The sequence below is a fragment of the Mesorhizobium sp. ISC25 genome (assembly GCF_042295465.1).
Taxonomy (GTDB): Bacteria; Pseudomonadota; Alphaproteobacteria; order Rhizobiales; family Rhizobiaceae; genus Mesorhizobium.
Genome location: NZ_CP135441.1, coordinates 4,733,000 through 4,789,635 on the forward strand (window position 1 = coordinate 4,733,000; position 56,636 = coordinate 4,789,635).

Consider the following 56,636-nt stretch of genomic DNA (forward strand, 5'->3'; position numbering starts at 1 on the left):
CAGCGTCCAGTAGTCTGGGGCAAGCGCACAAGCGAGGTTGCCCAGCGTGAAAATTGCCATCAGCGCCAGAAGCACGGTTTTGCGCGGCCAGCGGCCGGTTGCGATCGTCAGCAGCGGCGCGCCGATGACAACGCCGAGCGCATAGCCGGAAATCAGCTGGCCGGCAGCTGAGATCGAGACGCCGAGATCGGTGCTGACGTCGAGCAGCAGGCCCATGATGACGAATTCGGTGACGCCGATGCCAAAGGCGCCGGCGGCTAGAGCGTAAAGAGCAAGGGGCATGGCGGTTCCCACTTCGATGACGACCGGTTTTGACGACGGGCGCCGTGTCCTCCCACGCCCCAATCCGGAAGATCGTGCCGCGATGTGCTGTGAACCAGCCTTGCATCGGGCACATCGTCTGTGAAATAGATTCACCAATGGCTAGGCCCGACATCAATCGCTCCGGCGAGATCGAAGTGTTCGTCCGCGTCGTCGAGGTGGGCAGCTTTTCGGCCGCTGCCCGCGCGTTGCGGATGACGCCGTCGGCGGTGAGCAAGCTGATCGCGCGGCTGGAGGCGCGGCTTGGCGCGCGGCTGGTCAGCCGTTCGACGCGCAAGCTGCAACTGACGCCGGAGGGGGCGGCGTTCTTCGACAGCGGCGTGCGCATCCTGGCCGACATGGCAGCGGCCGAGCGCGAGGCAGCGGCGGGTGCCGCGCCGCGTGGCCGGCTGCGGATCAACAGCTACGTGCCTTTCGGGCAGCATCGGCTGATCCCGCTTTTGCCGCGTTTCCTAGAACGCTACCCCGAAATCTCGGTCGATCTGGTGTTGACCGACGATGTCATCGACCTGATGGAGGAGCGCGCTGACGTCGCCATCCGCGCCGGACCGCTCGGCGAATCGCGGTTGGTGGCGCGCAAGCTCGGGCAGAGCCGGGTGGTCGTCGTTGCGGCGCCGTCGTATCTCGAAGCGCGTGGCACGCCCAAGACGCCCGCCGATCTCGATCGTCACAACCGGATGGGCTTCCGTTTCGTACGTCACCTCGAGGGCTGGCCTTTTATCGACGCGGCCGGCAAGCCGACCACCCTGTCGATCATCGGAAATACGCTGGTCAGCGACGGCGAGGCGATGCGGCTGATTGCGCTCTCTGGGGCGGGCATTGCCCGGTTAGCACGTTGGCACGTGGAGGCCGACATTGCCGCCGGCCGGCTCCTGCCGCTGCTGGAAGAGTTCAACCCCGGCGACGAGGAACTCACCCACGCCGTCTATGTCGGCCAAGGCAAGCATCTGCCGGCGCGGGTGCGGGCCTTTTTGGACTTTTTGGTCGAGACTGTCCGGCTGACCTGAGCCCAAAACGATCGGGAGCCGGCCGGCTCCCGAAGCATCGAATCGAAGGTAAGATTAACTACTTTTTCGGCACAAAGGGCGCCGGACGCCGACCGGCCGCCTGACGCTCCAGCATCCAGCCGGGGTATTCGGCGGGCAGGGCACTGACTTCGTCGAGCCGAACAAGGTCATCGGCATCGAGCTGCAACTCGGTGGCCGCAAGGTTCTGTTCCAGCTGCTCCATGCGGCTGGCGCCGATGATGACGCTCATCACGAACGGTTTGGCCCGGACATAGCCGAGCGCCACCGTGGCGACGCTGACACCGTGCTTGGCGGCGATCTCGCGCATGACGGCGACTGCTGCCCAGGCACGGTCCTCATTGACCGGCGGGAAATTGAAGCTGGCGCGGCGGCCCTCGCCATTGCCGGGGGCGCCCGGTCCGTATTTGCCGGAGAGCAGGCCGCCCGCCATCGGCGACCAGACCATCAGCCCGAGCTTCTCTTCGTTGAGCAGCGGCACGATCTCGCGCTCGAGATCGCGGCCGGCGATCGAATAATACGATTGCACGGTCTCGAAGCGGGCAAAGCCCTTGCGCTCGGCAATACCCAGCGCCTTGGCGATGCGCCAGGCCTGCCAGTTCGAGACGCCGACATAGCGGACCTTGCCGGCGGCAACCAGGTCGTCGAGCGCCCGCAGTGTCTCGTCGATCGGCGTCACTGTGTCGGTGCCGTGCAGTTGGTAGAGATCTATGTGATCGAGCTGTAGCCGCTCGAGGCTGCTCTCGACCGAATCCATGATGTGGCCGCGCGAGGAACCGCGCTGGTTCGGGCCGCCGCCCATGGCGCCATGAACCTTGGTGGCGATGATCACGTCCTGTCGGTTGACGCCAAGGTTCCTGAGCGACTGGCCGAGAAGCCGTTCCGAGGCGCCGAAGGAATAGACATCCGCCGTGTCGAAGAAATTGACGCCGGCGGCGAGCGAGCGGGCAACGATCTCGTCGACGCCCTTCTGGTCGAGGCTGGCGATCAGGCCCCATTGGGCATTCTCGCCGGCCGCGCCGAACGTCATCGTGCCGAGGCAAAGTTCGGAGACGAACATCCCCGTATTTCCAAGTTGATTGTAACGCATGGTGGCTCCAGACGGGTTGAGAATAACTCGACCCATATAGGAACGAAACGTTCCGTTTCTATACGCTGGGCTTAGTCGATGTCAGCTTGTGGCCTAAGGCCGGCTGCGCCTCATCTGGCGCCGAAAATCGCCGATCCAACCCTGACACTGGTCGCGCCGAAGGCGATCGCGGTTTCGTAGTCGCCGGACATGCCCATGGAGAGCTTGTCGACGCCGGCCTCAAGCCCAAGCTTTTCCAGCAGCGCGAAATGCGGACCGGGGTTCTCGTCGGCCGGCGGGATGCACATCAGCCCTTCGATGGCGAGGGCGTGAACCGAGCGGCAGCGGGCGACGAAGGCGACGGCCTCGCGCGGCTCGATGCCGGCCTTTTGCGGCTCGGAGCCCGTGTTGACCTGGACATACAGCCTTGGTGACCGGCGCTGCCTGGCGATCTCCTTGGCCAGCTCTGCGGCAATCTTTTCGCGATCGACCGTTTCGATGACGTCGAACAGCGCGACCGCTTCCTTTGCCTTGTTCGATTGCAGCGGACCGATCAGGTGCAGCTCGATGTCGGGAAACGCCGCCCGCAGGGCCGGCCATTTGGCTTGTGCTTCCTGGACCCGGTTTTCGCCGAAGACGCGCTGGCCGGCTTCGATGACCGGACGGATATCGGCGGCGTCGAAGGTTTTCGAGACCGCGACAAGCGTCACCGCTCCGGCCTGGCGTCCTGCCTCGCGCTCGGCGGCAGCGATCCTTGCTTTGACGGTGAAAAGCTGTTCGACGGCGCTCGCCATGCCTATATCCTGCCTGTGTTTGGCTTTTCGCCGGATCGCCGCAGTTGACGGGTCCGGCAATCCATGGTGAACACCGCGACGACATTTTGAGCCGCACGGGCATTGTCCGGCGGCTCGCGCATGCTTTTAAGTGAAAAACACCCGATGGCAACCGAACGATACAATCCGCGCGCGTCAGAGCCCAAATGGCAGAAGGCCTGGGACGCCAAGAAGCTGTTCGAAGCCGACAATGACGACCCGCGCCCGAAATACTATGTGCTGGAGATGTTCCCCTATCCGTCGGGGCGCATCCATATTGGCCATACCCGGAACTATACGATGGGCGACGTGGTGGCACGTTACAAGCGGGCAAAGGGTTTCAACGTGCTGCACCCGATGGGCTGGGACGCCTTTGGCATGCCAGCCGAAAACGCGGCGATGCAGAACAAGGTCCACCCCAAGGACTGGACCTATCAGAACATCGCCGCCATGCGCGAGCAGCTCAAGGTCATGGGCTTGTCGCTCGATTGGGCGCGAGAATTCGCCACCTGCGATGTCGACTATTACCACCGCCAGCAGATGCTGTTCCTCGATTTCGTCGAGAAGGGTCTGGTGACGCGCAAATCCTCCAAGGTCAACTGGGATCCGGAGGACATGACGGTGCTTGCCAACGAGCAGGTCATCGACGGTCGCGGCTGGCGCTCGGGCGCGCTGGTGGAACAGCGCGAGCTGACGCAGTGGTTTTTCAAGATCTCCGACTCCGCGCAGGATCTGCTGGATTCGCTCGACCGACTCGACGACTGGCCGGAAAAAGTGAAGCTGATGCAGGCGAACTGGATCGGCCGTTCGGAAGGCCTGCTGATCCGCTGGCCGCTGGCCAAGCCAGTCGCCGGCGAGCATGAGCTCGAAGTCTATACGACCAGGCCCGACACCGTATTCGGCGCCTCCTTCATGGCGATTGCGGCCGACCATCCGCTGGCCAAAAAGGCCGCCGAAGACAATCCGGCGCTGGCAAAGTTTATCGACGAAGTCCGCCATATGGGCACTTCGGTGGCGGCATTGGAGACGGCCGAGAAGAAGGGCTTCGATACCGGCATCCGCGTCGTCCATCCGTTCGACGAGAAGTGGACGCTGCCCGTCTACGTCGCCAATTTCGTGCTGATGGACTACGGCACCGGTGCCATTTTCGGCTGCCCATCCGGTGACCAGCGCGACCTCGACTTCGCCAACAAATACGGCCTGCCGGTCATTCCGGTGGTGATGCCGGAAGGCGAGAATCAAGGAAGCTTCCAGATCATCGACGAGGCCTATGTCGGCGACGGCGTGATGATCAATTCGCGCTTCCTCGACGGCATGAAGCCGGATCAGGCATTCGACGAGGTGGCGAAGCTGCTCGAACAGAAGACCATCGGCAACCGGCCGATGGCCGAGCGCAAGGTGAATTTCCGCCTGCGCGACTGGGGCATTTCGCGCCAGCGCTATTGGGGCTGCCCGATCCCGATGATCCATTGCGAGGATTGCGGCGTGGTGCCGGTGCCGAAAGCCGACCTGCCGGTCAGGCTGCCGGATGACATCGAGTTCGACCGGCCAGGCAATCCGCTCGATCGCCATCCGACATGGCGGCACGTCAAATGCCCGCGTTGCGGCAAGGATGCGCGGCGCGAAACCGACACGATGGACACATTTGTCGATTCTTCGTGGTATTTCGCGCGCTTCACGGCGCCTTGGGCAAACGATCCGACCGATCCCAAGGCCGCGACTGAATGGCTGCCGGTCGACCAGTATATTGGCGGCATTGAGCATGCGATCCTGCATTTGCTCTATTCGCGCTTTTTCACCCGCGCCATGCGCGAGACCGGCCATGTCGATCTCGCCGAGCCGTTCAGGGGCCTGTTCACGCAAGGCATGGTGGTGCACGAGACCTATCGGGTTGGTGGCGCCTCGAACGGCCGCTGGCTTGCGCCAAGCGAGGTCAGGCTGGAAGACGCCGACGGCAAGCGCCGCGCCTTCGAAATCGCCACCGGCGAAGAGGCGGTGATCGGTCCGCTCGAAAAAATGTCGAAGTCGAAGAAGAATACGGTGAGCCCGGAAGAGATCACCGACGGCTACGGCGCCGATACGGCGCGCTGGTTCATGCTGTCGGACTCGCCGCCCGAACGCGATGTCGAATGGACCGACGAGGGTGCGGCCGGCGCGCACCGCTTCATCCAGCGCATCTGGCGTCTGGTGTCGACGGCTGTCGAATCGCTCGCCGGAGTTCGGCCAGAGGCGGCAAAGGACGGCGAGGCCGGGACAGTGTCCAAGGCCGCGCACAAAATCCTGAAGTCGGTCGGCGAGGATATCGAAAAGCTCGCCTTCAACCGCGCCATCGCGCGCATCTACGAGCTCGCCAATGCCTTGACCGTGCCGCTCAACGAGGCGGCAGAGGGCAAGGCCGGTCCGGCGCTGCAAGCGGCCTGCCGTGAGGCCGTCGAGATCCTGGTGCACCTGATCGCGCCGGTCATGCCGCATCTGGCCGAGGAGTGCTGGCAGACGCTCGGCGGCACCGACCTTGTCGCCGAACGGCCCTGGCCGGACTACGATCCCTCGCTTGTCGTCGACGCCGAGATCGTGCTGCCGGTGCAGGTCAACGGCAAGAAGCGCGGCGATTTGACAATTGCCCGCGACGCGGACCAAGGTGCGGTCGAAAGAGCGGTTCTGGCCCTCGACTTCGTGCAGAAAGCGCTCGAAGGTAAGGCGCCGCGCAAGGTGATCATCGTGCCGCAGAGGATCGTCAATGTCGTTGCCTGATCCGAAAAAGACAGAGCTGACGCTGCGCCGTATCGTGCTTTGCGGGCTGCTCACCTCGGTGGCGCTGGTTTCCGCCTGCACGGTGCGGCCGCTCTATTCGAGCGCGCCGCTGGTCGCCGGCTCGCAGGTCGGTGCTGCTGCCGAACTGGCATCTATCTCGGTCAAGCCGGTCAAGACCCGCTACGCCCAGCAGGTCCGCAACAATTTGATCTTCGCGCTGGGCCAGGGCGCCGGCGAGCCGGCTTCGCCGGTCTATTCGCTTGATCTCGGCGTCTCCGAACTCGTCGAATCGGCGGCAATCGAGCAGGTCACGACCGACGAGGACGAGCCGACCGCCGGCACGGTGACGCTGACCGCCAACTATGTGCTGAGCGATGCCAAGACCGGCACGGTCATAGCTAGGGGCAAGCGCTCGATTCCGTCATCATACGACAGGCCGCGCCAGGAATTCGCGTCATACCGGGCGCAGATCGACGCCGAGAACCGTGCGGCGCGCGAACTGGCAGATGTGCTGCGGCTGTCGATCGCCCAGGATCTGATCAAGCACGGCAAGCCGGCGGCAAGCTAGGTCTTTTCAGAGTGCGCAATCTGCAAAAAAAGGCCGATTGCTCGGCCTTTTTTCTTCGCAGGATAGTCGCTTCAGCCGATCGTCTGCCCGGTCTTTGCCCAGTCGGCGAGGAACAGCTCCAGGCCCTTGTCGGTCAGCGGGTGCTTGACCAGCGCCTTGAGCGTCGCCGGCGGCGCGGTGATGACATCGGCACCGATCAGCGCCGCCTGCTTGACATGGTTCACGGTACGCACAGAAGCGGTCAGGATCTCGGTCTGGAAATCATAATTGTCGTAGATGGTGCGGATATCGGCAATCAGCTCCATGCCGTCCCAGCCGCTGTCGTCGATGCGGCCGACGAAGGGCGAGATGAACGAGGCGCCGGCCTTGGCGGCGAGCAGCGCCTGGGTGGCCGAGAAGCACAGGGTGACGTTGACCATGCGGCCGTCCGACCGGATGTCCTTGCAGGCTCTCAGGCCGTCGAGCGTCAGCGGCACCTTGATGCAGACATTGTCGGCGATCCTGGCCAGGATCTTGGCCTCCGCCATCATGTCCTTGTATTCGGTGGCAACGACTTCGGCCGAGACCGGGCCCTTGACGATCTCGCAGATCTCCCTGGTGACGTCGGCGATCTTGCCGCCGGATTTCAGGATAAGCGACGGATTGGTGGTTACGCCGTCGAGCAGCCCCAAATCGTTCAGCTCGCGGATTTCCTTGACATCGGCGGTGTCGACAAAAAATTTCATGGCGGTCTCCTGAAGATTTTTCATGCGCATGTCATGCACATTTGGGGTCGGACTTTGATCTAGACCAAAGTCGGGGCAAGGTCACGCCTCATGATCGAAGATTCGCCCTTTGTCGCGGCCGCACCGGTGCTGGTGCCGATGCCCGCCGAGCGCCCCTACACCTATGCCGTGCCGGCTGGCATGCGCGTGGTGCCGGGCTCGATCGTGCGCGTTCCGCTTGGGCCCCGCCAGGTCGCCGGCATCGTCTGGGACGGCGCCGTCGAAAAGGTCGACGCGAAGAAATTGCGACCGATCGAGCAGGTTTTCGACTGCCCGCCGATCGACCGCGCGATGCGGCGTTTTGTCGATTGGGTGGCGCAATACACGCTGTCGCCGCCCGGCATGGTGGCGCGCATGCTGCTCAGGGCACCGGAGGCGTTCGATCCGGAGCCGTGGATCGAAGGACTGCAGCGCACCTTCGCCAAGCCCGACCGGATGACGGAGGCGAGGACGCGCGTGCTGGAAACGGCCGAAGGCGGACTGGCCTGGACGCGGTCGGGCCTGGCACATGCGGCAGGCGTGTCGTCGACGGTGGTGGACGGGCTGCGGGCGCAGGGCGTATTCGAGACGGTGATGATCCCGCCGCGGCCGGTGGTCGCGGCACCCGATCCCGGCTACGCCGTGCCGACACTGATGCCCGACCAGAGCGATGCCGCCGAGACGCTGCGCGCCAATGTCACGACGGGTACGTTCGGCGTCACCCTGCTCGACGGTGTAACCGGATCCGGCAAGACGGAGGTCTATTTCGAGGCAGTCGCGGCCGCGCTCGACCGCGGCAAGCAGGTGCTGATCCTGCTGCCGGAGATCGCGCTGACCCACGCCTTCCTCGAACGCTTTCAAGAGCGGTTCGGTGCCAAGCCGGCGGAGTGGCACTCGGACCTGCCGCCAAGAATGCGCGAAAAGGTCTGGCGGCAGGTGGCCGAAGGCGGCGTGCGGGTCGTCGCCGGCGCGCGCTCGGCGCTGTTCCTGCCGTTCAGGGAGCTAGGGCTGATCGTCGTCGACGAAGAGCACGATCCCGCCTACAAGCAGGAGGATCGCGTCTTTTACAACGCCCGCGACATGGCCGTGGTGCGCGGCCATATCGGCGGCTTTCCGGTCGTGCTCGCCTCTGCGACGCCGTCGGTCGAAAGTCGGGTCAATGCTAGCCAGGGCCGCTACAGCAGGGCGGTGCTTTCGGCGCGCTTTGCCGAGGCAGCGCTTCCCGATCTGAACACGATCGACATGCGCCGTGCGCCGCCGGCTAGCGGCGGCTTCCTGTCGCCGGTGCTGCTCGGCCATATGCGGCAGACGCTGGAAAGAAAGGAACAGTCACTGCTGTTCCTCAACCGGCGCGGCTATGCGCCGCTGACGCTCTGCCGGGTCTGCGGCCACCGCTTTGGCTGTCCGGTCTGCTCGGCCTGGCTGGTCGAGCACCGCTTTCGCGGCCAGCTCGTCTGCCACCACTGCGGGCACAATGAACGCCGGCCAGAGGCCTGCCCCGAATGCGGCACGCTCGATCATCTGGTCGCCTGCGGGCCGGGTGTCGAGCGCATCGCCGAGGAGGTCGTCGCGCATTTCCCCGATGCCCGCACCATCGTACTGTCGTCGGACCTGATGGGTGGCGTGCGCCGGCTGCGGCTCGAGCTTGAAGCCATCGCCAATGGCGAGGCCGACATTGTCATCGGCACGCAACTCGTCGCCAAGGGCCATAATTTCCCCAACATGACGCTGGTCGGAGTGGTCGATGCCGATCTCGGCCTTGCCAATGGCGATCCGCGCGCCGCCGAGCGCACGTTCCAACTGCTCAGCCAGGTGACCGGCCGCGCCGGCCGCACCGGCAAGAAGAGCCTCGGCCTGCTGCAGACCTTCCAGCCGGACCATCCGGTGATGCGCGCGATCATCTCCGGCGATGCCGAGGCCTTCTACGAGCGCGAGATCGCCGAGCGCGAGCGGGCGGGGCTACCGCCCTTCGGCAGGCTCGCCGGCGTCATCGTCAGCGCGGCGACACGGGCCGAAGCCGAAGGGCACGCCCGTGGCCTGCGTCGCGCCGCGCCGCAAGCCACCGACCTGTTCGTGCTCGGCCCGGCAGAGGCGCCGCTGTCATTGATCGGCGGCCGCCATCGCTTTCGCCTGCTGATCCAGGGCGAACGGCGCGCCGACATGCAAGGGTTCATTCGCACCATGCTGGCCGAGGGGCCGAAGATAAGGGGTTCGGTGCGGGTCCAGGTCGATATCGACCCGCAAAGCTTTTTGTAAGGTGTCGAATTACCCTTTCGAGACGCGTTCGGTGAATGGGTTCAGGTAAGGCACGTCGAGAATCGCAAAATGCCGGGTGTTGGCCGTCAAAACTGACAGGCCGTGCAAACGGGCAGTAGCTGCGATCAGAACGTCCGCCGGCCCCGGATTGGCGCCTCTGGCGATAGTGGCGTCTTCCAGTTTTCCGGCTTCTCGCGCGATTGCTAAATCGATGGGGAGGATGCGCTGGTTGAACTCTAGAAGCAACCTTTCGAACCACTCATTGATGCGCTCTGCCTTCATATGCCCGCCCGCCCGCTTCAGTTTCGCGATTCCTCGTTCCACCTCCAAGATGACGATCGATGAGAGCTGCCAAGAGCCGCGTTCTCCTTGTTCGGCAACCCAGTTCTGCACGTGCGACGGAAGCAGAGGCCGACCAGGTGCAAATGCCGAGAGAAAAGACGAATCAAGCAGATAGCCGGTCAAAACTCCACTTCCCGCGACGGCGATTCGTTTCGCTCAAGCTCGATGCCGCCTGGATACTGAAGCAGGAAATCCACGAAGTCTTTTTGGCTGTTCTGCGGATAAAGTTTCCGTCCCTCACCGATTGGCACCACCATGACCGCGGGCTTGCCGTGCTTGGTGATAACCGTGGGCTCACCGTTCTCGGCAGCCTCCACGAGCGCGGAAAGGCTGGCCTTTGCCTCTCGTAGTTGCATCGTCTTCATGCGCGGAACCCCTTGTGGTCTCATGTAGTCACAATATAGAAATTGTGCAGAAAAAAACAGCCCGTTGCATAACGTCCTGTTGGCCCGGTCGCTGCAACGGTCGCGCTCGCGTTGGGCTGGCGCGCCCTGCAAATTGCCGACGGCCCATCTGGCGTATGTCTCTTGCTTCGCTAGAATGCCCGAAATTTTGAATATGCATCTAAGAGGGGACAAGATGGAATTTGCGTTTCCGTGGCCGATGAGCCAGGGCGAGTGGCTGGCATGGTCGAGCGCGGTCGCCACCCTATTGCTCGGCCTGCTGCTGTTCCTGGCTCCACAGCTGGCCTTTCGCATCCTGCGGCTGCAGGTCAAGCCCGAGAAGGCGGCGGCGATCGCGGAGGGGCGCGGCCGGATGTCGGGGTTCTATCTCGGCCTCAGCCTGTGCTGCATCCTCCTGGCGCAGCCGCTGCTCTACATGGCGCTCGGCTTCTCCTGGCTATTCACCGCCTTCGGCCGGCTGCTCTCGATGATGTCGGACGGCGCCAATACGCCGTTCAACTGGGCATCCATCGCCGTCGAGCTGGTGCTGGCGGCGCTGCCGCTTGCCTTCGCCTTTGGCTTTTTGCCCTGAATCAGGGATCAATCCGGGGTTGGTTGCTGAACTCGGCCAGCGGATGCGACAATAGTGCCTGAAAACCATGCCGGACGACGCATTGCGGTCTGAAAATGCCTGTGCTAGACGGCAATCGACTTTCGACCGGGGATAGCGGAAGCCGCGCCTCCGTGCTTGGAAAAATGCAGTAAGGTCAAAGATTTAGCCAGAGTTTTTGCTCGCGCCAACAATCTGCGGCCTGTCAGACAAGAGAAAAGACGGTCCGTGGCCCAATCGTCATCGCCAATCTCAGGTGTCGCAGAACGCTATGCGGGTTCGCTGTTCGAACTCGCGCTGCAGACCAATTCGGTCGCCAGCGTCGAAGCCGACCTCAACAGGTTCGAAACGATGCTCGAAGGCAGCGCTGACCTTTCGCGGCTGATCAGGAGCCCTGTCTTCTCCAGCGAGGACCAGGCCAAGGCGATCGCCGCGATCGCCGACAAAGCAGGGATTACCGGCCTCACCGGCAATTTCCTGAGCGTCGTTGCCCAGAATCGCCGGCTGTTTGCCGTGCCCGGCATGATCAAGGCGTTCCGCCAGATCGCCGCCGAACACCGTGGCGAGACCGCTGCCGAGGTCACCTCGGCGCATGCGCTGACGCCTGCCCAGGAAACCGAGCTGAAAGCGGCGCTGAAAAGCGTCGCCGGCAAGGACGTGGCGATCACCGTCACCGTCGATCCGTCGCTGCTCGGCGGACTGGTGGTCAAGATCGGCTCGCGCCAGATCGATACGTCGCTCAAAACCAAACTCAATTCGCTCAAGCTTGCACTGAAAGAGGTCGGCTGATGGACATCCGCGCCGCGGAAATTTCCGCAATTCTGAAAGATCAGATCAAGAATTTCGGCAAGGAGGCCGAGGTCTCCGAAGTCGGCCAGGTGCTGTCCGTCGGTGACGGTATCGCCCGCGTCTACGGCCTCGACAATGTCCAGGCCGGCGAGATGGTCGAGTTCCCCGGCGGCATCCGCGGCATGGCGCTCAACCTCGAAGCCGACAATGTCGGCGTCGTCATCTTCGGCGCCGACCGCGACATCAAGGAAGGCGACACCGTCAAGCGCACCGGCGCCATCGTCGACGCGCCTGTCGGCATGGGTTTGCTCGGCCGCGTCGTCGACGCGCTCGGCAACCCGATCGATGGCAAAGGCCCGATCCAGGCCACCGAACGCAAGCGCGTCGACGTCAAGGCACCCGGCATCATCCCGCGCAAATCGGTGAACGAGCCGATGTCGACCGGCCTCAAAGCCATCGACGCGCTGATCCCGGTCGGCCGCGGCCAGCGCGAGCTGGTCATCGGCGACCGCCAGACCGGCAAGACCGCGATCATCCTCGACACCATGCTCAACCAGAAATCGGTGCACGACAACGGCCCTGAGAAGGAAAAGCTGTACTGCGTCTATGTCGCCGTCGGCCAGAAGCGCTCGACGGTGGCGCAGTTCGTCAAGGTCCTGGAAGAGCGCGGCGCGCTCGACTATTCGATCATCATCGCCGCGACCGCCTCCGATCCGGCGCCAATGCAGTTCCTGGCGCCGTTCACCGCCTGCACCATGGGCGAATATTTCCGTGACAACGGCATGCACGCGCTGATCAGTTACGACGACCTGTCGAAGCAGGCCGTCGCCTATCGCCAGATGTCGCTGCTGCTGCGCCGTCCGCCGGGCCGCGAAGCCTATCCGGGCGACGTCTTCTACCTGCACTCGCGCCTGCTCGAGCGCGCCGCCAAGCTCAATGACGAAAATGGCGGTGGGTCGCTGACGGCGCTGCCGATCATCGAAACGCAGGCCAACGACGTTTCGGCCTATATTCCGACCAACGTCATCTCGATCACCGACGGCCAGATCTTCCTGGAAACCAATCTGTTCTTCCAGGGCGTCCGTCCGGCGGTCAATGTCGGCCTGTCGGTGTCGCGCGTCGGCTCCTCGGCGCAGATCAAGGCGATGAAGCAGGTTGCCGGGTCGATCAAGGGCGAGCTCGCGCAGTACCGCGAAATGGCTGCTTTCGCGCAGTTCGGCTCCGATCTCGATGCCGCCACGCAACGCCTGCTCAACCGCGGCTCGCGCCTGACCGAGCTGTTGAAGCAGCCGCAATTCTCGCCGCTCAAAGTCGAGGAGCAGGTCGCGGTGATCTTCGCCGGCGTCAACGGCTATCTCGACAAGCTGGCGATCAACCAGGTCGGCAAGTTCGAGCATGGTCTGTTGTCGCATATGCGCTCGGCCGGCAAGGACGTGCTCGACGGCATCCGCAAAGAGAAGGCGCTGTCCGACGATCTGCGCGCCAGGCTGAAGGCAGAAATCGACGCCTTCGCCAAGACCTTTGCTTGAGCAGGACGGACGGGATCAGGTTTGAAGCATGCCTTCGTTAAAAGACCTTCGTAACCGTATCGCCTCGGTCAAGGCGACGCAGAAGATCACCAAGGCGATGCAGATGGTCGCCGCGGCGAAGCTGCGTCGCGCGCAGGAAGCGGCGGAAGCGGCGCGTCCCTATTCGGAGCGCATGGGCGCGGTGCTGGCCAACATCACCCAGGCGATCGGCGGCGGCGGCGATGCCCCGGCGCTGATGACCGGCACCGGCAAGGACGACGTGCATCTGCTTGTCGTCTGCACCGCCGAACGCGGTCTGTGCGGCGGCTTCAATTCGCAGATCGCCCGTTTTGCCCGCGACCACATCCGCAAGCTTCTGGCCGACGGCAAGCAGGTCAAGATCATCTGTGTCGGCAAGAAGGGGTTCGACATATTGCGCCGCGACTACGGGGCGCTGATCATCGAGCGTGTCGACCTGCGCGAGGTCAAGACGCTGGGCTTCGTCAATGCCGACGCCATCGCCAAGAAGGTGATCCACCTGTTCAACGAAGGCGGCTTCGACATCTGCACGCTGTTCTATTCGCAGTTCAAGTCGGTGATCAGCCAGATCCCGACGGCGCAGCAAATTGTCCCGGCGGGCGCGCCTTCGGCTGCCGCGGAAGTGAAGGACGGCGGCAGCGCCGTCTACGAATACGAGCCGGAGCCGGGGGAAATCCTCTCCGATCTCATCCCTCGCAACATTTCCGTGCAGGTTTTTCGCGCGCTGCTCGAGAATGCTGCCGGCGAGATGGGCGCCAAGATGAGTGCCATGGACAATGCGACGCGCAACGCCGGCGACATGATCAACAAATTGTCGATCACCTACAACCGCCAGCGGCAGGCGCAGATCACCAAGGAATTGATCGAAATCATTTCGGGCGCCGAGGCGCTCTAGGCACGCTCACAAGGAGGTCATCGACCTCAAGCGTGTGAGAAACAAAGAGACGAAAAGGGTAAAGACGATGGCGAAAGCAGCGACCCCGAAGACGGCAGCCCCTAAGGCCGCGGCACCAGCGAAGGCTCCGGCAGCAGCAAAGGCCGCTCCGGCCAAGAAGGCGGCAGCAACCAAGGCCGCCGCTGTGAATACGCCGGCTGTTACCATCAAGAAAACCGGCCTGGCAGGCAAGGTTCGCCAGGTCATCGGCGCCGTTGTCGACGTCCAGTTCGGCGAACATCTGCCGGCGATCCTGAACGCGCTTGAGACGATCAACGTCGGCAATCGCCTGGTGCTCGAGGTGGCCCAGCATCTCGGTGAGAACACCGTGCGCTGCATCGCCATGGACTCGACCGAAGGTCTGGTCCGCGGCCAGGATGTCTATGACACCGGTGCACCGATTACCGTGCCGGTCGGCCCGGGCATGCTCGGCCGCATCATCAACGTCATCGGCGAGCCGGTCGACGAGGCAGGCCCGGTCGACGGCATCGAGATGCGCTCGATCCACCAGCCGGCGCCGACCTATGTCGAGCAGTCGACGGAAGCGCAGATCCTGGTCACCGGCATCAAGGTGCTCGACCTGCTGGCGCCCTATGCCCGCGGCGGTAAGATCGGCCTGTTCGGCGGCGCCGGCGTCGGCAAGACGGTGCTGATCCAGGAACTGATCAACAACGTCGCCAAGGCGCATGGCGGCTTCTCGGTGTTCGCCGGCGTCGGCGAGCGCACCCGCGAAGGCAACGACCTCTATCACGAGTTCATCGAGTCCGGCGTCAACAAGAAGGGCGGCGGCGAAGGCTCCAAGGCGGCGCTCGTCTATGGCCAGATGAACGAGCCGCCGGGCGCCCGCGCCCGCGTCGGCCTGACCGGCTTGACGGTTGCCGAATATTTCCGCGACCAGGGCCAGGACGTGCTGTTCTTCGTCGACAACATCTTCCGCTTCACGCAGGCGGGCTCGGAAGTGTCGGCGCTGCTCGGCCGCATTCCTTCGGCCGTGGGCTACCAGCCGACACTGGCCACCGACATGGGCGCGCTGCAGGAGCGTATCACCACGACGACCAAGGGCTCGATCACCTCGGTGCAGGCGATCTATGTGCCAGCCGACGACCTGACCGACCCGGCACCGGCGACCTCGTTCGCCCACCTCGACGCGACCACCGTGCTCAACCGCGCGATTTCGGAGAAGGGCATCTATCCGGCCGTCGATCCGCTCGATTCGACTTCGCGCATGCTCGACCCGATGGTTGTCGGCGAAGAGCACTACCAGGTCGCCCGCCAGGTGCAGTCGATCCTTCAGCGCTACAAGTCGCTGCAGGACATCATCGCCATCCTGGGCATGGACGAGCTCTCGGAAGAGGACAAGCAGACGGTTGCCCGCGCCCGCAAGATCGAGCGCTTCCTGTCGCAGCCCTTCTTCGTCGCCGAAGTGTTCACCGGCGCGCCGGGTAAGCTGGTCGACCTCGCCGACACCATCAAGGGCTTCAAGGGCCTTTGCAACGGCGACTACGACCATCTGCCAGAAGCCGCCTTCTACATGGTCGGCGGCATCGAGGAAGCGGTCGAGAAGGCACAGCGCCTGGCGGCTGAAGCGGCCTGATGATGAATGGTCGATAGTGAATTGTGAATGGGGAGTAGCGGATAGGAAATCGGGGCTGAGTGAAGGTCATTCTTTCTGACCATTCACAATTCACCATTCACCAGTCGCTAAATTGATCATGCCTGAAGCTTTCAAATTCGAACTGGTCTCGCCGGAGCGCCTCTTGGTTTCCGAGCAGGTCGAGTCCGTCGTCATCCCGGGCGCCGAAGGCGAGATGACCGTGATGGCGCATCACGCGCCGGTCATGACCACAATCAAGCCGGGCGTCGTTACGCTGAAGACCGCGCAAGGCAAGGAAGAGCGCTATGTGGTGTTCGGCGGCTTTGCCGACATCGTTCCGGCCGGCTGCACGCTGCTCGCGGAATCGGCGGTCGCCGTCGGCGACATCGACCGCGCCGACCTTGCCCGCCGCATCCAGGAAGCGAGGGAAGACGCCGCCGACGCCAAGGACGACCAGACCCGCAGCAAGGCCGAGCAGTTCCTCAACCAGCTTACCACGCTGGAAGGCGCCATCCTGCCGGCTTGAGGTTCGCTCAAATGACCGACTGAAAAAGCGGGCTTGCCCCGCTTTTTTGTTTGGTGGACAGTCTGGCTGCCTGGGCATTGAGGGGGTGGCCGTGACGGAAGAAACAGCGCAACGAGAAACTATCTCGCGATCCCTGTGGTCGACGGCCCTGGTGTCAGCCTTTGGCGGCCCGTTTGGCGGGTTCCTCTGGATCGGCAGCGGCAAACTGGCGGTTGCCAGCCTGCTAGTGATCGGCGCCGTCGTTTTCGCGCTTGTCTATATCGGATTTCCGGTATTGCCCGGCGTCGATCTTGCCTGGCTGGCCGATCTTTCAAGTATCGGCTTGACCCTGTGGGCAGCGCTCGTCGTGCCGTTCGCGCGCCGATTTAAGCCGGACAGATGGTATGCGCACGGGCTTTGGGTGCTGGTGCTCGTCTTTCTCACTTCGCCCGTGGCCGCCTTTGCGATCCGTTCCTTTCTGTTCCAGCCATTTTCGATCCCATCTGGCAGCATGGTGCCGACACTGCAGGAAGGCGACTATCTCTTCGTCTCCAAAAGTGCATACGGCTACAGTCGCTACAGCGTGCCGTTCAACCTGCTTTCAGTTGAAGGACGCATATTCGGTGCGGAGCCCAAGAGAGGGGACGTGGTGGTATTCAAGTTCCCGCCTGACCCGAAGGTGGACTACATCCAGCGGGTCGTCGGCCTCCCCGGCGAGAAGATCCAGATGGTCGATGGGGTGCTTCACATCAACGATGTCGCGGTGGGACTCGACGATATCGGCACTTTTTCGTCTGAAGAGTTCTCGAAAGCCAAACTTCAACGCGAAACTCTGCCAGGGGGCGTCACCCATTCCGTCCTCGACCTCAACGACAACTCGATTGGTGACAATACGCGCGTTTTTGAGGTGCCCGCAGGCCATTATTTCGTCCTTGGCGACAACCGCGACAATGCCTCCGACAGCCGATTCACTGTCGGCTTTGTTCCCTACGAAAATCTGGTCGGCAAGGCTGTGCGGTTGTTCTGGAATTCCAAGGGCACCGATTATTCATCTCGACAGACGCTGAACGGCCAAGCCAGCAAGTAGCCTCAGGTCGTCAGTGCCTCCACTGTGCGCATGACGCCGCGCAGTTCGGCGAGACCCTTCAGGCGGCCGATGCAGGAATAGCCGGGGTTCACCTTCTTGCCGATGTCGTCGACGATGGCGTGGCCATGATCTGGACGCATCGGCACCAGCCAGTCCGCCCTGCCTGCCGTCTTGCGCCGCCGCTCTTCGGCAAGCAGCGCCGACACGACGGCCACCATGTCGGTGTCGCCGTCGAGGTGCTCGGCTTCGTGGAAGGAGCCGTCGGGCTCCTTGGTGACGTTGCGCAGATGGGCGAAGTGGACGTTTTCGGCGAAGGCCCTGGCCATTGCCGGCAGATCGTTCTGCGCGCCCGCGCCGTAGGAGCCGGTGCACAGTGTCAGCCCGTTAGCCGGCGAAGCGACGGCGTCGAGCAGCGCGCGGGCATCATTGGCGTTGGAAACGATGCGCGGCAGGCCGAACAGCGAAAAGGGCGGGTCGTCGGGATGGATCGCCATCCTGACGCCGGCCTCTTCGGCCACCGGCACGATCTCGCGCAGGAAGGCAAACAGGTTTTCGCGCAGGCCTTCAGTGGAGACGTCCTTGTAGAGGTCGAGGGCGCGGCGGAAGCTTGCCCGGTCGAAGATGAATTCGCGCGCTGGCACCCAGCCAATCAGGTTGCGCTCCAGTCTTGCCTTGTCGCTTTCGCTCATGCCTTGCAGCCGCACACGCGCGGCCTCGACGCGCGCCGGTGGGTGATCGGCCTCGGCGCCTTCTCGCTCAAGGATGAAGACGTCATAGGCGCAGAGCTCGACGACATCGAAGCGCAGCGCGGTGCCGCCATGCGGCATCGGATAATCGAGGTCGGTGCGCGTCCAGTCGGTGATCGCCATGAAATTATAGCAGACGGTGTTGATGCCGGCGGTGGCGACGGCGCGGATCGAGGCCTTGTAATTGTCGATCAGGGTCCGCCAGTCGCCGCTGCGGGTCTTGATGTCCTCATGGACGACGATGCTCTCGACCACGTCCCAGGTCAGGCCTGCTGCCTCGATCTCGGCCTTGCGCCTGGCGATCTCGTCCACCGGCCAGGCGCGGCCGTCATTGAGGTGATGCAGCGCGCTGACGATGCCGACGGCGCCGGCCTGACGGACATGGGCGAGCGTCACCGGATCGTCGGGCCCGAACCAGCGCCAGGTCTGTCTCATGGCTTCTCACTCCCTATGCCAAGCGCCGCGAAGGCAGCGGCAGGGCCGCCCCGCCGCAGGCGCTCGAGATGGGCTGCCGTCAGATCGATCAGTGTCATGCGATGTGAATGGTCCTTGGCGAAGCCGGCGAGATCGAACATCGCTGTCACCGTTTCGACAGCCAGCCGACTGCCGAGCGCCGTAAGCCGAGTGTCGATCGGGTCGGTAAAATGGGCTTCCGGCAAAGTTTTCCCGCGCGCCTCGCAAGCGGCGATCCAGGCCGCCACCACCAGCATGAGGTGCGCAGGCGGATCACCGGCACCCAGCCGTTCGAGGGCCGAGGCGACGATGCGCTGCGGCAGCTTCTGGCTGCCGTCATTGGCGATCTGCGCCGTGCGATGGGCCAGCGCGGTGTTCGAGTAGCGTTCGGCGAGCTGGGCCGTGTAGCCGGCCGTATCGAGCCCGGCGTCCTGCGGCAGTGTCGGGATCGCCTCGGCCCATAGTCCGTCGACGAATTGCCGGATCGCCGGATCGGCAAAGGCGCGGTCGACCGTGTCATAGCCGCTGAGCAGGCCGAGATAGGCGATTGCCGAATGCGAACCGTTGAGCAGCCGCAGCTTCATGTCTTCGAACGGCCCGACGTCGCCGACCATGGTGACGCCGAACTTTTCCCAGGCCGGCCTGCCCGCCGGGAAATCGTCTTCGACCACCCAGTGGCAGAACGGCTCGGTCATCACCGGCCAGGCATCCTCGACGCCGAGCTCGACGGCAATACGCGCCCGGTCGGCATCGGTGGTCGCCGGCACGATGCGGTCGACCATGCTCGACGGGAAGGCGACGCCGTCGGCGATGTGCCCGGCGAGGCCGGGATCGCGCATTGCTGCGAATTCGACCAGCAGGCGGTGCAGCGTGGCGCCATTGGCCGGAAGGTTGTCGCAGCAGAGCACGGTGAAAGGCTGGATGCCGACGGCACGGCGGCGCGACAGCGCTTCTGTGAGGAAACCATGCGCCGTCCGTGGCATTTGCCGGTTAGCCAAATCATGGACGATGTCCGGATGGGTGGTGTCCAGACCGCCGCCGGCCGCTCTCAGATAAGCCTTTTCGGTGATCGTCAGCGTGACGATGCGGGTGCGCTGATCGGTCAGGGCGGCGAGCACGGCAGCCGGATCTTCCGGCGCCACCAGCAGCGACAGGATCGAACCGACGACGCGTAGCTCTTCGCCGACGCTGCTCCTGATCGCCAGCGTGTAGAGGCCATCCTGCGGCGCCAGTGCGTCGCGCGTGTCTGGACTGCGCAAGGACACGCCGACAATGCCCCAGTCCGCCTCTCCCGCCGCCAGGCAGTCGTCGACATAGGCCGCCTGGTGGGCGCGATGGAACGCACCGACGCCGAGATGGACGATGCCCGGTGCGACGCCGCCGCGGTCGTAGCGCGGAACCGCGACCGAAGCCGGCAGTGCCGTCAGCGTGCTGTTGGAAAGGCGTCTATTGGTCATTGCGCCACGTGTCTGATCGAGATTGTTGGGTCACTGCTGGCAGGCGGCGTAACACCCGATGCGGTCACGCACAATGGGCAATAGCCGTCGAAAAGTCATCATACAACAACCCAGTTTTTGTATGTTGACATTATTTCTTTCCAACCCTACCGATGTCCAGATCGGGAGGATTTACGTGGCCGCATTGACGGATCCGGATTTGCTGTTTGCCGCCGAGGGGCGCCCGCTTTCGCTGGCCCGCGATCTCTATGCCGCGGTCAAGGACCTGCCGATCGTAAGCCCGCACGGCCACACCGACCCGCGCTGGTATGCGCTCAACGAGGCGTTTCCCGATCCGGCGCAGTTGCTGATCGTGCCGGACCACTACATTTTCCGCATGCTGTTCAGCCAGGGCGTTCGGCTTGAGGAGCTTGGCGTGCCGACGCTTGACGGCTCGCCGGTGGAGACCGACGGCAGGACGATCTGGCGGCGCTTCGCCGAGCATTACTACCTGTTCCGCGGCACGCCGACCCGGCTGTGGTTCGATCATGTTCTTGCCCATCTGTTCGGCATCGACGAGCCGCTGAATGCCAAGACGGCCGACCGTCATTACGACATGATCGCGACCTTGCTGCAGTGGGAGAATTTTCGCCCGCGAGCGCTGTTCGAGCGCTTCAACATTGAGGTCATCGCGACGACCGAAGGCGCGCTCGACGATCTCAGATGGCACCAGATGATCCGCGACAGCGGCTGGGAGGGCCGCGTCGTCACCGCCTATCGTCCGGATGCGATCGTCGATCCCGACTTCGAAGGCTTTTTGGCCAATCTCGACCGGCTTGGCGAGGTCACCGGCTGCGACACCGGCAACTGGACCGGCTATCTCGATGCGCATCGCCAGCGGCGGGCCTTCTTCAAAAGTTTCGGTGCGACGTCCTCCGATCACGGCCATCCAACGGCCGAAACCGCCAATCTCTCGGATGCCGCCGCGCAGGAGTTGTTCAACCGCATCCGCCGAGGCTCGGACGACGAGCGGGAGCGAAAACTGTTTCGCGCCCAGATGCTGACCGAGATGGCCAAGATGAGCCGCGACGACGGGCTGGTCCTGCAGATCCATCCCGGCTCCTGGCGCAATCATTCGCCGGCTATCTTTCACAGGTTCGGCAGGGACAAAGGCTTCGATATTCCGACGCGGACCGATTATGTGACGGCGCTGAAGCCGTTGCTCGACTGTGTCGGGCTGGAGCGCGACCTCACCATCATCCTCTTCACCCTCGACGAGACCAGCTATGCGCGCGAGCTGGCGCCGCTCGCCGGCGTCTACCCGGCATTGAAGCTCGGGCCGGCCTGGTGGTTCCACGACAGCCCCGAAGGGATGCGCCGGTTCCGTGAGATGACCACCGAAACGGCCGGTTTCTACAACACCGTCGGTTTCAACGACGACACCCGCGCGTTTCCATCCATACCGGCCCGCCATGATGTGGCGCGCCGGGTCGATTGCGCATATCTGGCGCGTCTCGTCGCCGAGCATCGGCTCGGCGAAGACGAGGCGCACGAGCTGGCGCAGGAACTTGCCTATGCGCTCGCGAAAAAGGCGTACCGGCTCTAACGGCGCTTGCCGCCATCGTTCAAAACGGGAGGAAACCAATGCTGCATTTTTCGAGACTGGCGGGAGCTACGCTACTTGCCGCCGCACTGATGGCCGGAACGGCAAGCGCCCAGACGGTCCTGCGCTCGTCCGACACGCACCCGGACGGCTATCCGACGGTCGAGGCGGTCAAATATTTCGGCGAGCTGGTGAAGGAGCGCACGGCCGGCCGCTATGTGGTCGAGATCTATCCTTCCGCGCAACTCGGCGAGGAAAAGGACACGATCGAGCAGGTGCGCACCGGCGTGATCGATCTCAACCGCGTCTCGATGGCGCCGTTCAACGGGCTCATCCCGGAGACCACCGTGCCCTCGCTGCCCTACATCTTCCGTTCTGAAGAGCATATGCACAAGGTCATGGACGGGGCGATCGGCGACCAGATCGCGGCGGCGTTCGACCAGGTCGGGCTGGTGCTGCTCGCCTTTTACGACGGCGGCTCGCGCTCCTTCTACAATTCGAAGAAGCCGATCAACACCGTAGCCGACATGGCCGGGATGAAGTTCCGCGTCATCCAGTCCGACATCTTCGTCGACATGGTGGCGGCACTCGGCGCCAACGCGACGCCGATGCCGTATGGCGAGGTGTATTCGGCGATCGAGACCGGGGTCATCGACGGCGCGGAGAACAATTTTCCGAGCTACGACACCGCCAAGCACGCGGAAGTCGCCAAGTACTATTCGCTCGACGAGCACACGATGGTGCCGGAAGCCTTCGTCATGGCGAAGTCGAGCTGGGACAAGCTGACGCCGGAAGACCAGGCGATCTTCAAGGCGGCCGCCAAGGAAAGCGTCGCCAAGCAGCGCGAGCTGTGGACCGCCAAGGTCAAGGAATCGCGCGCCAAGGTAGAGGCGGCCGGTTCGCAGATCACGACGCCGGACAAGCAGCCCTTCATCGACGCGATGGGGCCGGTCTACGAGAAGCACGTCAAGGACGACAAGCTGAAGGCCATGGTCGAAGCCATCAAGGCCGTGCAGTGATCAAGCGGCGGCGCGGACATTCCGCGCCGCCATCCTCTTGGGGAGAAAACCGGTGACTTCCAGCCCAAAACCAAGACCGCTCCTGTCCGGCGTCGCGCAAGTGATGTCGCGCGTCAGCACGGCGGCGCTGTCGATCGCCGGCATCGGGCTGGTGCTGATGACCGCCTTCGTCGCCTGGCAGGTGTTCGGCCGCTATGTGCTGAACCGTTCGCCGAGCTGGACCGAGCCGGGGTCGGTGATGCTGATGAGCTGGTTCATTTTCCTCGGCGCTGCCGTCGGTGTGCGCGAGAACTACCATCTTGGCTTCGACGTCCTGCTCTACGTGCTGCCGAAAGGCGGCAAGCGCTGGCTGCGTATGATTTCGGACCTCGTCGCGCTCGCCTTCGGCATCGGCATGATCTGGTATGGCAGCCAGCTGGTCGCATTGACGTGGGGCTCCGTGTTGCCGTCACTCGGCATATCGGGGGGCTGGGATTACGTCCCGCTTGTCGCCGGAGGCGCGCTCATCGTGCTCTTCACGCTGGAGCGCATCGTGCTTCGCCTCTCCGGCGCGCCGATCGACGATGCCCTCGATGAATTGCCGCCGGCCGAAGTTGCAGCCGAACTCGACACCGCCAACGTGAAGGTCTGACGCCATGGAACTGTGGATTCTCTTCGGCGTCTTCACCCTGCTGATGCTTATCGGCACGCCGATCGCTTTCTGCCTCGGCGTCGCAAGCCTCGCCACCGTCCTTTATATGGGCCTGCCGCCGCTCATCGTGTTCCAGCGCCTGAATTCCGGCATGAGCGTCTTTTCGCTGCTGGCCATTCCGTTTTTCATCTACGCCGGCGACTTGATGGTGCGCGGCGGCATCGCCAGCAAGATCGTTGCCTTCGCCGGCTCGCTCGTCGGCCATTTGCGCGGCGGCCTCGGCCAGGTCAACATCGCGACCGCTACACTCTTCGGCGGCATTTCCGGCTCTGCGGTTGCGGAGGCAGCGGCGGTAGGCGGCCTGATGATCCCGCAGATGAAGGCGCGTGGATATGGAGCGGACTACGCCGTCAACGTCACGTCGATGGCTGCGCTGATCGCGCTGTTGCTGCCACCGTCGCACAACATGATCATCTACTCGATCTCGGCAGGCGGAAAGATCTCCATCGCCGATCTGTTCACGGCCGGTATCATCCCGGGCCTGCTACTGGCCCTGTCGCTGATGGTCACCGCCTATATCGTGGCACGCTCCCGCGGCTATCCGACCGAGGCGTTTCCGGGCTTCACCGCCGTCGCGCATCTTTTCGCCGTTGCGGTGCCCGGCCTGCTGCTGATCGCGATCATCTTCGGCGGCGTGCGATCGGGCGTCTTCACCGCCACCGAGAGTTCCTGTATCGCCGTCATCTATGCGTTGCTCGTGACCGTCTTCGTTTACCGGCAGATGACCTGGGAAGGGTTCGTTCATGCCACCCATGGCGCCGTGCGCACCACGGCCATGGTGCTGCTCATCATCGGCATGGCGGCGGCGTTCTCGTGGCTGATGGCCTTCCTGAAAGTGCCGGCAGCGTTGATCGCCTCCATGAACGCGATCTCGGACGATCCGCTGGTCGTGCTTCTCCTGCTCAACCTCTTGATGCTGTTCCTCGGCACGTTCATGGACATGGGGCCGACGATCATCATTTGTACGCCGATCTTCCTGCCTGTGGCGCAGGCCTACGGCGTCGACCCGGTGCATTTCGGTGTCATCATGATCCTCAATTTCGGCATCGGGCTGAACACGCCGCCGGTGGGCGCAGTGCAGTTCGTGGCGTGTGCAGTGGGCAAGATATCCGTCTGGGAATCGATGCGCTCGATCTGGCCGTTCTATGCGGCAGGTCTCGTTGTGCTTGCGCTCGTCACTTACATTCCGGCCATTTCGCTATGGCTGCCGAGCGTCTTCAAATAGGGGGTGCGACATGGCCTCGGACACCGCAGTCGACCTCCGCGTCGAACGAAGACCGAAGCTTTCGGAAATCGTCGTCGCGGCGATCCGCAAACAGCTGCAGGCGGGCGAGATCCAGCCGGGGCAAAAGCTGCCGACCGAGGGTCAGTTGACTGAAACCTTCGGGGTCAGCCGCACCGTAGTACGCGAGGCGCTGGCCAAGCTTGCCGCGGACGGCCTGGTCGAACCGCGCCAAGGCGCCGGCGTCTTCGTCACCGAGCATATCTCGACAGCGTTCGGTGCTCTGGCAGCAGAGATGGGCAGCAAGGACTCGATCGCCCTCAACGTGCTCGAAGTCAGGTTGGCGATCGAGATCGAGTCCGCCGGGCTCGCTGCCATCCGCCGCAACGCCGCGCAGGAAGCGGCGATCCAGGAAGCCTTCTTCGAATTCGAACGGCTGCTCCTCAACAGCGAGCCGACAGGACCGGCCGACCTTGCCTTCCACCGCGCAATCGCGAGCGCCACCAACAATCCATTCTATGTCGAGATGCTCGACGTGCTCGGCCGCCGCGCCATCCCTTGCGATGTGACCTCGCCCTGGTCGACCGAGATCGCCCAATCGGACGCCTATCAGCGCGGCCTGCAGCGCGAGCATCTGGTGATCCTCAATGCCATCTCGGCAGGCGATGCCGAGGCGGCCCGGGAGGCAATGCGCGCGCATCTCGGTGCCAGCCAGCAGCGCTATCGCGAGCGCCTGCACGCGCGCCAGGTTTTTTATGCCGACTCGGTCAAGGCCGCGGCAACTGAATAAGCAATTGAGGCAGCCCCATGGGACAGCAATGAATCACACCGACAATCATACCGATTTCACCTCCCGCTTCGCCATCGATCCTGTTTCTGCCGCAGCCATGGGAACGGACGAGCTGCGACACAATTTCCTGATCGAGGACTTGTTCCAGCCCGGCCGCATCAGCCTGACCTACACCCATTACGACCGCATGATCGTCGGTGGCGCCATGCCCGCCGGTACACCGCTGACGCTGCAGGCGATCAAGCCGACCGGAACCAAGAATTTTCTCGACCGCCGTGAGATGATCATCGTCAACATCGCCGGTGCCGGCATCGTGACAGCCGGCGGTCAATCCTACGCGCTGCAGGCGCGCGACATGCTCTATCTCGGCATGGGCACGGATGAGGTATCGTTCGCTGCGACCAACCCGGCTGAGCCGGCTAAGTTCTACCTGCTCAGCGCGCCGGCGCATCAGGGCCATCCCAACCGGCTGATCCGCATCGGCGATGCCAAGCGGCTCGATCTCGGCAGCCAGGCAACCTCCAACGAGCGCTCGATCTTCCAGTTCATCCATGCCGACGGCGTAAAGACCTGTCAGCTGGTCGTCGGCATGACCCAGCTCGCCCCCGGTTCGGTCTGGAACACCATGCCGTGCCATGTGCATGACCGGCGCATGGAGGCCTATCTCTATTTCGACCTGCCGGAGGCGGCGCGGGTGTTTCACTTCATGGGCGAACCGGACGAAACGCGCCATCTCGTCATGCGCAACGAGGAGGCGGTGCTGTCGCCGGGATGGTCGATCCATTCGGGCGCCGGCACCTCGAACTACGCCTTCATCTGGGCGATGGCCGGCGACAATGTCGACTATACCGATGTCGACCTGGTGGCGATGGAGGAGCTCAAATGAGCGACCTCTCGGCCTTCAGCCTTACCGGCAAGCGTATCCTCGTCACCGGCGCCAATACCGGCATCGGCCAGGGCATCGCCGTGTCGATCGCGCGCGCCGGCGGCGCGGTCGTCGGCGTCGGCCGGTCGGTGATGGACGAGACGGCGGAGAAGATTGCGGCGGCCGGCGGACGCTTCGAGGCGGTCCGCTGCGATCTTGGCGATGATGCCGCCGCTCAAGCGATGCTTGACCGCGTCTGGGACGATACCGGGCCGCTCGATGGCTTGGTCAACAATGCCGGCATCATCCGGCGTGCCGATGCGGTCGACCTCACCGAAGCCGACTGGGACGACGTCATTGGCGTCAATCTGAAGACGGTGTTCTTCGTCAGCCAGCGTTTTGCCAGGCGCGTGCTTGCCGATCCGGCGCGGCGCGGCAAGATCGTCAACATCGCCTCGGTGCTGAGTTTCCAGGGTGGCATCCGCGTCGCCTCCTACACCGCCTCCAAACATGGCGTGCTCGGCATTACCCGGCTGCTGGCATGCGAGTGGGCGGCAAAGGGCATCAATGTCAACGGCATTGCGCCCGGTTACATCGAGACCAACAACACCGAGGCGTTGCGCGCCGACCCCGACCGCAGCGCGTCGATCCTGGCGCGCATTCCGGCCGGGCGCTGGGGCGCGCCGGAAGACATCGGCGACGCAGCCGTCTTCCTGCTGGCGCCGGCGTCGAACTATATGCACGGCGCGGTGATGCCGGTGGATGGCGGCTGGCTGGCGCGATGAGCAGCAACGATGAGGGTTTGGCGATGACCGGAACCAAAATCTTCTCGCATACCGGCGAGGGTGCTTGGACGCCGACGCCCGACGGCAACCGCAGGCGCGTGCTCCTGCACACGGATGAACTGATGATGGTCGAGTTCGCCTTCGACAAGGGCGGCCTCGGCGCACTGCATTCGCATCCGCATGTCCAAGCGAGCTATGTCGCGGAAGGCCGCTTCGAAGTCACCATCGACGGCAGGACCGAGATCCTGGAAACTGGCAGCAGCTTCATCGTCCCGTCCAACCTTGTCCATGGCGTCAAGGCGCTGGAGGCGGGGCGACTGGTCGACAGCTTTACGCCACCCCGCGCCGATTTCCTCGACTGAGCTGCGGCCCGAAGATCAGGCAACCGGTTCTCGGAACGAAAAAACCCGCGCCTCCGGAGAGACGCGGGCGTGTTGCCTGGGCGCTTGTGGCGCCGCGGTACTCAAAACATCACCGCAGAACCTGAATCTGCCGAATGATGGTGAAGATAGCATTAACCGCTCCGAGGCGGCGCGATATTCACAGCCAAGGCGAATAGGGGCTGGAACGACAGTCTGATATCGGCCAATGAGAGAGAGAAGGTCGCTTCAGGCGGTGCCGAGGACGGGACCAGAGGGGTCGATAAATGTTCGAATCTGCTGTCCAGGCAATCACCTGGCGATTCGCCGGGGAATTTCGGCAGGTCGTATCCCCGAAAGTTCCGTAAATGCAGCTTGCAGCGAGCATTCCGGCAGAGGATTCCAAGCGGCGCGTCCTGAAGGATGTCTTCGGCTTCGATGATTTTCGTCTCGGCCAGGCGTCCGTGATGGAGGCGCTACTGGCCAGGCGTCATGTGCTGGCCGTCATGCCGACCGGCGCCGGCAAGTCGCTCTGCTACCAGGTCCCGGCGCTGGTCCTGGGCGGGCTCACCATTGTCGTTTCACCCTTGGTGGCGCTGATGCAGGACCAGGTCGCCGCACTGCGCCTTGCCGGTGTGGCGGCCGATACGATCAATTCCTCGCTCGACCGTGATGCCAATGTTGCTGCATGGCGCCGCGTCGCGGCAGGGCAGACACGCCTGCTCTATCTTGCACCGGAGCGGCTCATGACGGTGCGAATGCTCGAGGCGTTGACCAAGCTCGATGTCCGGCTGATGGCCATCGACGAGGCGCATTGCATCTCGCAATGGGGACCGGCGTTCCGGCGCGAATACGAAGAATTGTCGCGGCTGCGCGGCATCTTCCCCGATGTGCCGATCATTGCGCTGACGGCGACGGCGGACGAGACGACGCGCACCGACATTGCCGCGCAGCTGTTCGACGGGCGCGTCGATACCGTGGTGCTCGGCTTCGACCGGCCGAACATCAAGCTAGGCATCGAGCCCAAGCAGGACAGCAAGCGCCAGTTGCTAGGCTTCGTGCAGCGCCATGCGGGCCGCAGCGGGATCGTCTATTGCCTGTCACGCAAAAAGACCGAGGAGATGGCGGCGTTCCTCGAGCGGAACGGTGTACGTGCGCTCGCCTATCATGCCGGCATGAGCAAGGACGCGCGTGAAGCGAATCAAAACGCTTTCATGACCTTGTCCGGCGTGGTGATGGTGGCGACCATCGCCTTCGGCATGGGGATCGACAAGCCGGATGTCGCCTATGTCTTCCACACCGACCTGCCGGGCAGCTTGGAGGCCTATTATCAAGAAATCGGGCGGGCGGGCCGCGACGGGCGGGCGGCCGAGGCACATATGCTCTTCGGTCTCGGCGATATCCGCATGCGCCGGCTTTTCATCGAAGACGAGGACGCGCCGGCTGAGCACAAAAGGCGCGCGCATGGCCGGCTCGATACGCTGATCGGCTATTGCGAGACGACGCAGTGCCGCCGTCAGATCCTGCTTGGTTATTTCGGCGAAAGTGCTTCGCCTTGCGGCAATTGCGACAATTGCCTCGACCAGGCGCCGCATGCGGATGGCGAGGCGGAGGCGCGGATCATCCTGGCGGCGATCGCACAGACCGGCGAGCGCTTTGGCGCCGCCCATGTCGTCGATGTCCTGCTCGGCCATGAGACCGAGAAGGTCCTGGACAGGAACCACCATAGGCTTGCCAGCTTCGGCACCGGTGTGGCGCACAAGAAAAACGTGTGGCTGTCGCTGGTCCGCCAGCTCGTCGCGGGAGGGTTCCTGACATTGGACTCAGCCGGCCATGGCGGCCTCGCCATTGCCGAGAAGGGCCGTGCGCTGGCTCGGGGCGAGGCTTCATTCCGGTATCGCCTGGACGCGCGCCAGTCATCGCGAGGCAAGATACGTCCTGAGGATACCGCAGCAGGTACGGAAGGTCTGGATTCGGCGCTGCTGGCCGCGCTCAAGGCTGTACGGCTGCGTCTTGCCCGGGAACGCCAAGTGCCGGCCTTCGTGATCTTTTCGGATCGTACACTGATCGATATGGCCGAACGCTGCCCGCGTGATCTGGACGCCTTCGCCGCGGTCAACGGCGTCGGCGCCGCCAAGCTCAAGGATTTCGGCGAGATATTCCTCGGCGCGATCGCTGCGCATCAATCCGGTGTGGCGGGCTGAAGACCCACTTCAGTGACGCAATCAGCACCTGCTTCGTCTCGCCGCTGCAATCGCAGCCTCCTGCTGCCGCAAGCGCTCGATCTTCGCACTCTGGCGGGCAGCCACGGTCGAGGCGACACGCTGCCCGCCCAACAGCCAGCCCGGAATGTTGGTGTGGACGACTTTGCCGCGAGCGATGGCCGTTGCCGACATTTCGTCGGCGACTGCGCCCATCGCCACGTTGAGCTCGACGCAACTCATCTTGTCGTATTTCGCAGCATCAAAGGATGCCGGCAAAGGCGATGCGCAACTTCCGACAAACATCAGGCTGCACATCAGAGGCGCGGCGGTGGAGATCGCCTTCATTCCCTTATCGAGCACGTTGATGCCGGACGGACGGATTTCGGAGGGTTCTCGATCTCGGGCCGCGAAGCATTCCCGAGGTTTCGCGTAACTGAAGCATGTGACCCCTACAACACTCTGTGCCGACCGTCCTGTTTGTCTTCGAAGAATTCCGAGAGAGCCGCTGCCGTCTTGTCGGGGTGCTCTTCCGGGAAAAAGTGCCCGCCTTGGACAGCGCGTCCTGCCACTCTGTCGGCCCATTTCTTCCAGATGGCCAGCGGCCCGTCTTCTTGCGCATACCAGTTCTCCAAGGCGCCTTCGCCACTCCATAGCGCCAGTAGCGGACACTCGATGCGACGACCGTTTGCCTGGTCCAGCGCGTCATGTTCACGATCGATCGTGGCAGCGGCGCGATACTCTTCGCAGATGGCATGAATATGCGCGGGATCGCGAAGCGCATCAACATAGGCGTTCCTGACCTCTTTGGAGACCATTTTCGCCGATGATCCCCACTGCGTTATTGCATCGTCGACGACAGCATCGGGAGCCGCGCCGATCAGACGCTCCGGCAGGGGCTCCGGCTGGGCAAGAAGGCTCCACGGCCAGAAGCCGAGAGCCAGTCTGGCATCCGCCCGATCCCATGTTGCGGCGGTGGGGATGATGTCGAGGACGGCGATTTTGAGGACTTTGTCGGGATGGTCGAGCGCCAGGCGATAGGCAACCCGCCCGCCACGATCATGCCCGGCAACCATGAACCGCTCAAACCCCAGTTGCTTCATGGCTTGAACCATGTCGCCGGCCATGGCGCGCTTGGCGTATGGGCTATGATCGGCAGAGGAAACCGGGCATCCGCTTTGCCCATAGCCTTGAAGGTCGGCGGCGACCACCGTGAAGCGGGGCGCCAAGGCTGCGGCGACATCCCTCCACATCAGATGCGTTTCTGGAAAACCGTGAAGAAGCAGCAGCGGCGGACCGGTGCCTCCGACCCTTGCGAAAATGGTCGTATCGTCCAGTCGTAGGCTGGTGGCTCTGAAACCTGCAAACACCGTCAGCCTCCTCGGGCGCCCTTAGGCAAGCTCTCTAAGGGCGCTAACGGTCGCCTGAGGCAAAAACCCGGCCTCGATGGCCAGGGTTCAAGCCGGCTAGTTGCTAGAATCGAAACCAGACCCACACTCGCCTGCGGAAGCACCGCCTGCGCCGATAGCCATTTCGCCAGTAAACGCGACAGACCCTTCTCCAAGCACGCCGGCGGCGGCGACGCGGCCGGTGCCACCGGCGATGGTAGACTGGTTGCAACTCTGCTTGAGTTTCGTCGTCGTCGAAGGTCTCGACATCCGGCGCCTCGAGTTCATCGAGAATGCCGCTTCTGGCAGTTGGAACGCCGGCCACTGCGTTGATTGGCCGAACTGTGCTTGCAAGGGCCGCCGCCCCGGCAATGCCAAACATTCCTGTCAAAAATAGTCGCCGATCCATGGAAACCTCCCAATCTTCAACCAGCGATAGAACAAGGCTAACGATGGGGAGATAGCGCAGTCGGTACAAACGCCCAGAGCCGCGCGGCGATTGCGATGATCCGGTCGGCCGGAGGGTGTTGCCTAGTCCTCGAAGTGGGATGGCTATCTCGACCGACAAACACCCGGAGCTTTCTGAATTGATGGCGGGCCGAGAAACAATGAAGATCGAATGACGTCTACGCCATAGCCACCCAATTCCACGCTACTCTCTCTTTGGCGCTGCGTTACAAGAAGGCTTGACTACCATCCTACCAGAAGGTAGGTAAGGGCATGAGCAACTTGTCTACCACCTCTGACAACATCCTGGCTTGTGCACGTTCACTGATCGTTGCTGGCGGCTACAACGGTTTCAGTTATGCTGACATCGCTGATGTGGTCGGGATCCGTAAGGCGAGCATCCATCACCATTTCCCAAGCAAGGTCGATCTGGTCCGAACGCTGGTTGCGCGGTATCGGGAAGAAGCTGAAGCGGGGATGGCAAATGTCGAACTTCACGAATCCGATCCGCTCGAACAGTTGCGGATCTATGCCGGGTATTGGGAAGCCTGCATTGCGGACGCCAGCGCCCCGTTTTGTATCTGCGCGCTGTTGGCAAGCGAGCTCCCCGTTCTGCCCGAGGAAGTTGGCCTTGAGGTCCGGGCGCATTTCCGCTCCCTGTCGGCTTGGCTTACATCCGTGCTGGAGCGCGGCGCGCGGCACGGCCAATTTCAACTGATGAGTACCCCTCGTGCCGAGGCTGAAGCCTTCATGGCGACTGTTCACGGCGCGATGCTTTCGGCACGGGCCTATGGCGATCCGAAGATATTCGGCGTCGTGACGGGCCCGCTCCTGGAGCGGCTCGCTCCGCGTTCCCTCCAGATACAACCCTAAGACCTCAACCAACCATAGCCGTAACGGCTCCGCGACGTTCGTCGAGAACCCCTACCTACTAGTCGAAAGGACATCCAATGACGGTTCACAATAGCGATCTTTCCCGCGCCAGCCACGAACAATGGCTTAAGCTCTATTACTTCGCTCGGACGGCGTTCTCGGCTGTCTGGGTGGCGGCTGCCTTTACGGTGGGACAGAATTCCGGGGTGGTCGCGGCGGTGTTGCTCGTGGTTTATCCTGCATGGGATGCCCTGGCCAATTTTGTCGACGCATCGCGCAGCGGAGGATTGGGACGGAATCGCACGCAGACCATCAACGTCGTGGTCAGTGTGGCGACAACGCTCGCGGTCGTTGTCGCGCTGAAGATGAGCATGAATTGGGTGCTCGGGGTGTTTGGCCTATGGGCGATCCTGTCCGGCCTGCTTCAACTCGGCACCGCTGTCCGCCGTTGGAAGAGCTCAGGTGCGCAGTGGGCGATGATCCTGAGCGGAGGGCAATCAGCACTGGCAGGCACGTTTTTCATCGCGCAGGCGCGGATGCCGATGCCGCCATCCATCGCCAACGTGGCCGGCTATGCCGCAGTAGGCGCCCTCTACTTCCTGGTTTCGGCGGTGTGGCTGAGCGTGAGCCAATTGCGGCGGAAAGCTGCATAGCACGCTATCTTGAGCCAGCACCGACCCGATCAGAGGTCTGTCAGCTGCTAGTATCGGTTCGCCAAACAGAACGACCCACCCTTGCCCTAAGGACTGAAAATGAGACCGATGTGTTTGGAATTTCACCACCCGGCTGGGGGCTAGCCGCTCATCCAAGGCATCTCGATCGCGCCGAACGATACAGCGATCCCGAGGGCCATCAGCGCAATGCCCAAAGCAACTTCGAAGCGGCGGCCGCGCTGCAGCAGCTTCTCGACGAAGACGACCAGCGTCAACAGCAGCATCCAGGCGATGCTCATGACGCCCACCGCGACCAGCATGGCAAACAGAGCCCAGCAGCAACCAAAGCAATAGAGTCCGTGCCGCAGGCCCATCTCGAGTGCGCCAAGCCGCCCGTCGCGCCAATGCTGCGCAACGAAAGCGAGCGGCGAACGGCAATGGCTGAGGCAAATGTGCTTGAGGGTCGTGAATTGGTAGAGCCCAGCCACGCCAAGCGTCATACCGAGCGCGAGCGGCGCCCATTTCGAACGCTGAGGCGGATCGAGGCTCGACGCAAACTCGCTTCCTAGCTGGACCAGGACATACACAAGAAGGCCCGCCGCCGCCCAGACGAGCATGTAGCCCGCGACGAATATCCACGCCGGGATGGCGACGTGCTGTTCGCGCCTAGCCTGCGCCGCCGCGAACATAAAGATCATGGGCGCGGCCGCCGGCAGCATCATAGCGGCCATCATCACCGTCCATACAGCAAGAAAGGCTGCGGCGCCGGCGAGTGACCAACCGTCGGCGGCAATTCCGGCCGTCGCCATGCCGGCCATGCCTTCCATACCCTCCATCCCGCCGCGCACCGCAATGCCCATAGGCAAATCCATGCTGAGGGTCAGCGCCCACGCCGCCGCTGTTAGCATGACGAGCGATGCGAGAAGGCCGAGCGGCATGCCACGCAAATTCCGGAGCCGCCACGATTTCCCGGGGAACGCGTCAGGCATCGGCACGTCCCTAGTTCGGGCCGGTCCAGTCGAACGGAATGTGTTTGCTTGAGCGGGCCGTGCCCGTCCAGTCGAGCCCGAAGCCTTTGGTGCTCACCTCGACCGAACGCCCCCAGGTGGCAACCTGGCCCGGGCCGACCTCCGAGCCCGGCGGGTTGATCGTCTGCACCCGCTTGCCGGGTGGTGTCGTGGGACCTGAAAGCGCTTCCGCATGCCCGACGCCCGCCACCTCGAAAGTGATCGGCACGAACTCCATGCCACGCATCTCGCCGATGTTGGCGGCAAAACCCGCCGGCCAGCCGCCAGCCTGCCCGCCGAAGATCGCCTGCAGGGCTTCACGTTGCCGCTCGTTCGCCTTCTCGTCGAGGTACATGCCCATCACGGCCTTTGCCTCGCCGGCCCATAGATTGCCTTCGAACTCGCCGAGCGCCACCAGCGACAGGCCGTCGAGCTTCACGTCGCCATACTGACCCTCGCGTACATGCCAGGCGAGCACGCCCTGGCAGTGATTGCCGGTCGGCCGCTGGGCGAACTCGCAAGGGCAAGGGATATCGCAGCTGCAGATGTCGAACCAGTCGCCTGCGAGCCGCCATTGAGGCACTGCATTCATGGCTCTTCCTCCCGGAATATAGAGCCATTTATACGTCGAAGGCGGGGCGCACTCCAGCAGTTAGTGCATCGCTCGCTGATTTTGGTGGACTTGCCGCCCCAGACCGAAGTTACCGCGTTTTGATCAGCAACTGCTCGCAACAGAACCCAGCCGCCATCCAGTGCGACCACGGAAGTGGTTTCTTGCTCCGTTCCATGTGATCGATGAGGTCGTGGGTAGGTTCGCGACTGGTCGATCACCAAATACACGATGCGGTTGACACTCGCTTGACCCACACTGCGAACTGACAACCTTCCGCAACACCGCTCGGCTGCTTCGTCAACGATCTAGCGGGCCAAGGGTTAACGCCGGGCCGCAATTGAGCTCCGCGGCTTCACGAGCATTTGTGGCTGAGTTAGGCAGGCAAAAATCAAGAGAATGAAATTAGGATCACTGGCGGAGAGGGAGGGATTCCCTTTCACTCCTATGATACTGAAAATACTAGTCTTTTCGCGCTTTTTGTTACACAGTTTGTTACACAGCTACAACTACGATTTATAACCGCTCTAAGCTCGCAGCTTTTGGGCTCGCCTGCCCAATCCATCCTATCTGTCGAAACCGATGGCTTGTAGGACACTCCCGCGTGTGTACGTTGGGGCTTGGGTCAGAAGGTGACCCACAGCAAAGACGGGAGCGCCGCAGCGCAAAAGATCTCATCGGTCAAGGAACAGATAGTGAAGTAGCCTGTGACAATCGGCGCCAGCATCACCTCCAAAGCGCCGACCAGGAAAAACCCGCAAAAAACGTCGCCCTCAGATACCCCGTCGGCAATGAATATGGGACCGAAGTTGCGCGGCAGATCGGGCGTTAGATGCCTTCATGACATCTGAACCTGAGCAGGCTCCTACGCCGCGAGCCGGCACATTTCCGAACGGAGTTTCGTCCGGCTGCGCAAAAAGGTGCCCTGTCGAGACTTACTTGTTGGCCGGATGGCTTAGCAGGGACGAACTCGTGAAGAGATTGATAATGCAACATTATCATTCATTATGCTGATCCGACAGGCTGTGCGTTTCGGTGCGAAATTGATGGCGCAAAGCGCACAGCCGCTTTACCCTCCAGATCATGATTCGCCTTGATCCCTCGACCGCCAGCTCTTCTGCGCCGCCCTCCGTTCCGGCCTGGGCGATCACAATTGCCAGCGCGCCGAGCGAGAGCGACGCCGCCTTCCGGGCCGGCGCCGCCTTGGGTGTCCTCGACACGCTCGGCCGCGCGCAACCTGCCTGGGCCGGGGCCTGGCGGCAGCGGCTGGCGCTTCGCTGCGCCGCCACCAGCATGCTGCTCGCCGGCCGCGCCGAGGACGCGGCCGCCTTGCGCGACGCCTGGTATCTGCGCCAGGCCGGTGCCGACCCCGGTCCCGCCGGCACCATCTTTGGCGCCTGGCGGCAGTTGGCCGGGCAGCCGCCCGTCGCTACCCCTGACCGGCTCGAGAAGATACTCAACCAGCTTGGCCTCCATTGGGATGTCGAGGCGCTGGCCACGCTTTGTGAACACATCGACGACCTGGCGCGCTCGGAGCAGCCGGCGCCGTTCGCCGCGGCGGCGATCGCCGCTCGCGTCGTCGCCATGCGCCCCAATGCGGAGCTTTTGGCCTGGTGGCTCGCCGACCTGGTGCTGGCGCAAAGCCTGCGCTGGCCGCGGCCGCTGCCGCTGCTGATGGCGCAAGCCTTTGGTCCGGCTTTTCGCGGCGAGGCCGGCGCTGGCCGGCGCATCCGGCCCGGGGACAAGAATTTTGAGCGGGCGGTTTGCGTCGCGCTCGTTACGGCCGCCGCGGACGCTTGTCGGTTGGCCGCCGAGCTGTCGCGCCGGGCCGAAAAACTCCTGTCGGTGGCGCCGAAACTGCGCGCCAAAGGCGCCGGCGACGTAATCTTTCTGCTGCTCAGTGAGGACGCCGTCTCCGGATCGCTGACGACGAAAAATCTGTCGCGCTTTGCATCGCGGCGGCTGTTCGAACGGCTGCAGCAACTGGAGGCCGTGCGCGAGCTCTCCGGCCGCCCCACATTCCGGCTGTTCGGGCTGTAGCGATGAGCGAAGCGTCCGCCCGCCACAAGCCGAACGATCAGCCGGCGCTGCTTGACACCGAACTCGCCCACCTGCCGCCGGAGCTGCGCTGGCGCGAATGGATGGGCCGCGTCGAAGCGGTCATTTTTGCGGCCAGCGAACCGGTGACACGCGGTGTCCTCGCGCGGGTGGTGGGAAAAAACTGCAATCTCGAGCTGATCATCGACGACATTCGCGCCGAGCTCGCCGGCCGCCCCTACGAGCTGGTCGCGGTCGCCGGCGGCTGGCAGCACCGGACCAGACAGATCTTTGGCGACGCCATCCGCGCCGCATTCGGCACGGCAGCGGGCGAGCGGGCAAAAGAACTGTCGCAGGCGGAGGCGCTGGTTTTGATGTGCATCGCCTATTTCCAGCCGATCACGCGTGGCGAGCTGTCTTCCTTCTTCGGAAAGGAGGTGTCGCGCGATCTGATCGGTGTGCTGCGCGCACAGGACCTCATCGCCTCGGGGCCGCGCAGCCCGCAGCCGGGTGCGCCCTATACCTATGTGACGACCAAGACTTTCCTGTCGCACTTCGGGCTCGACACGCTGCGCCAGCTGCCGGATTTCGAGGCGCTCGAGGACGCCGGCCTGCTTTCAAAGGAGAAACTTCTGGCGGGAGATATTCTGACAGGATTGGCGGGCAGAGAAAATCACGACGACGACGAAGGGTCGGTGACCGAGGTCATGGAAGACAAAATATCTTGAGCCGTTGTCCCTGGATTTCGACCATATAGCATGCCGTTGACGGCAAAGCGGTCATAAGGGACATTACTCAGCCGCCGCCCTGTTGGCCGCTCGCCTTCCTACGGTCGCGTCAAATATTTCCTAATTGCAGCGTACGCTTGTTAACAATGCGGATTGAGTACTAAGCATTAGACCACAAGTATTTTGAGCATATGGCATCCTCATGCGCGCTATTGAAAAACCTGCTGATGAGCTCCTGCAAGATTTTGCGAAGGCCACCGCCGATCACAAGCAGGAGTTGATCCGTGATCCCGCGACAATTTTCAAGTTTGCGACCTATGACATCGACTACATCGCGAGCGAGCTGGAAAGCCCGATCCGGGCGTTGAACAGAATGCTCTTTGTTCAATATTTCTCCGCAATGGAGGCCTATCTCAGCGATCGATTGATCAAAGTCGTCATGGATGAAACGGCGATAATGTCGGCATTGGTGAAGAACAACAAGGAATGGAGCGGCGAAAAGATTCCGGTCACCGAACTGGCGGCCAATCCTGCCGCATACCGCGACTGGGTGCTCACACGCCTGCGTGAGCTGCCCTACCATAACTTTGTGAAGATAGATAATTACTACCGGGGCGCTTTGGGCTTCACCATCTTCCCCAACAAACAGGTCAAGGCGACGCTGATGGCCTTTTTGCCGGTTCGTCATGACTGCGTCCACCGCTACGGCTACGACCATGAAGGCCAGGAGCGTTCGATCAGCAAGGATGACCTGGCCGAACTCGAGACGGCCGCTGAAGCCATGGTCGAGCATATCGAAGCCGCCTTCGCTCAACGCCCGACTTGAGAAAAGACAGGGGCACGCAACGCCGTGCGTCTCCTGGCGAAGTGCCGGCGTCCTTGGGCGAGGGCCTCTGGCCGCGATACCAGCTGCCTATTCGCTGTCGCCGTTCGTGCGTTTGCAGTTCACCCACTGGATTTCACCTGACGTCATGAAGACAATTGCGCCCCGATCAAGCGCCAGAAGCTCGAGATATTCCAGCAACTGGCCCGCATAGGCCTGGCGGTCGGCCGGCGATGGCGCAATGTCGCTCTTCCAGTCGAATGCAGCGACAGCGACGCCAGCGTCGAAGGCTATCGCATCGGCACGGGCAGAAACGAGCAATGTTTCAGATCGGGCGCCGTAAAGGGGGATTTCGGGCACCATGTCGGCTATGTAGGGCTTCAGACTAGGAATCGCGAAAGTGCGCATCGCGGTCGCGGCCATCTCGGCCGGATCTGGTCTTGATGCATCTGCGGCAATCAGCTGGTCCGCAAGGGCTTGGGCACGCCCTTCCAGATGGTTGGGGTCTGGCTCAGCGAGCTGCGTGAGTAGCTCTTCCATCAATTTGTGCAGAATAATGCCGCGGAGCGCCCCTGCACCTTCAACAAGGAGACCGGTAATTTCTCTGGGGTCGAATACGGTTTATTAGGCCTGCGTAGTCCATCAGCGTCGCTTTGTTCGGAGAGAATGCGATGGCGGTGGAATGGACGATCACGATCGAGGGCAGGAACGAGTTCGGTGACGTTTGCCGGAAGGCGGTTCGCATCGACAAGAGCTGGAACCGCCTGTCTGACGGCGACCTTGGCCTGTCGATCGAGGATGGTAAGACGATCATGACGGCGCTGCAGAGCGCGGTTGTGAACCACGAGGCGGAGACGTATTCGCTCTTTCGCCGGGTCTGCCCGGATTGCCACAGGTTTCGGCCGGTCAAGGACTACACGACGCGCCAGATCCGGACCGTCTTCGGCACCGTGGAGGTGCGCAATCCTCGCTGGATGATGTGCCGAGATTGTTACCCGGGCATGGTCATTGCCTTCGCGCCGCTGAAGGAGATCTGCCCCGATCGAGCGACATCCGAGCTGATGGAACTGACGGCGCGGCTGGGGAGCATGATGCCGTACCGACGGGCAGCGGATGTGCTTGCCGAATTCCTACCTGTTGAGCCGACCGAGACGCATGCCACCGTGCGCAAGCGAACCATCAGGATTGGCGAACGGCTCGACGACCAGGTTGCTGACGAAGAATTGCACGCAAGGGCGCAAACGGACGAACGACGCCAGCTTGAAATGCAGCTGCCCGGCGATCGCCGCAAAGAGTTCGTCATCAGCATCGATACTGCGCATGTTCGCAGCGCCGATCCCAATTCAGCGCGCAACTTCGAGCTCGTCGTGGCCCGATGCGGCCGCGGCGGGCGGGGCGAAGGTGGCGGCCGCTATTTCGTGACCAGCAGCACGGACCAACGGGCAATCCGGGATCGTGCGCTTCATGCCCTTCGGGAAGTAGGTTACCGCGGCTTTGGCGATGTGACCGTGATTTCGGACGGCGCCGAAATCCTGAAGCGGCTGCCCCGCGCAATGCCGAAGCCGACGGCCCACATCATCGACTGGTTCCACATCGCCATGAAGATCCAGCCGATGCAGCAGATCGCCGATCATATGGCTCGATCCCCATCGGGTCTCTCGGAAGCGCTTCCCCTCATCGACCAGGACATCAGAGCGGTGAAGTGGCGTCTGTGGCATGGGCGGGTCGATCGCGCGATCCGCGACCTGGAACAACTCTTGGAGAGAGTGATCGATTTGCAGGGAGGCGGCGAGTTCTCCGTCGTCCGTCTTCACAGCCTCGGCTCGCAGCTCCTGACTTATATCCGATCGAACCGCGGCGCGATCATCAACTATGGCAAGCGCTACCGAGCCGGGCTTCGCGTCGCCACGACCTTGGCTGAGTCAGCAGTGAATTCACTCGTCGGTAAGCGGATGGTCAAGAAACAGCAGATGCGATGGTCGCTTCACGGCGCTCACATGCTCATGCAGGTCCGCACGGCAGATCTCAACGGCGAGCTTCGCGATCGATTGCGGGCATCGTTCCGACAGACAGAGCCGAACGTCCCACCACTATTCAAGCCCAGACCGCCACTCCTGCGCGCCGCCTGACCCCAGAGAAGTTACCGGTCTCGGTGCAGGAGGTCCTCAAACATAATCCCCTTGGGGGCAACCTGTTTTGCTTCAGGGGGAAACGCGGAAATTTGTTGAAGGTCATCTGGCATGATGGCCAAGGAGCATGCCTGTTCACAAAAAGACTCGAGCTCGGCCGCTTCATATGGCCAACAGTTGAGGGTGGAGCTGTGACAGTATCTTCTGCACAGCTGAGTTATCTCTTGTCTGGCATAGACTGGCGGAACCCTCAGGAAACCTGGCGCCCAGCTCGGGTTGGGTAGCATTTTTTAGTTGAAAATACAATGGAATGTGATTCAATCGGCATATGACTTCGAAGCCGGTTGAGCTCCCCTCGGATCTTGCCAGCGCCTACGTGGCGCTGCTGGCTGAACGTGAGGCGTTGCAGGCTGAACGCGATGTGGCGGTCGCGGATGCTGCCAACTGGCAGGCTGAAGCCGCCAACGCGCAGGCCATGCTGTCCGACACCGCGGCGCGGATTGCGCATCTCGAGCTGCGCATCGAGAAGCTGAAACGCGAATTGTACGGGCAGCGCTCCGAGCGCACGGCGCGGCTGATCGAGCAGTTGGAATTGGAACTCGAAGACCTCGTCACCTCGGCGACCGAGGACGAGCTTGCCGCGCAGGCCGCGGCGGCGAAGACGCAGACGGTGCGCCCCTTCACGCGCAAGCGACCGGTGCGCAAGCCATGGCCGGATGACATCGAACACGAGCGCGTCGTCATCGACCCTCCAACTGCCTGCGCCTGCTGCGGCGGATCGCGGCTGTCGAAACTGGGTGAGGACGTGACCGAGACGCTGGAGGAGATCCCGCGCCGCTTCAAGCTGATCGCGACGGTGCGCGAAAAGTTCACCTGCCGCGACTGCGAGAAGATCACCCAGCCGCCGGCGCCGTTCCATGCCACGCCGCGCGGCTTCATCGGTCCCCGACTGCTGGCGACAATCCTGTTTGACAAGTTCGGCATGCATGCTCCACTCAACCGCCAGAGCGCGCGCTTCAAGGCCGAGGGGATCGACCTGCCGCTGTCGACGCTGGCCGATCAGGTCGGCCACGGAACCTCCGCCGTCATGCCGCTCTTCCAGCTGATCGAGCGCCATGTGCTCGCGGCCGAGCGCCTTCATGGCGACGACACCACCATTCGCATCCTGGCGAAGGGCAAGTGCGCGACCGGGCGCATATGGACCTATACGCGCGATGACCGTCCCTTCGCCGGGCCTGCGCCGCCGGCGGCGATCTATTACGCCTCGAGCGACCGACGTGGCGAGCGTCCTCAGAAGCATCTGGCCGGGTTCGCCGGCATTCTTCAGTGCGACTGTTACAGTGGCTTCGAGCCGCTGTTCGACCCGCAGCGGAAGGAGCAGCCGATCACGCCCGCCTTTTGCTACGCCCATGCGCGGCGAGGATTCTTCGAACTGGCCGACATCGCGAAAAAGGCCCGAGATGGCAAGAAGGGCAAACCGATCGCGCTGGAGGCGGTCAGGCGCCTCGACGCGCTGTTCGAGATCGAGCGCGCCATCAACGGCCGCAGCGCGGACGAGCGGTATGCCGTGCGGCAGGAGAAAAGCAAACCACTTCTCGACGACATGCACGTCTGGTTGCTCCGCGAGCGCGATACCCTCTCGCGCTCTTCCGAGGTCCTGAAGCCGATCAACTACATGCTCAGGCGCTGGGCCGACTTCGCCCGCTTCATCGACGACGGCAGGATCTGCCTCAGCAACAACGCGGCCGAAAGAGCGCTGCGCGGCATTGCTCTGGGAAGGCGCAACTGGACCTTCGCCGGTTCCCAGCGCGGCGCCGACCGCGCCGCCGTCATGCTTACCCTCATCACCACGGCACGCCTCAACGACGTCGACCCGAAAGCCTGGCTCGCCGATGTCCTGGCCCGCATTGCCGATCTTCCCACCTCACGTCTGCACGAACTACTGCCCTGGCACTGGAAGCGCCTGCGCGAAGCCGACAAGCCCGCCAATCAGCAGGCCGCCTGACCTTCACGCATCGCCATCATAGAGCCCGCCGCACGCACGCGCGCGTGCCAATCATGCGGCCTTCGTCGTATGCGTACGACACGCCCGCCGGATCCGGCTTTACAAGTACATTGCGGGCCTCCAGCGCTTGCCCGCTCTCGACTTGTCTGACGATTCGCTCTCGACGGTGTCGCGTCAGACGAGCATTTTTGTGCACGTTCATCCGATCCTCCGAGAATCACTGAAGCGTCTCCACCTCAGTCTTCTCGGCAGCCAAGCCTGACCGTCGCCTTGATGCGGCCCCGCGTGCGAGCCCACAAAGAAACGGCAGGGGGCTGCTGAACGCGACCTCACGCGTGTCGGCAAAGGCATCGAGCGCCTGTGGGCCACCTACCAGGAAGATCTCCTGTCTTTGGACGAACTGCGGCTGCGGCGCGGCAATCAACGTGAGAGCGCCTCTCTTCCAGATTGTCGCCTTGCGATTGGCCGAGGCCTACTGGGGTCTGACTCGTTTCAAATGCGTGTCGAGTGCTGCGAGTTGTTTTTTGAAGCACTCGATGGCTTCCAGTACTTTATCACCCCCACGGGCCGCAATGAGAGATCCCAGAATCTCGGCAATTGCAAAAGCAGGGGTCATCGTATGAAATAATGATGGACTATTCGTCGAAACCACGACGGTGGTTTCTGCGATGCGTGCCAAAGGGGAGACCTCGCTATCAGTAATAGCAATAACTGAAATTCCAACAGAGTTGGCGTACTTTGCTAACTCAAACGTCGCCCGTGTATGCGGGTGGACACTTGCGACAAGCAGAGCGTCATCTTCACAAGCGTTTCTAATAGCGTCGCTCCCTGTGCCCGCAATCCCATCCAGCAGCACCGATTTCTCGCCGACGACACTGAGAATATATTGCAACTGCCAAGCCACTGGATGACTGGAACGCAGTCCAAGACAGTAGATCGTGCGGGCCTTAGCCAGAGATGCTGCCGCTGACACTATCCGATCAAGGGATGACGCCTGCGCAAGCTGCGCAATGTGCCTTGCGACCGAATTGAGCATCTCTGCAGCAAGCGCGTTATCGTCCCTTTGCTTTCGGTTCGCAACCTGTTTTCCTGCCATTCCAGGCAATCGAGCACCTGCATCCCGCAACGCTTCAGCGTACATGTTGCGAATATCGTCGAACCCCCGCAGCCCAAGATGCTTAGCAAGACGCGTCATTGTTGCAGGTTGTACGCCGGCTTGCCGAGCCTGTTCACGCATCGAAAGAAGAGCGACATCACATGGGCGATCGAGAATAAAGCGGGCCGCGTTCTGCAGTTGTTCCGACATTCCGTCGAAAGCCTTGAGGAGCGTCTCCCCGAGCGGTCCCTTTTCAATAGCCATGCTTACCTGTCGTTGTTGCAAATTCTGGAATTGCCGCGCTACAATGTGACAGCACCGGTAAAGCCTCCAGCGCCGCTTCGCTGCGCAATCGCATGAAACGGCGGGACGCTCGCTTTGGATAGGTACTGAGCATTACGCGCCTTTCGGTTTTCATCCTTCGGGCAAATCGTCCAACCAGCAGGCGCCCTCGCGGTCCGGCCGCGAAAAGATTTTTCCGATCTTTTCCGGGGTCTTGTTTTGGTGATAGCGCATGTACACCCGGCCATCGGCTCCGAGGTCAAGGATCTCGATCTTTCCGGTGTAATGGGACATGATGTATTTGAATGTCTTTTGGATGCCGCTGAGACGTTGGTTGATGCCGTGCGCAATCTCTAGTCCGCGCCGCAGTGTGACCTGAAAATGCGATGCGCCTTTCACCGGCCTGCCCTGGAAAAGATAATATGGGCGGACGCCTATTTGGTGACACTTGGCGAAGGTCGCCGCCAAGATTTCGGGATCATCGTTGACTTTCGCGAGAAGCACGGCCTGGTTGAGGAACTGCACGCCCTGTGCGCGCAAAGAGCGAATGTTGCGTTCCGCATCGACCGAGATTTCACCGATGTGGTCGAAATGTGTGACGACCATTGCGGCCTTACCCGCTTCATGAATCCGGTGAATCAAGGCCGGTAGAGCGTGATCTTCGAACCGCTTCGGCTCATAAGCGAGCATTTTTGTGCCGAATCGAATCGAATCCAAATGTGGGATCGGCAGCAGTTGATCGAGGATCTCGTTCAGCTTGCCGGTGCTAAGCACGAACGGGTCACCACCCGATAACAGCACGTTCGTCATCTCAGGATGGTCACCAATATATTGCGCAATCTGTGCGAAATCAGGTGCGATTTCGTCCGAGTCGTTACCGACAATGCGTTTGCGAAAGCAATAACGGCAGTACGAAGCGCAAAGGGCGGTCACCAGTATCAATCCCGTCTGGGCATACTTGTGCTGAAGTCCGCGCACCACCGTGTTGTCGTGTTCGCCGCTCGTATCCAGATTGCCGGGGCTGTCGAACTCCTTAAGTGAGGGCTCCACGATGTACTTAAGCTGATCGTAGTAACCGCTGCTGGTGATCTGTTCACGGTAGAATTTTGTGACATGATAACGCGTAATTCCGTTAGCTCGCAGCTCACCTTCGGTAACGACGCGCGTTCGCTCGATAAAATTCATGAGAGTCTGGGCTCCGGCCGGAGTTAAGGAAAGACAATTAGCAAGCGTGAGTCGGCGCTGAGTCCCGCGCGACAACCGCGCCAGCGTCAACGGGTAACCCGCCGGCAGATTCACGAACACCGTCGTCCCCGCAACGCCGGCTCAGCGTCTTCAGCTGTGCGGCCAGTTCCTCGCGCAGCGCGAAGTCGACGTGGCAGCACCTGTAGCCCTGCTGCATCGGACGCGGCCGGTTCGTCGGCAGCTCTAGCATCTTTGATGTGTCCGCCAGTATCCACCAGTATGCCGGCTGACGCCCAACGCCCGCCCTCGCTGAGCAACTGCGCTGCCAAATGGCGTGGTCCGCATACCTCATTCGCAACGGCTCCTGCCGGTTCGTGGCCGCGGCGTAGAGCTCCCTAAGTTCGCGGGCCAGGATCTTTTCCGACCGGTCGTCCACGACCATCTGGTCCATAGTGATCAGCAGCACATGATGGTTGGCCGCCTGTGCTCCATGGAGCTTCAGCTCCGCGAGTATCACTTCCGCGTCCGCTGCCGCTGCCAGACCGTCCTTCGCCGGGAAAGTGACGCATAGCACCTCATCATGCGCCACCAAAACGCCCAAGGCCGCCGTCTCATCGAGTTCGCCGGGAAGCGATAGCTCCATCTGGATGCGACAGATCTCGCAACCGCACGCCAGACGCCACAATAACCACACCCCCTGCTGAGGAAATGACAGCAGCACCCGCAACCGACGCGCCAAAGCTACAACTGGCGAGACCTCACTCGAGAGTGCAGTGTCTATGGCAATGATTTGGATCGTTAGGGCAAGTTTCATGTGGCCCTCCTTGGCCGGAGGCAGCGAAACCGTTGTGGTCGTATCGCGTTCCTCGGCATGTTACTGTGCAATCGGCATGCCACCGGAGAGGTTGTGCAAGCAAAAGGGCAAAACCCTCCGTTCAGCGCCGCACTTCCGGAATACTTGCGCCTCAGCATGTCGGGTTCCGAACATTGACGTCGTCCACTCGACACTGCTCAATACACCGACGTCCAAGACGGTCGTCATTCGGCACTCATGGGATGTTTTCTTCATCCATTCGTCGACGCGTTTGGTTGTGGGCTCGTCGGTTTGTGCCCAAAACGACCACGGTGGGCCGGCCAGCGCGCTCAAGATCGAAAGTTAAAATCGGGGCCGTCGCGGGCATCGATGGCGAGGAGAGGCGTTGTCACTTCGCTTGAAATCTGGCCACGCGTTTTTCCAGCAGGTCGGCGCACTCAGGCTCACTCGCGGCCACGGCTTGCGCATGTGGCGTTCGCCGGCTCAGGGCCCTTGTCCATGAGCGCGCGCAGGTTCATTGTATCGTCCGTCAACGGTGGTTACTTCGAATCAGGCTGGCGTCAGCAACCCAGCCGATGACCGCTGCTCGGAGCCCCGCGATCAATGCTCGGCTTCAAATCGGCCTCGCAGCCATCTACTTGTACGCGACTACGACGAGACGCGGGCCATAGGGTGTAAACTCCGCGCCTTCCTGTCCATAGGCTTCAACAGAATCGAACCCCGCATTTTGCAACATACGAACGCATTCGGAATACCCATATTGTCTGACAGAAAGACGCATACGTCTCACGGAACCGCCACGGACGACGATCCTTTCGCAGTTTAGACGATCGGTCAGCGGGTCGTTGTTGATTGTGTCAATCCTTAAATCATCGTCGCGTTGCACGACGTCACAGCTAGGCGACTGCTCGCGCAGCAAAAAGAAGCGATTTATCTGATCGATCAGCAGACGACCGCCCTTTCGAAGTGAAGCAGCGGCTTCACGAAGGACTCTCTCATTATCGGCTTCATCGAAATAGCCAAACGTAGTATACCACAGATAGGCTGCGTCAAACCGATCCCGCCAGGGAAGTGAGCGCATGTCGCCAAGAACATACTCAACATCCACAGTCCGTTCAGCCGCATCCGCTTCCGCTTTTTTCAGCAAAGTCGGCGAGGCATCCAAGCCGGTTACTCGCGCGCCTTTTTCCGCCAACCGATTGGTAATCCGGCCATAGCCGCATCCGAGTTCAAGAACTGGGCTGCCATGTTCAAGTGAAAGAAGCTTCCAAATTGCTCCTGCTTCCCGGTCGCTTTTCTCACGCGGATTGACGAGGTCCGCGAAATGCAAATAATCTTCACTGAAGTATGTTTCAAGTTCGGATAGGGAATGTGGGGGTGTGGCATCGTTCATGTGAATCATCCGTTCTGGGGTGGCTTCGTTTAGGTTACATGATCTGCGAAAGAGGCTATCTCCACGCCCGCTTTGTTTCGCACGTGACCGGACATGTTGAAAGTGAACAATTGTCAATATTTCGTTAAGTTTGTGAAATGACTGACAGGTCAGGGAGCACCCTGTGAAGGTTTGCTTTTCTAACCTTGCGTCTCCGCAATAAGCAGCAGCGTTGCGGAACAAGCATAATCGGCGCTCCCAGCCCGCTTCTCTCGGTGCGGCTCGAAGGCGAGTATCGCAAGTGGAGGAAGACTCCATCCAGAGAATTGTCGATTGATGTGGAAGCTGACGAGCGGTTTGGCTGGGTAACTGGTCGGATCGAAGCCTCATGATAAAAGGCCGCCTCGGGTAGTCGAGCGATCCAGCGGGCCGAACGCGAGGGAAGCCTGAGCAGACCTCTGGTCGGTGAGGCTGTGAGTTCCGAAGTCATCGAGGATGAGCAGTTGCGCGCGGGTGAGTTTGTCGATGAGGCGTGGGGGTGTTGTCACGTAAACCGTGCGTCAGCATTTGCTGCATAGGGACGGCGGCATGATAATGCCTGCCATCAGCTACAAGCGCCATCGTTTCCCGCCGCAGATCATCGCCCATGCGGTCTGGCTCTACTACCGGTTACCCTTGAGCCTGCGTCTGGTCGAGGAAATGCTGCTGGAGCGCGCCATCGTGGTCTCCTACGAAACGATCCGCCGCTGGGGCAAGAAGTTCGGGCCCGATTATGCTCGCCGCTTGCGCCGCAAGCAGCCGAGCCGCGATGACATCTGGCACCTGGACGAAGTCGTCATCACCATTGCTGGCCGAAAACACTGGCTATGGCGCGCCGTCGATCAGGACGGCTAGGTCCTCGACGAGATCGTCCAGAACCGCCGCAACACCAAGGCGGCCAAGCGATTGCTGACGCGCCTGTTGAAGAAACAGGGCGTCGCACCGAAGCGCATGATCACTGACAAGCTGCGCTCGTATGGGGCGGCCAAGCGTCAGGTGATGCCGGACGTCGAGCACCGGTCACACAGTCGAGCACCGGTCACACAAAGGATTGAACAACCGCGCCGAGAATTCCCATGTGCCGCTGCGAAAACGAGAGCGGGTGATGCAGGGCTTCCGGTCGCCAGGAAGCCTGCAGCGTTTCGTCTCGATCTTCTCGGCTCTGCGCAACCTCTTCGTTCCACCTCGCTCAAAACGCTCCGCTCTCGCCACACATATTCACCGCCTGCAGGCCATGGCGGAATGGAAAGTCGTAACCGTGGTCAGCTGACAACAGCGCCGTAGCTCTCAGCGCGTTCATAGCCAGAAAACGTGACATCGCCGCTGCGCAAGCTCGAATACATCGTTCCCGATGCGATCGCGTCAGATGCCGATACGCTGGTCACCGTCGGGGGCGTGCAGTCCAACCGCACCCGGATGGTGGCAGCGGTCGCCGACAAGATGGGCATGAAAGCAGCGTGTTGGAGCGTCCATACCAGGCAGACATCTTTTGTTGGATTTTCGACATTTCAGAGGGCGGAAATATGTAGTGCTAGCGCTAACATGTTGCTTCCAAAAGAACTATCTGCTTTCGGCACGGTTCTCGCATAGTTATCCATATATGCGTCACGGACTGTGGAGAACCCGTCCAATTTCCCCTTTCCCGCCCGAGAGAAGTGCCGATGAAACCTGTACTGCAAGAGATGATAAGACCCGAATTCGCTGACGCCGCATGGCAGGAGCGCAGTGCTGTTACTCACGTGGACCAGTTGCGCGAGTTGATGGGAGGCGGCGCCAACGGCAACCTGATACAAGACGTTGAACTCGGCCTCTCGCGCGCGCCTATGGCGATGCGGATCACACCCTATGTTCTGAACCTAATCGACTGGTCGAACTTCCTCCAAGACCCAATCCGCAAGCAGTTCATACCCGTCGGAAGCGAGATTCTTCCATCTCACCCGTTAATAAGAATGGATTCGCTACATGAACAAGAAAGTTCGCCTGTAGATGGATTGGTGCATCGCTATCCTGACAAGGCGCTTTTACTCGCGACGGATCGTTGCCCGGTCTATTGTCGTTTTTGCACCCGAAGTTACAGCGTGGGCCTAGATACTCGATCGGTGTCGAAGAAAAGGGCTTCGCCATTTCAAACCCGATGGGATGCTATCCTTGCGTATCTTCGTGCAACCCCCGTCATCGTTGATGTGGTGGTTTCGGGAGGGGACTGCTTTCGACTGAGTCCTTCTAAATTTTTGGCGATTGGCAGGGGACTTCTGTCCATCTCCTCAATTCGCCACATCAGATTCGCTACGAAAGGTCTCGCCGTACTGCCTATGAAAGTCACGAGCGATCATGAATGGACTGATGCTCTTGTCAATATTAGCGACGCTGGCCGGAATCAGGGCGTAGACATCTCACTTCATACCCATTTCAACCACCCGCGAGAAATCACCCACTACACGATCGCGGCTGCAGAACTTCTTTTCAAGCGCGGAATAAGGATGCGCAATCAGTCGGTTCTGATGGCTGGCGTCAACGACGATCCCCTGGTCATGAAAGTGCTAGTCAAAAAACTCTCGCACCTGCATATACAGCCGTACTACGTGTTCGCTTGTGATCTTGTCGACGGACTCGAGCACATGCGCTGCTCGATCAGCCTTGCTTGTCAGATAGAAAAGGCAGTACGCGGCATCACGGCTGGGTACAACACCCCGTTGTTTGCTGTCGACACGCCCGGGGGCGGCGGAAAACGCGACATTCACAGCTTCGAGCATTATAATAGACAGACAGGGATTGCTGTTTACCGGGCTCCTTCTGTCCGGCCGGAGCAGCTGTTCATATATCCGGATCCTTTGCAATCTTTATCACGAAATGCGCAGGCCGCGTGGTTAGATCCCCAGCGCGCCAAACGCATGCTGACCGATGCGGTTCAGGCTGCTCAAGCCAGATCGGCGGCGGGTTGAATAGACGACTCTGCGGCACACTGCATCGCGCATGAGCACTGCCTTCCTAGGAGAGTTTATGGAATCTGTTTGCCGGGAGCATGTCGAAAGATTGAGCGCGGGAGCTGCTGCGGAAGTTCTTTGTAAACACCATCTTGTCGAGGCCGTTTCAACAGAAATATGGCACCTCGGCAGAACCGACCCATGTTCATGAAAGGAGTTTTGGCATGCCGAGACCACAAATTAAAAAAACCACTTCTATCATACTAGACGACGTTGGCTGCGCAAGGCGACTCAATGACCATAATGTAAAAGTCCGCGACGTAAGTGAAGATAAAGGGCGCGGCGTGTTCTCGGCTCGCGACTTCATGCCGGGCGAGGTCGTTGTCATTGGGCTGATTGCCCGTCTGGAGACGGCTCGAACGACAGACTCCATTCAACTGGAGCGGGATGTCCATGCTCTCTTTGAGCAACCAGCTGTCATTATCAACCATTCTTGCGACCCCAATTTGGCAGTTGTTCCTAATCGATTTGGAGCCTACGACTTCGTGGCGATCCGTGAAATATTCACTGATGTCGAAGTGACATGGGACTATGCGACCTCAGAGTTCTCGTGCCTCGGGGTATCAGTCTGTCTCTGTGAGGCGGAAAACTGCCGAGGTGCAGCTGGAGGTTTCGCCACGTTGCCTCACGACCATCCGATGGTCGTATCCGGACTGTACGCACCGTATCTTAATGAGAAGGTGGGCAACCGCCGAAGACGATAAGGGTGTTTTCCCCTTTATCGGTTCCTAGGCTAGTGCGCGTCCATAAACGGCTGTTTTCCCGGAGTTTTCAGTGGTCTTTGGCCTGCTGAAGCGATGTTTTGGGGACGCGTGATGGTACAAGGGCATGGAGGTTGCGGCCGGGGGTCGATCTGGCGGCAATGGGGTCATGGGGTATCGGCCGGCGCTCGCCGGCGTGCTCCTGAACGCAGCCCGATGACTGAGCAGCGCGCAGCGCAGCACAGCCTCCGCCGGCAGGCCCTCGCGGCCGGTCTCCTTGAGATCGTGCCGGCGCAGGTCCCGCGTCACCAGGCTCAAAAGCTCGCGATGCTCGTCCAGCCATTGCGACATGGCTTTCAATTCACAGCCGATCTCGTGTCCGGCGAAAAGATCAAATACACTGGATTGGACGGTGCGTTCTTGGCGCATTGTCGGCTCCGGCGGTGGCAGAAACGCTTTGGAATCAGTGGCTTGATCTCGAAGTGTATCTGAACCCGCCGGGCCTTGCCTACCAAAAATCAGGATTCATTCAATAATATCAGCAGCTTGCCGTTTATGGACGCGCACTAGGCTAGACCAAGGCGTATCCCCCGCAGACAGTCCCGGCGCGGCGCTGCATTACGCAGGACTGCGCGTTGATGGAGAGATGCTCTTGCTTGGCCTTGAAGCTGCGGTGGCAGGAGCGTTTCGATCTCCTGGCCCCAGCTCTTGACCTTGTCCCTGCCCTTGCAGCGCGTCATCAAACCTGACGCCTCTTCGTAGAGCGCGCGCCGCACGTCCGCTTCGTCAGCCTTCGAGATGCGACCGTCAACGTCGATCGAAGAGCCCGGCTGCCAGCCGCGAGGTCAGCCCGAAAAGGCAACGTGCGGCAGTTGATTTCAGACGTGGCAAACTCTCCCATTGCTTTGATCGCGATCAGGCTACTGACGTAAAAGGACCGCAACACGACGGTTTGCGCATTCGTGTCAGGAGGAAAAGCCCCACGGCAGCCGATGCGGTGCAGCTGAGCGATGCGCAGGACCCGCGCCTCGGACAGGATGCCGCGCGCCCAGCCGCCCTATGATGGGATTTGGCGGCAGGTTTATCGCGACCGGGGCGCTTTTATCGGCCCGTGAGATCTATGCACGATCGCCGGTCGACTGATGCTTGCAGGCTTCGCACTCGCCGGATGTTCGAGCGAACAGGGCTTGCATCGACGCAAAGATAGCCAAGGGCGAGGTTGTTCATGTCAACGCCTCCCTGATCCGCGCCGATGTCAGCTGGGGAGGGCTCGCGGTGTGGCACATCGAGGCAATGAGCAACGTCTGCAGCCAAACCGTATGATCACCCACAAATTGCACTCTTAGAGGCCGTTTGGAAAATCGAGGGTTGGGGTTTTGCGGTCAGGCGATTTGTGTTCAAGCTGTGGATGTGGACCAAACAGAGCCGTGGGCGGATGGCCCAGATCGCCAAGAAGACCAAGCGTTACCCGTCTGATTTGACGGACGAGGAATGGGACCAGATCGCCCCGCTGATGCCCAAGCCCGGGCGTCGGGGCCGTCCGCGCGAGGTTGATTTCCGGGAGGTGATCAACGCCGTGCGCTACCTGGTCCGCTCCGGTTGCGGCTGGCGGATGCTGTCGATCCACTTCGGGCCTTGGCAGACGGTCTATGGCTGGTTCCGTGAACTGGCGCGGCGCTTTCTGTTCCAGACCATCCACGACGTGATGCTGATGCTGGATCGCGAGCGGGCTGGGCGCGAGGCCAGTCCCACGGCGGGGGTGATCGACAGCCAGTCGGTGAAGGCTTCAGCCCCTGGCGTGCAAAGAGGCTATGACGCCGGCAAGAAGATCGTCGGCCGCAAGCGCCACATTGCAGTCGATACCGACGGGCGGCTCCTGATGGTCAACCTGACGCCAGCCGACATCTCCGACAGCGCTGGCGCGCAGGCCGTTCTCGACGGCATCCGCAAGCGCTGGCCTTGGGTGAAGCATCTGTTCGCCGACGGCGCCTACGATCGGCTCAAGCTCATGGACAAGGCCGCCTATCTCGACTTCGTCATCGACATCATCCGCCGATCCGACGACCAGAAGGGCTTCCAGGTTCTGCCCCGCCGCTGGGTCGTCGAGCGCACCTTCGGCTGGATGACCCGATGGCGACGCCTCGTGCGCGACTACGAGCAGCGCATCGATGTCTCTCACGCCATGATCCTCGTCGCCATGGGCGGCAACCTCCTACGAAGAACCGCTCATCCGTGAATTTCCAAACGGACTCTTACGGGGCGGCGCCAAAACGCCAGCTGATGCCAAACGTGGAACACCGCTCGTAGCAACGCATCCTTCAAATAAACTTCATAGAATCTTTGCGACCGCAAATTGCTAATAATGCTACCTTCCCCACAACGTGTGAGGCCGGGGCGCGGCTCGAAAAGCTGACGCCAACTTATTCTAGGCCGTCGCACAACATGCAATGGAGATAAAATCCAATGGCAACAAGAGCGATCATCCTGCTTGACGGCCTCGTTAATGAAACTCTACTATATGTTCGAGCGGCCCGACGTCTTAGTCTTCATCCAATTATGCTGTCAGCGGATCCAGGTCGGTACGGCTATATTGCAACTGAAAGCATTGAGGCGATCCGGGTAGATACAGACAATCTCGATGCGCTGATCTGCGAATGTTCCCGGCTAAATGGGACGTATGACATTGTTGGCATTACGTGCGCCGGGGACTCGTTCTATGCCACAGTTGGCAAGCTCTGCCAATATTTCGATCTGCCGGGACCGAACCCCGCATCCATTGAAAGATGCTGCGACAAATTCGTCCAACGTCAGCTCCTCGCGGAGGCCGGCGTTCCGGTGCCTGCTTACCGCTTGGCTGCGGATGCGACGGACATAGGAAGCTCTGCCGCGGAGATTGGGTTGCCGGTAGTTCTTAAGCCAGCTGTGGGCAGCTGCAGCAGCGGTGTCAAATTGTGCCGCAACGCCGATGAGGTGGCCGAACATACGACCTATCTCTTTGGTGGGAAGCACATATGGCGGTCCTCGCCGAGGGTAATGGTCGAAGAATTTGCAAATGGCCCATTCTATAGCGCTGACATCATGGGAACTGAAGTCGTCGGGGTTGAGACAGTTGACTTCGATCGCCCACCGCATTTCGTTTTTCGTCAGTTGACCTTTCCGGCCCCGCTAACTGATGAGGAGTATCAAAGAATCGCCGATGTTTCGCGGAGCTGTTTGCGAGCTCTCGGCCTTGGCTGGGGGCCAACGAACATCGAATTCCGCTGGACAAAGCGTGGTCCAGTCGTCATCGAGGTCAATCCACGCCTTCCGGGTGGGCCCAATCCTCGGCTGGTTCAACTGGCATACGGTATCGATCTCTTCACCGAGCACATCAAGCTTGTCATCGGCGACCAATGGAATTTACGCAGAACGAATTCGCACACCGCGGTCGCGCGGCGCCTGATTCCTGATCGGGACGGCATCTTCGATTGGATCAATGGCGACACCCGGGCAGCTGCAGTACCAGGTGTCGTAGAGGTGAAATTGGAGATTGAACCTAAGACGCCGATCGTCAGGAAAGGCGATTGGGGCGACTGTATCGGATCCATCATCGCCGTTTCACCCACACTTGCTGGGACTGAGGCAATACTTCAGACTGCCGTTGACTTAATCGATTGGTCAATCACACCATTTCCGACCGACGGCGGCGAGGAACAATCCGCGGAGCAAGGACTTTCATCGCGTCCGAACGGTTCCGTTGCGAACTCCAGCTAACAGCGCGAAGGCAGGTTAAGCGTTATCCGGCGCTCATACGCGCGAGGAATGTTAAACTTGGATGCCAGCCGTATTGCAAGGAGAGATTGAACTTTGGACGTGTGATCAAGTGCGGACTTGTGTCATGCCTGTCTCAGGTGCGGCCATTCACATGCCGCAGGCCGATATAGTGATGCGCGGCAGGTCCCAAAATCTGGCGAGCTCATGCAGCATCGAGATTGTCGGGAATTCCGTGTGCGGGCGGGCTTAATGGGTAATAAGCATTCCCACTATAACCGACGCAAAGAACCTGCTGGATACCGAATGATCTTCTCGAGCAGCTTCTATAGCAGGAGGGCAGCCGTGCTGCCTTCGAACAGGGCTTCCTGGGGCGGCGAGCGCCTTCTCGGCATGCGGCGCGGTTCGAGGAAGCTCGGGAAGTAGGAGCCCTTCCTGAGCTTGGGAACGCGAAGTTCGACGGTTCCCCGCTCGCATCTCCCAATCCCGCTCGCGCCGCAGCAGAAACTCTTTGGAAATGGCTGTCGGAGCCTTCTCGTGCAGTTCGACGAAGGCGAACTTCGAGGTCGTCCGGTCGATGGCGACGAACATGTGTAACTTGCCCTGTTCGGTTCGGAACTCCGCGATATCAATGTGGAAGAAGCCGATCGGATAGGCCTTGAACTTCTTCTTCGCCGGCTTGTCGCCCTCGACATCCGGCAATCGGCCGATGCCGTGGCGCTGCAGACAGCGGTGCAATGAAGAGCGCGTCAGATGCGGGATCGTCGGCTGCAACGCGTAGAGGCAATCGTCGAGCGGCAGCAGCGTGTAGCGGCGGAAGGCCACAATAACGGCCTCTTCTCCGGCAGACAGAACCGTCGATCTCGGCTCCCTGGGGCCGGCGGGCAGATCGGCGGTCGAACTCCGCTTCTTCCATTTCGCTACCGTCTTGGGGTTGATGCCATAGCGCTTCGAAAGCGACCTCAGGCTCGCTTCACTATGTTGTATCGCTCGACGGGATCGCCTCTGTCGTTGTGGCGCTCCCATGCAGAACCTGGCCCATAGTGCATCCTTTGATTCGGACGACAATGATGAACCGTCAAAGCCTTGGATCAAACAGCTAGAAGGCGGCGGGTGGGGTCGCCGAACGACGCTTGTGGGTGAAGAAGGGCCGCTCGACAATCGCGGTCCGGACCTTGAGCTTGCGCCATCCCAGTTCGCGAAGCGTGTAGATCTCGACCCACAGATTATCGTTGTCCTTGCCGACATACTTGCTCTGGAGCGAGGCGATCGCGATATTGCGCTTGGCGGTGGGAGACCAAGCCGCAGCCGTGACATGGCCGATTTCCTTGTTGCCGTTCAGGTAGACGAGGGAATCGACGGCGGGGACGTTGCCCTCAGTATCGAGACCAACGAGGGCATAGCGCGAGCTGCCGCTGTCACGTTCGCGCAGGAGAGCTTTCCGGCCGGTAAAATGCGCGGCCTTGTCGAAGGCGATCATCCACCCGAGCCCGATTTCAAAGGGTGAGCGCCTCCGTTCGGCCCGGATAGCCGTGGCGGCGCTGACGAAATCCGAATTCGTCGCGATGAATCCGGCTTCGAGCCGCGCGAGGTTAAGGGCGTTGCTGCCGATGGATGTGATGCCGTAGAGCGCGCCGGCATCGAATAACCTGTCCCAGAGGCCAAGCGCATTGTCCGGCGACAGGACCAGTTCATAGCCAAGGTCGCCGGTGAAGCCCGTGCGCGATACCATAATGGCTGCTTCGTCGATCACAAAATCGCGGATGCCGAAAGGCTTCAATGTCTCGATGCCGGTAAAGCCAGCCTCCTTTAGGACGGTGCAGGATGTCGGTCCCTGGACGGAAAGGCCGGCAAAATCCTCGCTGACATCGCCGATCGAAACGTCGAAGCCGACCGCGCTGTCGCAAAGCCAAGCGAAATGCCGCTCCTGGCAGAACAGAATGAATTCGTCGGCGCTGCGGCGGAATAAGGTCCCGTCGTCGATCACCTTGCCGTCGTCGTTGCACCAAGCGGTATATTGCACCCGTCCCGGTGCGAGTTTCGTGATGTCGCGCAGGGTCATCTTATCGAGCAGGGCGGCCGCGTCGGGACCGGTGATCCTGTATTTCACCATCGGCGTGATGTCGAAGACCGATGTCGAATTGCGGATCGAGAAATACTCCGTCGATTCATTGGCGATCACGCCGGCGGCTAGATAGCCGGCCCAG

The 56,636-nt window shown here is 61.6% G+C and carries 50 protein-coding genes and 6 pseudogenes (2 of these 56 running past the window's edge); 34 read left to right on the plus strand and 22 right to left on the minus strand.

The genetic code is table 11. From position 1 onward, the window contains the following. Window positions 1–282, minus strand: partial view of an MFS transporter gene (locus tag RQ479_RS23390; RefSeq protein WP_376702793.1) — the 5' end (the start) only. Its footprint begins 900 nt before the window's first position; the window shows 282 of its 1,182 coding nt (coding positions 1–282); the start codon lies at window positions 280–282; the stop codon falls past the left edge of the window. 137 nt (window positions 283–419) lie between these two features. Here RQ479_RS23390 and RQ479_RS23395 point away from each other — a divergent pair, with 137 nt between their 5' ends. Then, on the plus strand, window positions 420–1,328 hold the full coding sequence (locus RQ479_RS23395) for a LysR family transcriptional regulator (protein WP_376702794.1): 909 nt from the start codon (window positions 420–422) through the stop codon (window positions 1,326–1,328). A gap of 58 nt (window positions 1,329–1,386) precedes the next feature. Here RQ479_RS23395 and RQ479_RS23400 read toward each other — a convergent pair whose 3' ends face one another. Beyond that, window positions 1,387–2,436 (minus strand): aldo/keto reductase, encoded by a 1,050-nt coding sequence (locus RQ479_RS23400; RefSeq protein ID WP_376702795.1) that lies wholly within the window; start codon window positions 2,434–2,436, stop codon window positions 1,387–1,389. A gap of 110 nt (window positions 2,437–2,546) precedes the next feature. Then, complete coding sequence (locus RQ479_RS23405) at window positions 2,547–3,209, minus strand: YggS family pyridoxal phosphate-dependent enzyme (RefSeq protein ID WP_376702796.1); 663 nt, start codon at window positions 3,207–3,209, stop codon at window positions 2,547–2,549. A 144-nt stretch (window positions 3,210–3,353) separates the two neighbouring features. Here RQ479_RS23405 and leuS point away from each other — a divergent pair, with 144 nt between their 5' ends. Both leuS and lptE read left to right on the plus strand, forming a co-directional pair. Beyond that, window positions 3,354–5,978: a leucine--tRNA ligase gene (gene leuS / locus RQ479_RS23410; RefSeq protein WP_376702797.1), complete on the plus strand. Its 2,625-nt coding sequence runs from the start codon at window positions 3,354–3,356 to the stop codon at window positions 5,976–5,978. Further along, on the plus strand, window positions 5,965–6,546 hold the full coding sequence (gene lptE, locus RQ479_RS23415; RefSeq protein WP_376702798.1) for an LPS assembly lipoprotein LptE: 582 nt from the start codon (window positions 5,965–5,967) through the stop codon (window positions 6,544–6,546). The genes leuS and lptE overlap by 14 nt, the downstream gene beginning before the upstream one ends. A 71-nt stretch (window positions 6,547–6,617) precedes the next feature. Here lptE and fsa read toward each other — a convergent pair whose 3' ends face one another. Continuing rightward, the gene (gene fsa / locus RQ479_RS23420) at window positions 6,618–7,271 is read right to left on the minus strand and encodes a fructose-6-phosphate aldolase (RefSeq protein WP_352465621.1); all 654 of its coding nucleotides are present in this window, start codon (window positions 7,269–7,271) and stop codon (window positions 6,618–6,620) included. A gap of 90 nt (window positions 7,272–7,361) precedes the next feature. Between fsa and RQ479_RS23425 the strand changes: the two genes are divergently transcribed. Then, entirely contained in the window at window positions 7,362–9,545 is a 2,184-nt protein-coding gene (locus tag RQ479_RS23425) for a primosomal protein N' (RefSeq protein WP_376702799.1), read from the plus strand. 9 nt (window positions 9,546–9,554) lie between these two features. Here the strand turns inward: RQ479_RS23425 and RQ479_RS23430 are convergent, their stop codons facing one another. Next, complete coding sequence (locus RQ479_RS23430) at window positions 9,555–10,010, minus strand: type II toxin-antitoxin system VapC family toxin (protein ID WP_376702800.1); 456 nt, start codon at window positions 10,008–10,010, stop codon at window positions 9,555–9,557. Further along, window positions 10,007–10,252, minus strand: coding sequence for a type II toxin-antitoxin system Phd/YefM family antitoxin (locus RQ479_RS23435; protein ID WP_254018681.1), 246 nt, complete (start codon window positions 10,250–10,252; stop codon window positions 10,007–10,009). The genes RQ479_RS23430 and RQ479_RS23435 overlap by 4 nt, the downstream gene beginning before the upstream one ends. A 214-nt stretch (window positions 10,253–10,466) precedes the next feature. On the opposite strand from RQ479_RS23435, the gene RQ479_RS23440 reads away from it, so the two are divergent. The 7 genes from RQ479_RS23440 (at window position 10,467) to lepB (ending at window position 17,336) form a co-directional block, all read left to right on the plus strand. Continuing rightward, on the plus strand, window positions 10,467–10,862 hold the full coding sequence (locus tag RQ479_RS23440) for a DUF4345 family protein (protein WP_376702801.1): 396 nt from the start codon (window positions 10,467–10,469) through the stop codon (window positions 10,860–10,862). Window positions 10,863–11,108: 246 nt separating this feature from the next. Beyond that, on the plus strand, window positions 11,109–11,669 hold the full coding sequence (locus tag RQ479_RS23445) for a F0F1 ATP synthase subunit delta (RefSeq protein WP_376702802.1): 561 nt from the start codon (window positions 11,109–11,111) through the stop codon (window positions 11,667–11,669). Then, the gene (atpA, locus tag RQ479_RS23450; protein WP_352489181.1) at window positions 11,669–13,198 is read left to right on the plus strand and encodes a F0F1 ATP synthase subunit alpha; all 1,530 of its coding nucleotides are present in this window, start codon (window positions 11,669–11,671) and stop codon (window positions 13,196–13,198) included. The genes RQ479_RS23445 and atpA overlap by 1 nt, the downstream gene beginning before the upstream one ends. A gap of 28 nt (window positions 13,199–13,226) precedes the next feature. After that, window positions 13,227–14,111 carry a F0F1 ATP synthase subunit gamma gene (locus RQ479_RS23455; RefSeq protein WP_352450898.1) on the plus strand — a complete coding sequence of 295 codons (885 nt, stop codon included), beginning with the start codon at window positions 13,227–13,229 and terminating at the stop codon, window positions 14,109–14,111. A 67-nt stretch (window positions 14,112–14,178) separates the two neighbouring features. Further along, window positions 14,179–15,744 carry a F0F1 ATP synthase subunit beta gene (gene atpD, locus RQ479_RS23460; protein WP_376702803.1) on the plus strand — a complete coding sequence of 522 codons (1,566 nt, stop codon included), beginning with the start codon at window positions 14,179–14,181 and terminating at the stop codon, window positions 15,742–15,744. 118 nt (window positions 15,745–15,862) lie between these two features. Continuing rightward, window positions 15,863–16,270 carry a F0F1 ATP synthase subunit epsilon gene (locus RQ479_RS23465; protein WP_352489184.1) on the plus strand — a complete coding sequence of 136 codons (408 nt, stop codon included), beginning with the start codon at window positions 15,863–15,865 and terminating at the stop codon, window positions 16,268–16,270. A 400-nt stretch (window positions 16,271–16,670) separates the two neighbouring features. Beyond that, entirely contained in the window at window positions 16,671–17,336 is a 666-nt protein-coding gene (gene lepB / locus RQ479_RS23470) for a signal peptidase I (RefSeq protein ID WP_376706008.1), read from the plus strand. Between the two features lie 2 nt (window positions 17,337–17,338). On the opposite strand, the gene uxuA is transcribed toward lepB, so the two are convergent. Together uxuA and RQ479_RS23480 are read right to left on the minus strand one after the other, a co-directional pair. Then, window positions 17,339–18,517, minus strand: coding sequence for a mannonate dehydratase (gene uxuA / locus RQ479_RS23475; protein ID WP_376702804.1), 1,179 nt, complete (start codon window positions 18,515–18,517; stop codon window positions 17,339–17,341). Beyond that, complete coding sequence (locus RQ479_RS23480) at window positions 18,514–19,992, minus strand: mannitol dehydrogenase family protein (protein WP_376702805.1); 1,479 nt, start codon at window positions 19,990–19,992, stop codon at window positions 18,514–18,516. The genes uxuA and RQ479_RS23480 overlap by 4 nt, the downstream gene beginning before the upstream one ends. A gap of 175 nt (window positions 19,993–20,167) precedes the next feature. Between RQ479_RS23480 and uxaC the strand changes: the two genes are divergently transcribed. The 9 genes from uxaC to recQ all read left to right on the plus strand — a co-directional run bounded on the left by uxaC (window position 20,168) and on the right by recQ (window position 29,509). Next, on the plus strand, window positions 20,168–21,577 hold the full coding sequence (uxaC, locus tag RQ479_RS23485) for a glucuronate isomerase (RefSeq protein WP_376702806.1): 1,410 nt from the start codon (window positions 20,168–20,170) through the stop codon (window positions 21,575–21,577). A gap of 38 nt (window positions 21,578–21,615) precedes the next feature. After that, window positions 21,616–22,593, plus strand: coding sequence for a TRAP transporter substrate-binding protein (locus RQ479_RS23490; protein ID WP_352465632.1), 978 nt, complete (start codon window positions 21,616–21,618; stop codon window positions 22,591–22,593). Window positions 22,594–22,696: 103 nt separating this feature from the next. Further along, the gene (locus RQ479_RS23495) at window positions 22,697–23,224 is read left to right on the plus strand and encodes a TRAP transporter small permease (RefSeq protein WP_023719697.1); all 528 of its coding nucleotides are present in this window, start codon (window positions 22,697–22,699) and stop codon (window positions 23,222–23,224) included. A 4-nt stretch (window positions 23,225–23,228) separates the two neighbouring features. Continuing rightward, window positions 23,229–24,509, plus strand: a complete 1,281-nt coding sequence (locus RQ479_RS23500) for a TRAP transporter large permease (RefSeq protein ID WP_292656436.1) — start codon at window positions 23,229–23,231, stop codon at window positions 24,507–24,509. A 10-nt stretch (window positions 24,510–24,519) separates the two neighbouring features. Continuing rightward, the gene (locus RQ479_RS23505) at window positions 24,520–25,296 is read left to right on the plus strand and encodes a FadR/GntR family transcriptional regulator (RefSeq protein ID WP_376702807.1); all 777 of its coding nucleotides are present in this window, start codon (window positions 24,520–24,522) and stop codon (window positions 25,294–25,296) included. Between the two features lie 28 nt (window positions 25,297–25,324). Further along, a complete protein-coding gene (gene kduI, locus RQ479_RS23510) occupies window positions 25,325–26,182 on the plus strand; it encodes a 5-dehydro-4-deoxy-D-glucuronate isomerase (RefSeq protein WP_376702808.1) in 858 nt (285 codons plus the stop codon). Then, window positions 26,179–26,946 (plus strand): 2-dehydro-3-deoxy-D-gluconate 5-dehydrogenase KduD, encoded by a 768-nt coding sequence (gene kduD / locus RQ479_RS23515; protein WP_376702809.1) that lies wholly within the window; start codon window positions 26,179–26,181, stop codon window positions 26,944–26,946. Before kduI ends, kduD begins: the two co-directional genes overlap by 4 nt. Window positions 26,947–26,969: 23 nt before the next feature. Continuing rightward, entirely contained in the window at window positions 26,970–27,308 is a 339-nt protein-coding gene (locus RQ479_RS23520) for a cupin domain-containing protein (RefSeq protein ID WP_376702810.1), read from the plus strand. Between the two features lie 365 nt (window positions 27,309–27,673). Then, a complete protein-coding gene (recQ, locus tag RQ479_RS23525; protein ID WP_376702811.1) occupies window positions 27,674–29,509 on the plus strand; it encodes a DNA helicase RecQ in 1,836 nt (611 codons plus the stop codon). A 21-nt stretch (window positions 29,510–29,530) separates the two neighbouring features. Here the strand turns inward: recQ and RQ479_RS23530 are convergent, their stop codons facing one another. Then, window positions 29,531–29,854, minus strand: coding sequence for a hypothetical protein (locus RQ479_RS23530; RefSeq protein WP_352803534.1), 324 nt, complete (start codon window positions 29,852–29,854; stop codon window positions 29,531–29,533). 104 nt (window positions 29,855–29,958) lie between these two features. Next, window positions 29,959–30,876: an alpha/beta fold hydrolase gene (locus tag RQ479_RS23535; protein ID WP_376702812.1), complete on the minus strand. Its 918-nt coding sequence runs from the start codon at window positions 30,874–30,876 to the stop codon at window positions 29,959–29,961. A gap of 738 nt (window positions 30,877–31,614) precedes the next feature. Here RQ479_RS23535 and RQ479_RS23540 point away from each other — a divergent pair. Then, the gene (locus RQ479_RS23540; protein WP_376702813.1) at window positions 31,615–32,214 is read left to right on the plus strand and encodes a TetR/AcrR family transcriptional regulator; all 600 of its coding nucleotides are present in this window, start codon (window positions 31,615–31,617) and stop codon (window positions 32,212–32,214) included. A gap of 77 nt (window positions 32,215–32,291) precedes the next feature. After that, complete coding sequence (locus RQ479_RS23545; RefSeq protein ID WP_376702814.1) at window positions 32,292–32,867, plus strand: DUF308 domain-containing protein; 576 nt, start codon at window positions 32,292–32,294, stop codon at window positions 32,865–32,867. A gap of 140 nt (window positions 32,868–33,007) precedes the next feature. Here RQ479_RS23545 and RQ479_RS23550 read toward each other — a convergent pair whose 3' ends face one another. Next, the gene (locus RQ479_RS23550) at window positions 33,008–33,856 is read right to left on the minus strand and encodes a DUF2182 domain-containing protein (RefSeq protein WP_376702815.1); all 849 of its coding nucleotides are present in this window, start codon (window positions 33,854–33,856) and stop codon (window positions 33,008–33,010) included. A 10-nt stretch (window positions 33,857–33,866) separates the two neighbouring features. Further along, window positions 33,867–34,466: a DUF1326 domain-containing protein gene (locus tag RQ479_RS23555; protein ID WP_376702816.1), complete on the minus strand. Its 600-nt coding sequence runs from the start codon at window positions 34,464–34,466 to the stop codon at window positions 33,867–33,869. 1,101 nt (window positions 34,467–35,567) lie between these two features. On the opposite strand from RQ479_RS23555, the gene RQ479_RS23560 reads away from it, so the two are divergent. The 3 genes from RQ479_RS23560 (at window position 35,568) to RQ479_RS23570 (ending at window position 38,075) form a co-directional block, all read left to right on the plus strand. After that, on the plus strand, window positions 35,568–36,524 hold the full coding sequence (locus RQ479_RS23560) for a DUF1403 family protein (protein ID WP_376702817.1): 957 nt from the start codon (window positions 35,568–35,570) through the stop codon (window positions 36,522–36,524). Window positions 36,525–36,526: 2 nt separating this feature from the next. After that, the gene (locus RQ479_RS23565) at window positions 36,527–37,249 is read left to right on the plus strand and encodes an SMC-Scp complex subunit ScpB (RefSeq protein WP_376702818.1); all 723 of its coding nucleotides are present in this window, start codon (window positions 36,527–36,529) and stop codon (window positions 37,247–37,249) included. A gap of 202 nt (window positions 37,250–37,451) precedes the next feature. Next, window positions 37,452–38,075, plus strand: a complete 624-nt coding sequence (locus tag RQ479_RS23570; protein WP_376702819.1) for a hypothetical protein — start codon at window positions 37,452–37,454, stop codon at window positions 38,073–38,075. An 87-nt stretch (window positions 38,076–38,162) separates the two neighbouring features. On the opposite strand, the gene RQ479_RS23575 is transcribed toward RQ479_RS23570, so the two are convergent. Beyond that, window positions 38,163–38,612, minus strand: coding sequence for a hypothetical protein (locus RQ479_RS23575; protein WP_376702820.1), 450 nt, complete (start codon window positions 38,610–38,612; stop codon window positions 38,163–38,165). Between the two features lie 131 nt (window positions 38,613–38,743). Here RQ479_RS23575 and RQ479_RS23580 point away from each other — a divergent pair, with 131 nt between their 5' ends. From RQ479_RS23580 to RQ479_RS23590, 3 genes are read left to right on the plus strand one after another with little or no spacing between them, the layout of a single operon-like run. Further along, window positions 38,744–40,201 carry an ISKra4 family transposase gene (locus tag RQ479_RS23580; protein ID WP_245486645.1) on the plus strand — a complete coding sequence of 486 codons (1,458 nt, stop codon included), beginning with the start codon at window positions 38,744–38,746 and terminating at the stop codon, window positions 40,199–40,201. A gap of 23 nt (window positions 40,202–40,224) precedes the next feature. Continuing rightward, a complete protein-coding gene (tnpB, locus tag RQ479_RS23585; protein WP_206622052.1) occupies window positions 40,225–40,485 on the plus strand; it encodes an IS66 family insertion sequence element accessory protein TnpB in 261 nt (86 codons plus the stop codon). A gap of 44 nt (window positions 40,486–40,529) precedes the next feature. Next, window positions 40,530–42,206, plus strand: coding sequence for an IS66 family transposase (locus tag RQ479_RS23590; RefSeq protein WP_128288748.1), 1,677 nt, complete (start codon window positions 40,530–40,532; stop codon window positions 42,204–42,206). Window positions 42,207–42,678: 472 nt separating this feature from the next. Here RQ479_RS23590 and RQ479_RS23595 read toward each other — a convergent pair whose 3' ends face one another. From RQ479_RS23595 to RQ479_RS23610, 4 genes are all read right to left on the minus strand, one after another. Beyond that, window positions 42,679–43,560, minus strand: coding sequence for a MurR/RpiR family transcriptional regulator (locus RQ479_RS23595; protein WP_128288757.1), 882 nt, complete (start codon window positions 43,558–43,560; stop codon window positions 42,679–42,681). A gap of 156 nt (window positions 43,561–43,716) precedes the next feature. Next, on the minus strand, window positions 43,717–44,769 hold the full coding sequence (locus tag RQ479_RS23600; RefSeq protein ID WP_128288747.1) for a KamA family radical SAM protein: 1,053 nt from the start codon (window positions 44,767–44,769) through the stop codon (window positions 43,717–43,719). A 37-nt stretch (window positions 44,770–44,806) separates the two neighbouring features. Then, window positions 44,807–45,583, minus strand: a complete 777-nt coding sequence (locus RQ479_RS23605) for a condensation domain-containing protein (RefSeq protein ID WP_128288746.1) — start codon at window positions 45,581–45,583, stop codon at window positions 44,807–44,809. A 634-nt stretch (window positions 45,584–46,217) separates the two neighbouring features. Next, window positions 46,218–46,976 (minus strand): class I SAM-dependent methyltransferase, encoded by a 759-nt coding sequence (locus RQ479_RS23610; protein WP_164895663.1) that lies wholly within the window; start codon window positions 46,974–46,976, stop codon window positions 46,218–46,220. Window positions 46,977–47,549: 573 nt separating this feature from the next. Between RQ479_RS23610 and RQ479_RS23615 the strand changes: the two are divergent. The 4 genes and pseudogenes from RQ479_RS23615 to RQ479_RS23630 all read left to right on the plus strand — a co-directional run bounded on the left by RQ479_RS23615 (window position 47,550) and on the right by RQ479_RS23630 (window position 50,682). Then, window positions 47,550–48,264 (plus strand): annotated as a pseudogene (locus RQ479_RS23615) (IS6 family transposase). Between the two features lie 53 nt (window positions 48,265–48,317). After that, window positions 48,318–48,446: pseudogene (locus tag RQ479_RS23620) on the plus strand (aminocyclopropane-1-carboxylate deaminase/D-cysteine desulfhydrase family protein); the annotation flags it as partial. A gap of 209 nt (window positions 48,447–48,655) precedes the next feature. Beyond that, on the plus strand, window positions 48,656–49,936 hold the full coding sequence (locus RQ479_RS23625) for a KamA family radical SAM protein (RefSeq protein ID WP_128288744.1): 1,281 nt from the start codon (window positions 48,656–48,658) through the stop codon (window positions 49,934–49,936). Between the two features lie 206 nt (window positions 49,937–50,142). Beyond that, the gene (locus tag RQ479_RS23630) at window positions 50,143–50,682 is read left to right on the plus strand and encodes an SET domain-containing protein-lysine N-methyltransferase (RefSeq protein ID WP_128288743.1); all 540 of its coding nucleotides are present in this window, start codon (window positions 50,143–50,145) and stop codon (window positions 50,680–50,682) included. A gap of 219 nt (window positions 50,683–50,901) precedes the next feature. Here the strand turns inward: RQ479_RS23630 and RQ479_RS23635 are convergent. Together RQ479_RS23635 and RQ479_RS23640 are read right to left on the minus strand one after the other, a co-directional pair. Then, window positions 50,902–51,108 (minus strand): annotated as a pseudogene (locus RQ479_RS23635) (ISNCY family transposase); the annotation flags it as partial. A 241-nt stretch (window positions 51,109–51,349) separates the two neighbouring features. Further along, a pseudogene (locus RQ479_RS23640) lies at window positions 51,350–51,537 on the minus strand (IS110 family transposase); the annotation flags it as partial. Window positions 51,538–52,087: 550 nt separating this feature from the next. Here RQ479_RS23640 and RQ479_RS23645 point away from each other — a divergent pair. Together RQ479_RS23645 and RQ479_RS23650 are read left to right on the plus strand one after the other, a co-directional pair. Then, entirely contained in the window at window positions 52,088–52,915 is an 828-nt protein-coding gene (locus RQ479_RS23645; protein ID WP_376702821.1) for an IS5 family transposase, read from the plus strand. Between the two features lie 227 nt (window positions 52,916–53,142). Beyond that, complete coding sequence (locus RQ479_RS23650; RefSeq protein ID WP_128288741.1) at window positions 53,143–54,432, plus strand: acetyl-CoA carboxylase biotin carboxylase subunit family protein; 1,290 nt, start codon at window positions 53,143–53,145, stop codon at window positions 54,430–54,432. 369 nt (window positions 54,433–54,801) lie between these two features. Here RQ479_RS23650 and RQ479_RS23655 read toward each other — a convergent pair. The 3 genes and pseudogenes from RQ479_RS23655 to RQ479_RS23665 all read right to left on the minus strand — a co-directional run. Then, a pseudogene (locus RQ479_RS23655) lies at window positions 54,802–54,924 on the minus strand (transposase); the annotation flags it as partial. A gap of 6 nt (window positions 54,925–54,930) precedes the next feature. Continuing rightward, a pseudogene (locus RQ479_RS23660) lies at window positions 54,931–55,471 on the minus strand (IS481 family transposase); the annotation flags it as partial. A gap of 57 nt (window positions 55,472–55,528) precedes the next feature. Next, window positions 55,529–56,636 carry the 3' portion of an aminomethyltransferase family protein gene (locus RQ479_RS23665; protein ID WP_245486644.1) on the minus strand. 119 nt of this gene lie beyond the right edge of the window, so 1,108 of the gene's 1,227 nt are visible here — the last part of the coding sequence; the start codon falls outside the window, past its right edge; its stop codon occupies window positions 55,529–55,531.

What these genes read in the sequence shown, in the direction of transcription:
- RQ479_RS23395 (WP_376702794.1), top strand. Translation starts at nt 420, where the DNA reads ATGGCTAGGCCCGACATCAATCGCTCCGGCGAGATCGAAGTGTTCGTC.
- RQ479_RS23400 (WP_376702795.1), bottom strand. Translation starts at nt 2,436, where the DNA reads ATGCGTTACAATCAACTTGGAAATACGGGGATGTTCGTCTCCGAACTT.
- RQ479_RS23405 (WP_376702796.1), bottom strand. Translation starts at nt 3,209, where the DNA reads ATGGCGAGCGCCGTCGAACAGCTTTTCACCGTCAAAGCAAGGATCGCT.
- leuS (WP_376702797.1), top strand. Translation starts at nt 3,354, where the DNA reads ATGGCAACCGAACGATACAATCCGCGCGCGTCAGAGCCCAAATGGCAG.
- lptE (WP_376702798.1), top strand. Translation starts at nt 5,965, where the DNA reads ATGTCGTTGCCTGATCCGAAAAAGACAGAGCTGACGCTGCGCCGTATC.
- fsa (WP_352465621.1), bottom strand. Translation starts at nt 7,271, where the DNA reads ATGAAATTTTTTGTCGACACCGCCGATGTCAAGGAAATCCGCGAGCTG.
- RQ479_RS23425 (WP_376702799.1), top strand. Translation starts at nt 7,362, where the DNA reads ATGATCGAAGATTCGCCCTTTGTCGCGGCCGCACCGGTGCTGGTGCCG.
- RQ479_RS23435 (WP_254018681.1), bottom strand. Translation starts at nt 10,252, where the DNA reads ATGAAGACGATGCAACTACGAGAGGCAAAGGCCAGCCTTTCCGCGCTC.
- RQ479_RS23440 (WP_376702801.1), top strand. Translation starts at nt 10,467, where the DNA reads ATGGAATTTGCGTTTCCGTGGCCGATGAGCCAGGGCGAGTGGCTGGCA.
- atpA (WP_352489181.1), top strand. Translation starts at nt 11,669, where the DNA reads ATGGACATCCGCGCCGCGGAAATTTCCGCAATTCTGAAAGATCAGATC.
- RQ479_RS23455 (WP_352450898.1), top strand. Translation starts at nt 13,227, where the DNA reads ATGCCTTCGTTAAAAGACCTTCGTAACCGTATCGCCTCGGTCAAGGCG.
- atpD (WP_376702803.1), top strand. Translation starts at nt 14,179, where the DNA reads ATGGCGAAAGCAGCGACCCCGAAGACGGCAGCCCCTAAGGCCGCGGCA.
- RQ479_RS23465 (WP_352489184.1), top strand. Translation starts at nt 15,863, where the DNA reads ATGCCTGAAGCTTTCAAATTCGAACTGGTCTCGCCGGAGCGCCTCTTG.
- uxuA (WP_376702804.1), bottom strand. Translation starts at nt 18,517, where the DNA reads ATGAGACAGACCTGGCGCTGGTTCGGGCCCGACGATCCGGTGACGCTC.
- RQ479_RS23480 (WP_376702805.1), bottom strand. Translation starts at nt 19,992, where the DNA reads ATGACCAATAGACGCCTTTCCAACAGCACGCTGACGGCACTGCCGGCT.
- RQ479_RS23490 (WP_352465632.1), top strand. Translation starts at nt 21,616, where the DNA reads ATGCTGCATTTTTCGAGACTGGCGGGAGCTACGCTACTTGCCGCCGCA.
- RQ479_RS23495 (WP_023719697.1), top strand. Translation starts at nt 22,697, where the DNA reads ATGTCGCGCGTCAGCACGGCGGCGCTGTCGATCGCCGGCATCGGGCTG.
- RQ479_RS23500 (WP_292656436.1), top strand. Translation starts at nt 23,229, where the DNA reads ATGGAACTGTGGATTCTCTTCGGCGTCTTCACCCTGCTGATGCTTATC.
- RQ479_RS23505 (WP_376702807.1), top strand. Translation starts at nt 24,520, where the DNA reads ATGGCCTCGGACACCGCAGTCGACCTCCGCGTCGAACGAAGACCGAAG.
- kduI (WP_376702808.1), top strand. Translation starts at nt 25,325, where the DNA reads ATGAATCACACCGACAATCATACCGATTTCACCTCCCGCTTCGCCATC.
- kduD (WP_376702809.1), top strand. Translation starts at nt 26,179, where the DNA reads ATGAGCGACCTCTCGGCCTTCAGCCTTACCGGCAAGCGTATCCTCGTC.
- RQ479_RS23520 (WP_376702810.1), top strand. Translation starts at nt 26,970, where the DNA reads ATGACCGGAACCAAAATCTTCTCGCATACCGGCGAGGGTGCTTGGACG.
- recQ (WP_376702811.1), top strand. Translation starts at nt 27,674, where the DNA reads ATGCAGCTTGCAGCGAGCATTCCGGCAGAGGATTCCAAGCGGCGCGTC.
- RQ479_RS23530 (WP_352803534.1), bottom strand. Translation starts at nt 29,854, where the DNA reads ATGAAGGCGATCTCCACCGCCGCGCCTCTGATGTGCAGCCTGATGTTT.
- RQ479_RS23540 (WP_376702813.1), top strand. Translation starts at nt 31,615, where the DNA reads ATGAGCAACTTGTCTACCACCTCTGACAACATCCTGGCTTGTGCACGT.
- RQ479_RS23545 (WP_376702814.1), top strand. Translation starts at nt 32,292, where the DNA reads ATGACGGTTCACAATAGCGATCTTTCCCGCGCCAGCCACGAACAATGG.
- RQ479_RS23550 (WP_376702815.1), bottom strand. Translation starts at nt 33,856, where the DNA reads ATGCCTGACGCGTTCCCCGGGAAATCGTGGCGGCTCCGGAATTTGCGT.
- RQ479_RS23555 (WP_376702816.1), bottom strand. Translation starts at nt 34,466, where the DNA reads ATGAATGCAGTGCCTCAATGGCGGCTCGCAGGCGACTGGTTCGACATC.
- RQ479_RS23560 (WP_376702817.1), top strand. Translation starts at nt 35,568, where the DNA reads ATGATTCGCCTTGATCCCTCGACCGCCAGCTCTTCTGCGCCGCCCTCC.
- RQ479_RS23565 (WP_376702818.1), top strand. Translation starts at nt 36,527, where the DNA reads ATGAGCGAAGCGTCCGCCCGCCACAAGCCGAACGATCAGCCGGCGCTG.
- RQ479_RS23570 (WP_376702819.1), top strand. Translation starts at nt 37,452, where the DNA reads ATGCGCGCTATTGAAAAACCTGCTGATGAGCTCCTGCAAGATTTTGCG.
- RQ479_RS23575 (WP_376702820.1), bottom strand. Translation starts at nt 38,612, where the DNA reads ATGGAAGAGCTACTCACGCAGCTCGCTGAGCCAGACCCCAACCATCTG.
- RQ479_RS23580 (WP_245486645.1), top strand. Translation starts at nt 38,744, where the DNA reads ATGGCGGTGGAATGGACGATCACGATCGAGGGCAGGAACGAGTTCGGT.
- RQ479_RS23590 (WP_128288748.1), top strand. Translation starts at nt 40,530, where the DNA reads ATGACTTCGAAGCCGGTTGAGCTCCCCTCGGATCTTGCCAGCGCCTAC.
- RQ479_RS23600 (WP_128288747.1), bottom strand. Translation starts at nt 44,769, where the DNA reads ATGAATTTTATCGAGCGAACGCGCGTCGTTACCGAAGGTGAGCTGCGA.
- RQ479_RS23605 (WP_128288746.1), bottom strand. Translation starts at nt 45,583, where the DNA reads ATGAAACTTGCCCTAACGATCCAAATCATTGCCATAGACACTGCACTC.
- RQ479_RS23610 (WP_164895663.1), bottom strand. Translation starts at nt 46,976, where the DNA reads ATGAACGATGCCACACCCCCACATTCCCTATCCGAACTTGAAACATAC.
- RQ479_RS23625 (WP_128288744.1), top strand. Translation starts at nt 48,656, where the DNA reads ATGAAACCTGTACTGCAAGAGATGATAAGACCCGAATTCGCTGACGCC.
- RQ479_RS23630 (WP_128288743.1), top strand. Translation starts at nt 50,143, where the DNA reads ATGCCGAGACCACAAATTAAAAAAACCACTTCTATCATACTAGACGAC.
- RQ479_RS23645 (WP_376702821.1), top strand. Translation starts at nt 52,088, where the DNA reads ATGTGGACCAAACAGAGCCGTGGGCGGATGGCCCAGATCGCCAAGAAG.
- RQ479_RS23650 (WP_128288741.1), top strand. Translation starts at nt 53,143, where the DNA reads ATGGCAACAAGAGCGATCATCCTGCTTGACGGCCTCGTTAATGAAACT.